The following is a 57011-nucleotide window of genomic DNA, read 5'->3' on the forward strand; positions in this document are numbered from 1 at the left end:
ACGTAAGGCGATGCGACGCAGAGCTTAATGCCTGGGCGCCTAAGATCCTTGGAGCGCCCGTGGCCGGCGGGGCCCGGGAGCATCCAGCCTGCGGCGATGTCGGCGGGTGAAGCGCCGTGTAGATCGAGTCTACGAGCAGCGGCTTGATCCCGACGTTCCTCGGACAGTTTGGCGTTCTCGACCAACTGCGCCACGCGGGCTGCCACGTCCAGCAATTCACCGCCGTTGCCCCTCGGCTCACCTGCAGACGGGAAACGCAGCGGGCACACTGCCCCCGTTCTCGCGACAAGCGCCAAGACGCCGTTCGGCCGGGCGGGCTGTACGTAGGCCTGTGCAGGGGCAATACTCGGCTCGTGACAGAAGCGGCCGGCCGCGCGTTCCGTGAAGCGGCAGTGTCCTGGCGGACTGTGTGGAACGAGCTGTATCCGGAGGACAACAACGACCCGCACGACGATGACTATGTTACGGAGATGCACCGGCTTCGAGGGTTGATCATGGCGCAGGCGGCGGAGACGGAGACCGTTCTCGGGATGATTCTCGTTCGCCTTGATCCTGGGCAGAACGTCGCCCGCCCCGCCGGGCAACTCCTCCGCTCCATTCGGCAGAGGCTCGACGAGCAGAGGCGCTTGCACTGGTCCACCAGCCTGGACTTGATCTACGACGCGATCAAGTGCCGCAACAAGGCCGTACATCGCCCCGTTGAAGTCGGCTCCTCGTGGTTGCCCTACAGCACTGGGGATGGTGGCGAGTGGGTACCGGTCATCACCCTAATGTGTGGCCAGGAGTACGACGTGCAGGACCTACGCAGAGATCTTGCGTTGCAGCATCGCGCGACAGCCGAGGCGGTGCGACTGCTCCGATCCCTCGACGGATGAGTGCTGGGATCAAGATGGAAATGCGGACCTCGGTGAGGTCCGCATTTTTTAATCTAGCGCCGCATCTGGCGGACTTCCTCGTCAGGCAGCCGTAGACCGTTCAGCGTCCTGTGGTGCTCGGCGAACTGATCCGCCCCGACTAATCACTGAGGAGGGCCGGGCCTCGGGGCGAAGCCCGAGGTCTTCGACTTACTCCTCCTCGCCAAGTCCTCCTCGTCGACGTCGTCGATGACCCCCTTAGCCGGCTTTGAGCGCATCCCGCCCAAGGCCGCCGCCGCTTCCTCGTTAGACTCCGGCATCAGGTGCCCGTAGATCTCACTCGTCACAGCCAGGGTGGCGTGGCCGAGCCGGCGCGATACCACCAACTGTGGAACGCCCCGGGCAAACATCCACGCCGCGCACGAGTGCCGCAGCCGGTGGGGCCACCGTCCGGCACATCCAGGCTCAGTACCCCTGAACAGTCGCAATCGGACACAGCGTCCGGGCCGGGCCCGATGTGGTTGACGCACCGGTTCCACCCCGGCGACAGACATGCCCCGCAAGGCTTCCCGTGGTCGTTGGTCCCGCCGTGGTCTCGGCACCGTCCCTTCAGGCCTTGCACCCGCTCACCGCGAACGCCGGTCGGCGTTCTGCTTTTCGCCTCGGCTTTCGGCGGGACCTCGGAGGGTCTACGGTGTGGCGGTGTCCGAGCAGTGGTCGTTGACCGTCGACTGCGCGAGTCCGCGCGAGTTGGCGGCGTTCTGGTGCCTCGCGCTGGGATACGTCCCGGCCGCCCCGCCGGCCGGGTTCGCCTCCTGGGAGGCGTGGCAGGCCCACTTCGAGATCCCCGAGGACGAGTGGGACGACGGCGCCTTCATCGAGGACCCGGACGGCGTCCGGCCCGGGGTGTCGTTCCTGCGCGTGCCGGAGCCGAAGGTGGTCAAGAACCGCATGCACTTCGACGTCCACGTCGGCGGCGGCCGGCAGGAGCCGTTCGAGGTCCGCTGGCCGCGGGTCCGGGCGGCGGTCGACAAGCTGGTGACGGCGGGCGGGACCGTGCTCCGGGTCGACGAACCGGACGGGACGCCTGACCACGTGACGATGGCCGACCCCGAGGGCAACGAGTTCGACGTTCTCTAGACCGCCTGCATCCAGGGTGGATCTTGGAAGCTCCGGGCCCCTCCAGGGGCCGTTTCTCTCCAAGATCTGGCGCTCTGCGGCGTTCACCGGCCCGGGCGCTGCTGACGGTGCTGAGCCATGCCGCTCTGGATCGCCTCCCAGACGCTCCGGCCGGCCTGCCGCAGTGTCTGCCCGGCCTGCCCGGCCAACTGCGCCGCCCCGGCTCCGGGAGGCTGTGCTGTCCCACCCGATGCGGCGCCAGCACCCGGCCCGCCACCCTCCGCTGACCTGGCACTGTCACCCGACCCGCTGTCGCCACCCGGTTCGGCGTCGCCACCTGCCTCGGCCGACTGCTTCCGCCCTCCTTCGGAAGGTTCGCCCCGGGCGGTCCGGAACGGTGGGCGGGGCTCGGTGTCGCCGGCCGCCGCCGCGAGGGGCCGGTCCACCAGCTCACCGGCCCCGACCACCCGCCGTCCGGTCCGGTCCACGACCGGCGCCGCGACCTGGCCGGCCGTCCGGTGCACGTCGTCGACGACGGCCCCGGCGGACCGGGCCAGCGCGTCGATCAGCTCGGGATTGCGGTCGATCGTCGCCAGGGCCCGGTCCAGGATCTGCACCAGCTTCTCCAGCCGTACCTTCAGCAGGGCCTCGGCCCGGACGCCGGCGATGTCCAGCTCGACGCCCTCCAGGTGCACCCGGACGCCGGCGTCGATCTGGAGCAGGTTGGCCAGCCGGGCGCGCAACGAGAGGTCCGCGTCGAGCCCGTCCACCGCCAGCCGGATCTCGTCAACCGACAGTTCCGGCACGTCGAGCAGGACGTCCGGCTCCGCTTCGGCCGTACCCCGGGAGGTCGGTTGTTCGGGCTTCCGCTCGGCGGCGCCGCTGTCGCTCATGCTCCCGCTCCCCCATCGGCCGGTTCGGGTCAGCGGCGGTTACCCGATTTCCGGTACGGCATCCATGAGTCACGTGTCCCCTGGTGACCGCCGGTGCGACCGCTTCCGTTGTCGGGACGGCGGGTCCCCGTTGTCCGAAAGCGGGCGAAACCGAAGCTGCACAGCGAGACATCAGCCGGTATGGTCCGGGCTTATGGGACAGGAGATGGCCGATCCGGATGAGGTCCGGCAGGAATCCGACCGCTTCTCCCTCCGCAGCAGCCTCCTCGTCCCGGCGCCCGCCGAGCAGGCGTACGCCGTCTTCACCGGCGCGCTTGCCGACTGGTGGGTACGCGAATACACCTGGTCCGGGCCGGAGGCACTGGCCGCGCTCGGCATGGAGCCACGGGCCGGCGGGATGCTCTACGAGATCGGCCCGTACGGCTTCCGCAACGACTGGGGTCGCGTGCTGACCTGGGATCCGCCCCGGCGACTGGTGTTCACCTGGCAGATCGGGCCGGACCGGGTGCCGCTGCCGGATCCGGCCCGGGCCAGTGAGGTGGAGGTGCTCTTCCACCCCGAAGGCCCCGAGTCGACCCGGGTGGACGTCGAGCACCGCTACTTCGACCGGCACGGCACGGCCGCCGAGGACTACCGGGAGGTGCTCACCGCCGGCTGGCACGAACTGCTCTGCCGCTATCTGGCGACGGTCGCCCGTACCACCGTCTGAGCGCCGGGCGGGACGCCGCCGGACCGGTCAGCCGCCGGCTATCCCGGGGCTCGCGCCGGCGCCGGTCAGCCCGCTGCCGCCCAGGTCGGCGCGACGACCGGCGGCGGCGCCGGGAGCGAAGCCGCCCCCGGCGAGCCGGCGGCGCGGGGCGGTACGCAGTCGCGGGTACACCTCGGCGAGGCGGCGTTGGACACGGTCGGAGCGGTCGGCCAGCACCAGCGCCACCGAGGGCGCCCCGGCCTCGGCGACCGCCCCGGCCTCGGCCGCCCGCAGCCGCTCGGCGACGACCTGGGCGAAGCCGGCGAGCCAACTGCGCCGGAACGCGGCCGGATGCTCCCCGACCGGCACCACCGTCCCGGCCAATCCGTGTGCCGCCTGCACCAGCAGCGAGGTGAAGAGCAACTCGACCCGTTCCAGGTCGCTGGCGAAGCCGAACAGGTGCATCACGTAGGTGTCGCCCTGCCGTCGGCGTACGCAGCGGCACCGCAGCGGGTCCGCGACGGCAGCGAGCAGACCGGCCTTGTCCCGCGCGTACGGCGCGACCACCTCGACCGTGCGGTCCCCGATCGGATCGACGGCCGGCTCGCGGGCGGCGAGCAGCGCGCGGTCGACGCCGTACCGGGCGATCAGCTCGGTGGCCTTGGCCATGAAGGTGGCCGACTCGGCGGGCGTGCAGGCCGGGTCCTCGGCCTGGGCGAGCAGCTTGCGCACCTTGCCGAGCATCGCCTGGGACATCAGTCAGAGGTATCACAACGCGGGGGCGCGGTGTCAGCCCTCCCGGCTGCGCAGCGTGGCGATGGTCGAGCCGGCGAGCGTGAGCAGGCAGGCGGGCAGCAGCCCGTCGGCCGCCGCCGCGCCGAACAGCGCCTCACCGGTGTCGGCGTCGTCGTTGGCATACGCGCTGACGAAGCGGGCCACCCAGCGGGTGTCGTAGTCGGCCTGGTCGATGCCGGGGAAGTCGAGGGCGGCGGCGCCACCGGGAGCGTCGTCGCCGAGCATGGTGGCGGCCAGGCACCAGGCCACCCCGTACGCACCGGCCAGCCCGCGGCGGTCCACCACCGCGTCGAAGGCGCCGACCACGCCGTCGCCGTCGCCGGCCAACGCCGAACGGAGCACGGCGGTCGCGTCGTCGAGCGTCTGCTGTGCGTCGTCGGTCACCTGCGGAACAGTAACGCCGGAGGGCAAACCGGTGACCCGGAAACGGGTCGACGATCACGCAGAGTCATTCCCGCAGTCGAGGTGCCGACGGAGCCAGGTCCACGGTCCCGCGTGCTGCGCGGGCACGCTAATGTGCGCAGCGGACCTTCGCCGGAGGAAGGACGACCATGCTTGGAAATCGCACGTCGCGCGCGGCCCTGTCCATGGCCTGCGCGGCGCTCCTGCTCGCTACCAGCGCCTGCGGGAGTGACGAGCCGAAGGACGCGGCCACCACCCAGGTCCGCCTCTACGGCACCGACGGCAATATGCAGAACTCCTTCGCCGCGGAACTCAAGGACCGGGCAAATCTTCTCAACGGGATGAAGGGCACCACCCCCCTGACACCGTTGCCGGAGAGCTTCAAGGAACGGCTACGCAACGTCGATCCGAAGTTGACCGACTACCTCTACTCCGCCGAGTCCTACGACGCCGTGGTGATCAGCGCCCTGGCCGCCCAGGTGGCCGGCACCACCGCGCCGGCCGAGATCGCCAAGCAGATCGTCGGGGTGACCACCGGCGGCCAGATCTGCGACACCGTGAAGTCCTGCCTCCAGCTGGCCCGCGCCGGCCAGGACCTGGAATACCGGGGTGTGTCGCTGAACCGGGCCGGATTCACCGACACCGGCGAGCCGGCCACCGCGAGCTACGGCACGCTGCACTTCGACAACCAGAAACTCGACGACGCGAAGACCGAGTTCGTCGGCGCCGGCGAGGAGTCCGGGGTGAGCACCAAGACCCCACCGCGCGGTCGCAAGCCCCGCGGCGGGAAGGCGAAGGACGCGCCGCTGCTCATCGGCGGCCTGCTGCCGAAGACCGGTGACCTGGCACTGGCGTACCCGCCGATGGCCGCCGGGGTCACGCTCGCGATCAACGAGGTCAACGCCGGCGGCGGGGTGCTCGGCGAGCCGGTCAGGTTCATCGCGGGCGACGACGGCACCAACCCGGCGGTGGCGAAGGCGACGGTGGCCTCGCACGTCAGCGAGGGCGTCTCGGTGATCATCGGCGCCGGCGCGTCCGGCATCTCCCGCGAGGTGCTGCCGGACGTGGTGGCGGCCGGACGGATCCTCTTCTCCCCGTCGAACACCGACGCCGGGTTGAGCACCATCGACGACAAGGGCCTCTACTTCCGCACCGCGCCGCCGGACAGCCTCCAGGGCCGGGCGCTCGCCGACGTGATGCTGCGGGACGGGCCCCGCAAGATCGTGCTCCTGGCCCGGAAGGACTCCTACGGCGAGGGCCTCCAGGAAAACGTCCGGTCCGAGCTGGAGAAGGCCGGGGTGGGCGCGGACCGGGTCAAGCTGCTCACCTACATGCCGCCGGCCGACCCGAACACGCCCGTCGACTTCACCGGCATCGCCCAGGACATCAAGAGCTTCGGGCCGGAGGCGGTGCTGGTGATCGGGTTCGGCGAGTCGGCGGGGGCGATCACCGCACTGGCCGACGCCGGGGTCCAGATCCGGAACTGAGCCGCCAGGCATCGCGGGCCGCACCGGTGGATCCGGTGCGGCCCTCGCCGTGGCGCCTCAGCGTGCCCGGCGCCGCTCCAGGAAGTCGGTCATCCGCCGATGCTTCTCCTCGTCCTCGAAGAGCACCGCCTGGCTCAGCAGGTCGAGCTGCGGGTGCGCGGCCGGTGGCGCGTCCACCGCCAGCTTGGTCAGCCGCAGGGCCAGCGCGGAGCCCTTGCCGATCTCGTCGAGCAGGTTGTGGGCGGCGGGCAGCAGCTCCGCCGGCGCCGGCACCACCCGGTTCACCAGGCCGATCCGCAGCGCCTCGTCCGCCCCCACCCGCCGGCCGGTGAAGAGCATTTCCTTGGCCCGAGCCTCGCCGATCAGCGCCGGCAACCGGTAGGTCGCGCCGGCGCCGGCCAGGATGCCCAACCGCACCTCGGGCTGGCCGAAGACCGCACGCTCCGTGCACACCCGAAGATCGCAGGCGTACGCCAGCTCGGCGCCGCCGCCGAGCGCCGGGCCGTCGACCGCCGCCACGGTGGGCAGCGGCAGCGCCCGGATCCGGGCGAAGACGCCCTGGTTGATGGCGGCCAGCGCGTCCAGCCGACCGCGTTCGCGGAGCTGCGCGATGTCGGCGCCACCGGCGAAGATGCCGTCCGTCCCGCCGGTGAGCAGCATCAGCCGGGGGCGGGCCTCCAGTTCGGCGCAGACGTCGTGCAGTTCACCGACCAGGTCGGCGTCGATCGCGTTGCGCTTCTCCGGCCGGTCGAGCGTGACCACGAGCCGGTCCGCCAGTTCCTCGATCCGCAGCCCACTCATTGCTGTGCCAGCCTTTCGTTCGCGACTGCGGGGCTCGCAAGCTCACTCCTCGCGCTCACCGTGCTTGCCTTTCGTTCGCGACTGCGGGGCTCGCAAGCTCACTCCTCGCGCTCACGTCGAACGCCGCCTTCCCAGGTGTAGAAGCCCTGCCCGGACTTCTTGCCCAGCTTGCCGGCGGCGACCATCTCGGCAAGCAGCGGCGGCGGCGCGAACCGGTCACCGTACGCGGCCTGGAGGGTGCGGGCGATGTCGAGCCGGACGTCCAGCCCGACCAGGTCGGTCAGCTCCAGCGGGCCGACCGGGTGCCGGTAGCCGAGCACCATCGCCTTGTCGATGTCGGCCGGGTCGGCCACCCCGTCGGCCACCATCCGGATCGCCTCCAGGCCGAGCGTGACACCGAGCCGGGAGGTGGCGAAGCCGGGCATGTCGCGTACCACGACGGGGTCCTTGCCCAGGCGCGCCGCGAGCGTGACGGCCGCCGCGGTGGTCTCCGGCGCGGTGGCCGGGCCGACCACGACCTCGAGCAGCGCCATCGCCCAGACCGGGTTGAAGAAGTGCAGCCCGAGGAAGTCCCCCGGACGGTCCAGCCCGGCGGCCAGCTCGGCGATCGGGATGCTCGACGTGTTGCTGCCCAGCAGCGCCGGTCGGCGACCCTCGGCCTCCCGGAGCACCGTCCGCTTGAGGTCGAGCCGCTCGGGCACCGCCTCGACGATCACGTCCGGTCCGTCGGCAACCTCGGCCAGGCCGGTACGCGGCGTCACCCGCACCCGGTTGGCGGTGGCCGCCTCGGCGGTCAGCTTCCCGCGCGCGACGGCGCGGTCCCACAGCTCGCCGAGCCGCCGGACGGCGTCCGCCCCCCGCTGCGGGTCGACCTCGACCAGCTCGACCGCGTATCCGGCGCCGGCCGCCACGTAGGCGATGCCGAGGCCCATGGTGCCGGCTCCGACGACCACAAATCGACCACTCATCGTGTCCCCTCGTCGCGGCGGTGGCGCACGGGGTCTCCGCCGCCCGGCCGGCCGCTCGCTCGATCCTGGATGCGACCCTATGCGTCGGCGGGGCCGCCGGGCATGCGTGGGGGGCGGGCGGACGGGGTAAAGACCGCCGTCAACGCCGAAGGAAGGATCGAGATGAGCCAGGCACCGGAGAGCGCGGAGAGCACCGAGACGGTCGAGACGCGCGGTGACGAGCGGGTGGACCTGCTTCGCGCGGACACCAACAACGACGGCAAGACCGACGTGTGGGTGGTGGACACCGACGGCGACGGCAAGGCCGACCTGTTCCAGTTCGACACCGACGGCGACGGCAAGGTGGACATCACCATGGTCGACATCGACGAGGACGGCACCCCGGACGAGGTGGTCGACGGCGACGGCGGCCTGCCGCCCGAGCAGACCACGCCCACCGTCCAGGTCTGAGAGGTAAGGCGGGGGCCCTTCTTATCGCCTACGCGATAGGAGGGGCCCCTTCTTAACCTCTCAGCGTGAGCGTGGCGAGATAGTAGGGGTGATCGGTGTCGTCCACGTCGGTCAGTCGCCACGGGCTGTCCTGGACCAGCTCGGCGAACTCCGTGGGCGAGCAGACCAGGTAGTCGAACCAGTCGGTGCCGAGCAGCCGGTAGCGCAACCGCAGCCGTAGCTGCCCGCCCAGCCGGCCCCGCCGCCGGTTCGCCTCGTGGTAGCCGGTGTGCACCGGATCGGTGGTGCCGTACGGGTCGGTGCCGTGGGCGATCACCCGTGCCCCGGGTCGGGCCAGCGCGGCGAGCGCGGCCAGCAGCACCGGGGCCCGCTCGCGGCCCTCGAACAGGCCGAGGTTGTTGCCGAGCAGCAGGAACGTGTCGTAGCGCCGGCCGCTGGCGGCGTGCTCGTCGACGGTGGCGTGCACCAGCTCGCGTACGCCCCGGTGACGGCTGACCCGCAGCGCGCCGAGCGAGGTGTCCAGCCCGGTGACCGGCACCCCGCGCTCCTGGAGGTGCAGCGCGATCCGACCGCCGCCCACGCCGATGTCGAGCACGTGCCCGTGGACCCGGTCCACCGCCCGGTGGTCGTGCGGCTGCCACTGCGGCGGCGGGTCCAGGTAGTGCCCGGCGGGCGCGCCGTTGACCAGCCCGTCGTCCCGCTCGATGATCTCGATGACCGGGCGCGGCAGGCGTCCGCCGGCCATCGGCCGGGGGCCGACCCCGGTGGCCACGGCGTACGCGTCGCGGATCATCTCGCCGAACACGTCGCCGATCGTTGGTTCGGGGGTCATGCGAGCACGCTATCCGGGCTCGGCAGCGCTGTCGCGGCCGTATCCTGGGCGTCGTGACCGACCTGGACCGCCTGGCTGCGGAGAAGTACGTGCTGCTCACCACGTTCCGCAAGGACGGGCGGGCGGTGGCGACGCCGGTGTGGGCGGTGCGCGACGGCGACGCGCTCGCGGTGTGGACGGTGTCCGACTCCGGCAAGGTGAAGCGGATCCGGCGCGACGGCCGGGTCACGGTGGCACCGTGCGACGTACGCGGCAATCCGCGCGGTGAGGCGGTGGCGGGGCACGCGACGATCGACGACCCGGAGCACACCCGCCGGGTGCGGGGGCTGCTCAAGCAGAAATACCGGGTGATCGGGCGGATGACGTTGCTCGGTAGCCGGCTGCGCCGGGGCGAGGGCGGCACGGTGGGGTTGCGGATCGTGCTCGACGGTGTGACCTCCGGACACGATCAGGGGCGGTGATCGTCGCTGCTGCGACGGTCGACCGCCCCTGATCGGAACGCCTGAGAGAATGTCCGGGTCGTCAGTCCCCCTGCCGCTGCTGGGGGATCTGCCCCTGAAGTAGGGCTCGAACCTCCGACTCGCGGTATCTGCGGTGGCCGCCCAGGGTCCGGATGGCGCTGAGCTTGCCAGCCTTTGCCCACCGGGTCACCGTCTTAGGGTCGACACGGAACATCGACGCCACCTCGGCCGGTGTCAGTAGCGGCTCTGGTTCGTGCGTTCGCGATGCCATCGGGGTCACTCCTCCACATGTATAGACATCGGCCGGGGTCCCGCCGGCCGACGCGTCTCCCATGGTCCGGCTAGTCCCCGATGTCCGACATGGGCCGAACGGCTGAAGGTCCCTAGACGGACGGATGAAGCATGCCCGATTTTTACTACTTTTATGTCGCAGAACCTACCTTATTCGGACTCATGATCACGGTTCGTGATGCGTCAACTACGAGACAGTTTCGGATCCGCCATCGCAAAAATGGACGAACCGGGCGTCAATTGCAGCGCTCCAGAAGTTGCACCGCGCGCCAGCGGGCCACCAGCTTGTCGTACGCCGCCGAAGCTTCCTCGGCCTCGCCCCGGGACAGCCCGGCCAGGCCCGCCGCGACCAGCTCGGTCGAGTCGTCGGCCGCAAGCGTCTCGTCCGGCAGCAGCTGCACCAGACCGCCGTAGTCCAGCTCCACCACCGACCTCGGGTGGAACTCCTCCAGCCAGCGGGCGGCCTCCTCGACCGCCTCGGTGATCGGCGCCTCCCCGACCGACTTGCGCAGCACGGACAGCGCCCGGGAGGAACGGCGACGGGCCTTGGAGATCTCCGTGCGGTAGCGCAGCGCCCGCCGCCCCGCATCGGTGACCAGGTGCCGTTCCCCGGCCTCGAAGAGCACGAACCACCGCAGCGGCACCCCCCAGGTGGCGACCTGTTCGTGCACGCGCGGCACGCCGTGCTCCAGCACCCGCGCCCCGCTGCGCCAGTCTTCCACCACGGCCTTGGCCTGCCCGGCGAGCACCGGCGGCACGAACGCGTCGGCGAGCACCGAGGGCACGCCGTCGCGGGCGCTCAGCGCCGCCTCGGCGACCCGGATCCGCAGGTTCCACGGGCAGACCAGCAGCGTGTCGTCGGCTTCCAGGACGTACGCCTCCTCCGGCAGCTCGGGCAGCCGGGTCCAGCCCGCGCCGAGCGCCTCGATCACCGAGGTCCGCTGCCGGCCCGGCCCCTCCAGCGGCGCGATCGCCCGACCTTCGGTGACGTACCGGCGCCAGTATGACTGCCGATCCCGGTCGAAGGCGGTCAGCGGCTCGTACACGCGCAGGTATGAAGCGAAGAGCGACGGCACGGCGCGATCCTCCCACGAGACGGGACCGCCCGTCGCCACCGTCACACCGGCACCGTGACGTGGGCGACAGTACGGTTCCGGCCGATATTAGGCTCAACGACACCGGCGTCATCCCGCCGGCCGCGCCACCCAGGTCCGCGGCCCACAAGGTCGCACACCGACACAGGAGTCAGCCATGGGCGTATTTGCCAGCACCGACGACCCCGCATCCACAGGTCACGAACAGGTCGTGTTCTGCCAGGACAAGCAGTCCGGCCTGAAGGCGATCATCGGGATCTACTCCACCGCGCTGGGCCCCGCGCTCGGTGGCACCCGGTTCTACCCGTACGCCAGCGAGGCCGACGCCCTCGCCGACGTGCTGGACCTCTCGCGGGGCATGGCGTACAAGAACGCCCTGGCCGGCCTCGACCTCGGCGGCGGCAAGGCGGTCATCTGGGGTGACCCGGAGCAGCTCAAGAGCGAGGCCCTGCTGCGCGCGTACGGCCGCTTCGTGGAGTCGCTCAACGGCCGCTACTACACCGCCTGCGACGTCGGCACCTACGTCCCGGACATGGACGTGATCGCCCGCGAGACCCGCTTCGTGACCGGCCGCAGCGTGGAGCACGGCGGCGCCGGCGACTCCTCGATCCTCACCGCCTGGGGCGTCTACCAGGGCATGCGGGCCGCCGCCGAGCACGTCTGGGGCAGCTCGACGCTCGCCGGCCGGCGGGTCGGTGTGGCGGGCCTGGGCAAGGTCGGCAAATATCTGACCGGGCACCTGCTGGACGACGGCGCCGAGGTGGTCGCGACCGACGTCAGCAGCCGCGCCCGGGAGTGGGCCCGCACCACCCACCCGCAGGTCGCCCTGGTCGACGACACCGCGGCGCTCGTCGCGTCCGACATCGACGTGTACGCCCCGTGCGCGCTCGGCGGCGCGCTCGACGACGAGACCGTGCCGGTGCTGCGGGCCAGGGTGGTCGCCGGCGCGGCGAACAACCAGCTCGCCCACGCGGGCATCGAGAAGGTGCTCGCCGACCGGGGCATCCTCTACACCCCGGACTACGTGGTGAACGCCGGCGGCGTGATCCAGGTCGCCGACGAAATCGAGGGCTTCAACTTCGAGCGGGCCAAGCTGCGCGCCACCCGGATCTTCGACACCACCCGCGAGATCCTGCGACTCGCCGACGACGAGGGTGTCCCACCGGCGGTCGCCGCGGACCGGCTCGCCGAGCGGCGGATGGCCGAGGTCGGCCGGCTGCGCAGCATTCACCTGCGGTGAACGGCTCCCGGGGGCGGACCCACCGGCTCCGCCCCGGGGCCGCCTGCGGCCGACCAGGGCGTTAGGCTGGACGTAGGTAACTTCGTGCCGATTTGCCCGCTGTCACGGCCGACCCCGGCAAGCACTCCTTACCGGGTACACTTTGTGACGGTCGGAACACTGCGACGCGCAGGGCCGGTCGACGGTGACCCGAGGTGCCGAACGGTGGCATCCCCATGTACCGTAAGAGCCACGAGAGATGCCTGACGTCATCGGGGCCCGCCTTCGGGCTGCCCCGCATTCTGTGCGAGGGGGTCGAGCCATGGGGCGCGGCCGTGCTAAGGCCAAGCAGACAAAGGTGGCCCGGGAGTTGAAGTACCACTCCCCGAACACCGACCTAACCGCCTTGCAGCGCGAACTGGCGGGTAGTGGTAAGTCTGAGCACAACTTCGACGACGACTACAAAGAGTATGTCGACGACGATGACGAGGACCACGCGGACGACGACCCGGACCCCTGGGCCCGTCCGACCCGCTGACCTCCGGTCACACTGAGCACGCGGCAGCCCCCGCGTGCTCACGCATGTGCTCAGCCGGCGCCGACGTACGACCGACGATCAGGGACCTGCCGCACCGGGATGCCTCCCCGCGCCGACAGGTCCCTGATCGCGGAACCGGCACCTCAGCGCGGGCGATTGTTCCAGTTGTAGAACGTCGGGATGTTCTCGAAGTGGTTCCACGCGCACACCGCGTTGGCGCCGTCCCCGCCCGACACCTCCGCCCGCAGCAGGCGTGCCGCCTCGGCCTCGTGGAGCAGCGCGGTCAACCCCGCGGCGGCATCCCGCACCCGGTCGGCGACCGCGTCCCGGTCGGTGTCACTGGTGATCTCGGGCATGCTCCAACACTCCCTCCAATAGGCGGATCTTGCTGTTCCGGCAGTGCTCGGTCTCCGTACCGTCGAACCGCCCCTGCTCGAAGTAGCGGTTGGCGGCGTGGCCGCCCCCGCAGAAACCGAAATACGCGCAGGTCGACCGGCACGCCTCCACCCCGGTGAGGAACTCGTCCACCCACGGCGTCCGGCCGGCGTCGGCGAGGATCTCGCCCAGCGGCGTGGCAAGCACGTTCCCGCTGCCGAAGTCGCCGTAGCGGGCGTCGGTGAAGCCGGCCAGCTCGGGCGAGAGCACCACCACCGAACCGTCGTACGCGACCGTCGGGATCGGGTCGAGGCGGCGGGGCAGCAGGTCGTCGGCGGCGCCGGTCAGCACCGCGCCGGCGTACCGCAGCGACCACTCCACCTCCCGCAGGTGGATCCGGGGATCCCGACGCCAGGCGGTCACCAGCTCGGCCCAGAACCCGGTCACCGCGCCCGCGTCCCGCGCGTTCGAGCGGGTGTTCACCCCCTCGGTCTCCTCGATGTTGACGCCGAGCACCTCGCAGCCCAGGTCGAGGAAGTAGTCGTACAGCTCCGTCGCCAGCCCCGGCTCCGGCCGGGAGACCACCGCCAGCGCCGAAAACGGCAGCCCGTGCCGGCGCAGCGCCGCCACCCCGGCCACGATCCGGTCGTACGCCGGCCGGCCGCCCCGGGTGACCCGCTCGGCGTTGCGCGCCCGCGGGCCGTCCACGCTCACGCTGACCCGCACCCGGTGCTCGACGAAGAACGCGCACCAGGCGTCGTCGATCAGCGTGGCGTTCGTCTGCACGTGGTGCTCCACCTCCGGCCCGAACGGGGCCAGCAGGGCGGCCAGATGCTCCCGGCCCGCCGCGAGCGGCTCACCGCCGTGCCAGACCACCGAGCATCGACCCTCGGCCGCCCAGGGGTTCACCGACGCCGCCACCGCCTCGGCGACCGCCACCGGCATCCGCCGGTCCGCCGCGCGCAACGGCAGGTAGCAGTAGGCGCAGTCGAGGTTGCACAGCGTGGTCGGCTGCATCACCACGTACGAGGGGACGGCGGCGATGCCCCGCATCCCCTCCGAGGTGCGCGCAGCCATCGACCCCTCCCCCGCGTACCTGTGAAAAACCGAACCTTCAGGCTAGGCCGCGGCGGCCATCCGGGTGAACCCCCGATCAGGTGCGCGGATGATCAACAGAAGGTGATCACCCGCGGGTGTGCTGGCCGACCATCTGGACATTGCCGGAGCCCTCGATGATCTCCCCCGCCTGCCAGGCGTCGACGCCGCGGCCGGTCAGGGTGGCAAGCGCGCGGTCGGCGTCCTCGGCCGAGACGATGGCGAACATGCCGACGCCCATGTTGAAGGTCGCCTCCATCTCCGGGTCCTCGATCCGGCCCTTCGTCTGGATCAGGTCGAAGATCGGCTGGGGCTTCCAGGTGGAACGGTTGACCACCGCGTCGACGTGCTCGGGCAGGATCCGGACCAGGTTGCCCGGGATGCCACCGCCGGTCACGTGGGCCAGCGCCCGCACCTCGGCCTCGGCGATCAGCTTGAGGCAGTCCTTTGCGTAGATCTTGGTCGGGGTGAGCAGCTCCTCGCCCAGCGTGCGCTGGCGGCCGAAGTCCTCGATCACCACGTCCAGCCGCATCCGGCCGGCGCCCAGCAGCACGTGCCGCACCAGGGAGTAGCCGTTGGAGTGCAGGCCGGAGGAGCGCATGGCGATCACCACGTCGCCCACCTCGACCCGCTCCGGGCGGAGGATCTCGCTCTCCTCCACCACGCCGACGCCGGTGGCGGAGATGTCGTACTCGTCCGGGCGCAGCACGCCGGGGTGCTCGGCGGTCTCGCCGCCGAGCAGCGCGCAACCGGCGTACCGGCAGCCGTCGGCGATGCCGGCGCCGATCTCGGCGACCTTGTCCGGCACGACCTCGCCGGTGGCGATGTAGTCGAGCAGGAACAGCGGCTCGGCCCCGCAGGCGACCAGGTCGTCGACCACCATGGCGACCAGGTCGATGCCGACCGTGTCGTGGATGTCGAGCTGCTGGGCGATCACCAGCTTGGTGCCCACACCGTCGGTGGAGGACGCCAGGATCGGATTCTTGTATTTCTTGGTGTCCAGCCGGAACAGGCCGGCGAAGCCACCCAGGTCACCCAGGACCTCCGGGCGGCGGGTCTCCTTGACCTTGGTCTTGAGCAGCTCGACCGCGCGGTCGCCCGCCTCGATCGACACCCCGGCATCGGCGTACGAGACCGAGCGTTTGCGCTGCGTGCGGCTGGAGCCCGCCGACCAGGGCTGGCGGTCGCCGCCGGCACCCGACGGGCTGGATCCTGCGCCGCTGCGCTCGGACACGTGCGTCACGGTTCTCCCCTTTGTGGTCCCGCGGGGCCGAGGCGCCGGACCCGCGTCGGTGGTGCTACGGGTGGTGGGTCGGTGTGGCGACGAGAGGGTTCGTGGACTCGGCCGCCTCGGCGACGATCCGGCGGCTGACGCCCTCGAGCACGTGCTTGCCGATCAGGTTCCCGGCCGGCAGTTCGATCGGGTACTCCCCATCGAAGCACGCCCGGCAGAGTCGGGTCTTCGGCTGCTCGGTCGCCGCGATGAGACCGGGCAGCGATACGTAACCAAGCGTGTCGGCGCCGATCGACCGCCGGATGCCCTCGTTGTCCAGCCCGTTGGCCAGCAGTTCCGCCCGGGTGGCGAAGTCGATGCCGTAGAAACAGGGCCAGCTCACCGGCGGCGACGAGATCCGGACGTGGACCTCCAGCGCGCCCGCCTCGCGCAGCAGCCGGACGATGGCCCGCTGGGTGGTGCCCCGGACGATCGAGTCGTCCACCACCACCAGCCGCTTGCCGCGGACGTTCTGCCGCAGCGGGTTCAGCTTGAGCCGGACGCCGAGCGCGCGCAGCGTCTGCGAGGGCTGGATGAAGGTGCGCCCGACGTACGGGTTCTTCATCAGGCCCTGGCCGTAGGTGATGCCGGACTCCTCGGCGTAGCCGATCGCCGCCGGCGTGCCGGACTCCGGCACCGGGATCACCAGGTCCGCCTCGACCGGGTGCTCCTTGGCGAGCTGGCGGCCGATCTGCACCCGGGCGGCATGCACGTTACGGCCGGCGATGGTGGCGTCCGGCCGGGCGATGTAGACGTATTCGAAGAGGCAGCCCTTGGGCTCCGGGGCGGCGAACCGGCTGGAGCGCAGGCCGTCCTCGTCGACGGCGATCAGCTCACCCGGCTCGACCTCGCGGACCACGCTCGCGCCGACGATGTCGAGCGCCGCGGTCTCGCTCGCCACCACCCAGCCACGCTCCAGCCGGCCGAGCACGAGCGGGCGTACGCCGTGCGGGTCACGCGCCGCGTAGAGCGTCGACTCGTCCATGAAGACGAAGCTGAACGCGCCACGCAGCTGCGGCAGCACCTCGAGCGCCGCCGCCTCGACCGACAGGTCGGGCCGGCTGGCCAACAGCATGGTGACGAGCGACGTGTCGTTGCTCGACCCGTCGGAGTCCAGCCCGCGGGCGGACACCTCGCGTTGCAGGTCGGCGGTGTTGACCAGGTTGCCGTTGTGGGCCAGCGCGATCGTGGTGCCGGCACTCGTGGCGCGGATCGTCGGCTGGGCGTTCTCCCAGGTCGAACCGCCAGTGGTCGAGTAGCGCGCGTGCCCGATCGCGACGTGCCCGCGCAGGCTGGCCAGGGTCGGCTCGTCGAACACCTGGGCGACCAGGCCGAGATCCTTGTAGACCACGACGCCGGAGCCGTCGCTGACCGCGATGCCGGCGGCCTCCTGGCCGCGGTGCTGGAGGGCGTAGAGCCCGAAGTAGGTCAGATTGGCGACTTCCTCCCCCGGGGCCCAGACGCCGAAGACGCCACACGCGTCCTGGGGGCCGGGTCGTTGGGGGTCAAGGTCGTGGCTCAGCCGGCCATCGCCTCGGGGCACCTGCCGCTCCCTCATGGTGGGGGTCTGGACTGGCCTGGCGGAGTCGGGGGGCAGCTCCGCACCGTGGGCCGGGACCGTCATCGGGCACCAGTGTACGCGAACAGATGTCGACACCGACAGTCACGAAACATCCGCCGAACGTCACCAGGTCCGACCGGGTCGGCCCGGCTAAATCGGGAGGTACGCGGAAAGGTCGGCCCGGATCCCGGAGACCCGTACGCGACCCTCGGTGACCGCATCCGCCCAGCCGAGACGTCCGGTGGCGAGCGCCAGCCAGGTCGCCGGATCCATCTCCACCACGTTCGGTGGGGTGCCACGGGTGTGTCGCGGCCCGGGCACGCACTGCACCGCGCCGTAAGGTGGAACGCGCACCTCCACCGATCGGCCGGGAGCGCGCTCCGTGAGGGCGGCCAAGAGCGTCCGGACCGCCGCCCGGAACACCGGCCGTTCGGGCGTACGCCCCTCATCAAGCGCCGTCACTGCGGCGAGCACCGACTCGGAATAAGCGTGCGGAGAGGACACGACGGGACGATACGACCCGGCAGAAGGCCGCCTGACGCCGGCCCTGGGTAGAGATGATCCGGTCAGACAAGGCATAGTTGCCGACGGCGTAATTCGTACCGTGAGTGATCAACCCGGCCGGACCGGCCAGCGGGGAGATCAGACCCGGAAGGCGGTGGACGTGTCCACACACCGACGTGCCTGGCAGCATCGGGCCGGTGTGGTCGTAGCGTTGGTCTTCGGCGCCCTGCTCACCGTCCCCGCCACACCCGCCCTCGCGGCAGATCCAGGCGTGCAGATCACCGGCTTGTCGACGGACTCGTTGACGAGTGGCCAGTCCACGAAGATGGCCTTCTCGGTCACGAACAACAACGACGCTCCGGGGGTCTTCAGCATCACCGTCGACACCTTCGACGGGCTGAAGTGTCAAGGCCAGTGCCGCGTGCCGGCACAGACCATCCCGGGGAAGGAAAGCGCCACATTCGAGGTCACCCTCGTCGCCGACAACCTCGCGGAAGGCGCCAAGAAGTCCGGACAGGTCCGGGTGTCCGCCCGTGTCGGCGGCGAGCAGGGTGGGGACTCACGCGGCATCACCGTGAACGGTCCGGCTGCCCCGCAGCAGCCGGAGACCGTCAAGACGATCTCCGGCAAGGTGGTCACCTCCGAGGGCGAGCCGATCTCCGGCGCGCTCGTCATGCTGCGTGACAGCGCCAACAAGCAGCGCTCGACGGAGACGAACGGCAGCGGCAACTTCAGCTTCAGCGGCTCCGCGTCCCAACCGATCGCGCCGGGGCGGATCGACCTCGGCGCCTCCAAGGGGCAGGCCGAGCCCGGCACCAAGTCGATCAACGCCGCTGCCGGCCAGTCCGTCACCGGCCTGCGCATCAGCGTGGCGGTCAAGGCGTCGGCGAGCCCGAGCGCGACCCCGTCGGAGAGCGAGTCGGCCCAGCCGTCCGAGGAGGTCACCGAGGAGGACGCGGCGACCGACGCCCCCGCCTCCGACACGGCCGCCGCCCAGGAGCCGACCTCGAACGAGGACTCCGGCGGTTTCGGCTCCTGGCTGCTGATCCTGCTCGGCGGCCTCTTCGTCGCCGTCGGCGTGGGCACCATCGTGCTGCTCTACATGCGCCGCAAGAACGAGGACGGCGACGGCGACGGGCCGGGCGGGCCGATCGGTCCGGATGGCCCGGGCGGGGCCGCCGCGGCCGGCGCGATCCCCGCGGCCCGTGGCGCCTACCGGGGTGCGGACGACCAGACCCGGGTGGTCAACGGAATGGGCGCCGGTCCGACCCCGACCATGGTCGGCGGCGCCGCGATGAGCGAGGCGCCGACCATGCTCCAGCGGCCGGTCGTGGACGACGTCCCGCCGGACCCGTACGGCGCGCCGCCCGGCCCCACCTACGGCGTCGGCGCTGGGCAGGCCGGCTACGGCTACGGCGACGAGCCTTCCTCGGGCAGCGGCTACGGCACCGCCCCGGCCTCCGGCGCCGGCTACGGCAACGCTCCGTCCTCCGGCAGCGGCTACGGCACCGGCCCGTCCTCCGGCGCCGGCTACGGCAGCCCGGAGTACGCGGCCGGGGCGGGCGGCTACGCACCGGCGCAGGGCGGCGGATACGGCAACGAGCGCTTCGACGAGCCGACCGGCCGCTACGCCGGTGACAGCACCCGGTACGCGCCGGCCGCCGATCCCTACCCGACCAGCACGTACCAGCCGGAGCAGGACCGGGGTTACGGCCAGCCCACCCCTGGCCAGTACGGTCGGGGCCCGGAGCAGGGCGACGGCTACGGCGCGGCCGGTGGCTACGGCGCCGCGTCGGGCGGTTACGACGACAATCCCGGCGGCGGCTACGACGGCGGCCGGCAGCAGGCGGGCTACGGCGACGCGCCGACGGGCGGTTACGACGCCAACCCGAGCGGTGGCTACGGCACTCCTCCGGCCGGCGGCTACGACCCCAACCCGACCGGCGGCTACGGCACCCCTCCGGGCGGCGGCTACGACCCCAACCCGACCGGCGGCTACGGCACCCCTCCGGCCGGCGGCTACGACCCCAAGCCAGGCGGCGGCTACGACCCCAACCCGACCGGCGGCTACGGCGCCGCCCCGGCGGCGGGCGGCTACGGCGACGGCCCGCGCTACGGCGACAGCCGAGCGGATGGCGGCTACGACAACGCGCCGGCGGGTGGCTACGACAACGCCGGTGGCGGTTACGCCGGCGGCCGGCAGCAAGGTGGCTACGGTGACGCGCCGGCCGGCGGTTACGACGCCAACCCGGCGGGCGGCTACGACGGTCGCCAGCAGGGCGGTTACGACAGCGGTCAGGCCGGCGGCTACGGCGGTTACGACGGCGGTCAGCAGTCCGGCGGTTACGACCAGCGTGGCGGTTACGGCGACGGCTACGGCCAGTCGCCGCAGGGCGGATACGGCCAGGAGCCGCCGCAGCAGCGCGGTGGTGGCTACGACAACCAGGCCGGCTATTCCAACGACCCGGCCCAGGCCGGTCGTGCCCGCCCGGACGGCCAGTCCGACCGGGGCGGACGGCGTCTCGACTGGCTGGACGACTGACCCTCACCTGCACGACGATGGCCGCCCCGCAATCACGGGGCGGCCATCGTCGTCAGGCACCCGGTTCGGCGTAAGCGGGCTGCCTGATCAGGACCATGAATCTTGGCGCGTCATCCCAGGCCGGAGTCAGATGAGTGACGTGCCGCCACCCCCAGGAGTCGTAGACGCGTCGAGCGACGCTGTTCTCCGGATCCACCAGAAGGGTGGCGCGGTCCTCCGCGCGGCGGCTTAGAAGTTGGTCGTGCAGCGCTCGCGCCACGCCTTGCCGCCGCCACTGCGGTTGCACGAGCAGTTCGCTGATGGCGAAGGTACGTCGTCCCGTCTCCGTGACGAACCCGGACGGAATGGGTTGTTCGATTCCCGCCCACCACCCGGTCTCGGCGGGCAGGGGAAAGCCGTAGATGTACCCGGCCAGTCTCCCGCCGGCCATGGCGGTGACCAGGCTCCATCCGTCGCGTGACATGTGGGCGGCGAGCTGGCGTCGGTAACGGTCCTCGCTGTGGAACTCGCCGCCGCCCACGTACACCTGAAGGTATAGGGCGACGAGGTCGTCGACGAGCGGGGCCGCCTCGACCGCGGTGTGGTGACGCAGGTCCAGTCCCCCCACTACCGGCTCACCACCTGGTCGTAGGCGTCGATGAACCCGCGGCTCGTGGCGGTCGGTCGCTGGGCCTGCCCCAGGCTCGACCTGACCTGGGCGAGGTGGCGCCAAACCCGCCCGGAACCCACCTGGTCCAGCTCGGGCAGGACGTCCATTGCCGTACGCGCGGCCTCGTTGACGTCGCCGAGCCGGCACTGCGCGTCGGCGAGCTGAACCGTGTAGTAGATCCGGTTCCGGCGCAACGCCGGTGGGATGTTCTCAGTGATCGCGCGGAACGCGTCCGCGGCACGATCAGCCCGGCCCATCGCGAGGTACGACAGCCCTTCGATGCCCTGGACCTCCTGTGCGGTGACGAAGTGGAGAAATGGCATGTCGTCCTCGCTGGCGCCGCGCTCGAACTCGCGGCGAGCCTTGGTCATCGCCCGGCTGAAGCCGCCCGCATCCCCCAGTGCCGCGTACGTGCTCGCGGTGCGCAGGTGGAGCAAGGTCGCCAACCTCGGCGTGCCCCACCCGGCCGAGGCACGCACCGCCGCTTCCGCGCTGTGCAACGACTCGCCGGGGTGGTCGTCCCGAACGAGCAACGCGAGCTGAGCGAAGGCGCGGACCTCCATGCGCGGATCGTCAGCGATGCGGGCCCGGGTGATCGCCTCGTTGAGGTACGGCCGCGCCAGCGGCCGACGATCGGAGTCGATGGCCAGCCAGGCGGTCTCTATCGCCAGGTCGGCCAGCGCGGTCTGCAGGGCGTCGCCGACCTCCCGGCTGTAGGTGGCCGTTGTCGCCCACGAAGACAGGCGTGAATGGATCCGGACGGCGATGTCGTAGAGCTGATCGGCGCCCGCGACCGCGTCGGCCTGGCGGAGTTGCTCCACCAACGAGCCGGCGTAGCGTACCTGTTCCATGCCGACGCTCCGAGGTGCGTCGACCGGGCCGGAAAGCAGGTCGTGGAAGCCCGTCGCGGCGATGCCGGCAAGTGCGGCCAGGGCGTGAAACTGTCGGCGGTCCGTGGTGCCACCTCCTCGCTCCGATGCCGGTGTCGCGGCATCCGCCGGGATCGGCGGGTTCGCCGTCCCGGCTGTCTCCAGGGTTGCGACCGGCTCGTGGTCCGGTCGCTCGGCATCCGTGCTCTGCATGGCGGATGGCTGGTCGGGCAGGCTGAACCACAGGTACGGCGACGGAATCCGGAGCAGCCGCGCCCAGTGGATGAGGCGATCCAGGTGAACGATCGGCGGCCCGTTCTCCACCCGGCTCAACTGCGCCTGCGTGATCCCCAGCCACCCCGCCACCGCGCTCTGCGGCAGTGGGCTCCTCCCCTGGTAGGGGTGATTCCGATACGCGCGAATCGCCCGACCGAGATGCCGTCCGGCCAGCGCCGCCCGTACCGGCTCGTGCTCCCAGAAGGACGCCGGCACCACCGGCGGGGCGCTCAACCGGTCCCGTTCGGCGGCCTGGCAGGGCGCGCAGCGTCCACTGTCGTTGTCGCGAGCCAGGCGTCCGCCGCAGCGGGGGCAGTTGGCGTGTGTCACCGGCGACCTCGCTCCGGGCGAGTGGCTAAGTCAGAAATCGAGCCTAACCATTCAAGCCGCTCAACGGCGTCACGGTATGCGTTCCGCGCATACCCGCATTTTCGTTGTCGCCCGTCCACGCCGATCTTGGGGTTGTGGCACCTCCGATACCGGCCCGAGCCCGACATTTTCTGGCACCACAAGTCCAAGATCGACGATGCTGCCCGCAGAACGGACGGACCTGGGGTGCGGGCGGCGCTCAGGCGGCGGTGAAGTAGCCCTGACGGAGCACCGGCACCACGGCGGAGACACCGACCTCGACGGCGACCTCGACGTCGGAGGCGAAACCACCCTCGGCCAGTTCCCGGCCGGAGACGCAACCCCGGACCGCCGCCGGGACGTCGGGTGTGCTGGCCAACGCGGCAAGCGCCACGGCCGCCTCCACCGAGAGCCCACCGGGCACCCCGGCCAGCGCGTCCAGCACGAGGGCCGCCCCGAGTTGATCCTCCACACAGGGACGCAGCGACCCGTCGGGCCAGCGCTCCCCGGCGGCCACCACGCCCACCGGGGCGTCGCTCGCGCCGTACCCCTGATGGCGCAGCCATCGCCCGACGGCGCGTGCGTTGCGCAGGCACGCCGCGACCACGGGCGTGCCGGTGGCGCTCGCCGCGGCGCTGATCGCCGAGCCGTTCGGCGACGGCAGCACCAGATCGGCGGCGACCGGCGCGGCTCGCAGCGCCGCCGGGGAGAGCGACCACGGATGCTCCGGCGTCGTCTTCCGACGCCCCACCGCGGCGACGGCCCCGACCCGGCGGGCGTATTCCGCGGCCTGATCGCCCCAGGGGAACGGATGCACCCGGGAGCCACGGCTCACCGCCACCTCCACGGCGGTGGTGAACGAGAGCACGTCCACCACCACCAGGGCGGCGCAGACCCGGCCGAGTTCCGCCGCCCCGGTCAACCCCCAGTCGAACCGGGCGCCGGCCCCGGGTTGGGCGAAGACGGCCAAGGCCAGGGCCTCAGCGCTGGTCCGGCTCACCGGAAGCGGGGCGGTCGGCGTCCGGGGCGGACTCCGCCTCGGGCGTACCCGCGTCCCCGGCCGGAGCGTCGCCGGCCGACGCCGCTCCGGTCGCCGCCGGAACGGATCCATCGGTCGCCGCCTCGGCCCCGGCCTGAGCCGGCCCGTCCGTGGCCTCAGCCGGGGTCGGTTCACCAGGCGCTTCGGCCTCCGGACCGGTCTTGGCGATCGGCTCCGCGTCGACCTGGGCCGGGTCCACCCCGACCGGCTGCTCGGCGTTCGCCGGCAGCACGGTGGTGGTGCCGGTACGGGTCGCCGCCACCTCCACCCGCGCCGCCTCGGCGTCGCCGAAGAGACGCGGCAGCGTCGCGCCGTGCACCTCGCGCAGCTCGTTCAGGTCGATCCGGAACTGGCCGCGCACCTCAAGTGCCCCGCCGGTCGGGTCGGTGACGCCGATGACCTCCCACGGCACTCCCCGCTCGGCGCAGAGGGCGGTGAACGCCTTCTCGTGCCCGCGCGGCACCGACACCAGCACCCGGCCGGCCGACTCACTGAACAGGAAGACGAACGGCATCGAGCCCTCGGCGAAGTGCTCCGGCAGCGCGATCTGCGCGCCGACGCCACGGCGCAGGGTGGACTCGACCAGGCTCTGCGCCAGCCCACCGTCGGAGAGGTCGTGCGCCGAGCTGAGGTGCCCGACCCGGGCCGCCTCGGCCAGCAGCTCGGCGAGCTGCCGCTCCCGGGCCAGGTCCACCTGCGGCGGGATGCCGCCCAGGTGCTCGTGGGTCACCCAGGCCCACTCGGAGCCGGAAAGCTCGACGTGCGTCTCCCCCAGCAGGAAGAGCTGGTCGTGGTCGCCGGCCGGGCGGGGCACGAAGCCCATCGGCACCCGCTCGGCGACGTCGTCGAGCACGCCCAGCACGCCGACCACCGGGGTCGGGTGGATGGCCGCCGCGCCAGTCTGGTTGTAGAAGCTGACGTTGCCGCCGGTGACCGGGATGCCCAGCTCCAGGCAGCCGTCCGCCAGGCCGCGCACGGCCTCGGCGAACTGCCACATCACGCCCGGGTCCTCCGGCGAGCCGAAGTTGAGGCAGTTGGTCACCGCGATCGGCTTCGCGCCGGTCACCGCCACGTTCCGGTACGCCTCGGCCAGCGCCAGCTTCGTCCCCTGGTAGGGGTCGAGGCGGGCGTACCGCCCGTTGCCGTCGACGGAGAGGGCCACACCCAGTCCGGTCCGCTCGTCGATCCGGATCACGCCCGAATCCTCCGGCTGGGCGAGCACGGTGTTGCCGAGCACGTAGCGGTCGTACTGCTCGGTGACCCAGGTCTTGTCGGCCAGGTTCGGCGAGGCGATCATGCGCAGCAGGGTCTCCCGGAGCGCGTCCGGGGTGCCCGGCCGGGGCAGCGTTTCGGCCCGGTCGGCCTGGAGCAGGATCAGGTCGGCCGGCTCACGCATCGGGCGGGCGTAGACCGGGCCGTCGTCGACGAGCGAACCCGGCGGTACGTCGACCACGAGCTGGTCGCGCCAGGTGATGACCAGCCGACCCGGCCGGCCGTCCGGCGACGGCGCGGTGACCTCGCCGATGGCGGTGGCCCAGACGCCCCACTTCTCGGCGGTCTTGAGCACCGCCTCCAGCTTCTCCGGCGTGACCACCAGCAGCATCCGCTCCTGGGACTCGCTCGCCAGGATCTCGTGCGGCTCCATCGACGGCTCGCGCAGCGGCACCCGCTCCAACCAGACCCGCATGCCGGTGCCGGCGGAGGCGGCGGTCTCGGTGAGGGCGCAGGTCAGGCCGGCGCCGCCGAGGTCCTGGATGCCGACCACCAGCTCGGCGTCGTACAGCTCCAGGCACGCCTCGATGAGCAGCTTCTCCATGAACGGGTCGCCCACCTGCACGGACGGGCGGCGCTGCTCGCTGCCCTCGTCGAAGGTGGCGCTGGCCAGCACGGACACGCCGCCGATGCCGTCCCGGCCGGTCTTGGCGCCGAGCAGCACCACGACGTTGCCGGGGCCGGTGGCGTCCTTCTTCTGGAGCCGGTCGACCGGCAGTACGCCCAGGCAGAGCGCGTTGAGCAGCGGGTTGCCCTGGTAGCAGGGGTCGAAGACCAGCTCGCCGCCGATGTTGGGCAGGCCGAGGCAGTTGCCGTAGCCGCCGACGCCGGCCACCACGCCGGGCAGCACGCGCGCGGTGTCCGGGTGGTCGGCCGCGCCGAAGCGCAGCGGGTCCATCACGGCCACCGGGCGAGCGCCCATGGCGAGGATGTCGCGGACGATGCCGCCGACGCCGGTCGCCGCGCCCTGGTACGGCTCGACGAAGCTCGGGTGGTTGTGCGACTCGACCTTGAAGGTGACCGCCAGCTCGTCGGAGACCCGGACCACGCCGGCGTTCTCCCCGATGCCGGCGAGCAGCCGATCGCTCGGCGGCGCCTTCTCGCCGAACTGGCGCAGGTGCACCTTGCTCGACTTGTAGGAGCAGTGCTCGCTCCACATGATCGAATACATGGCCAGCTCGGCCTGGGTGGGCCGGCGGCCGAGGATGTGCCGGATCCGGTCGTACTCGTCGTCGCGGAGGCCAAGCTCGGCGTACGGCTGAAGCTCTTCCGGCGTGCCGCCGGCCCGCTGCACGGTGTCCACGCCCGGCGCCCAGTCGTCGGTCGGGCCGGCCTGCGGCACCACGCCCTGCGCCTGGGGCAGGGTCGGATCCGGATGGGTGGTCATGACGTCTCCTTGCTGCGCTCGCCGCCGCGACGGCGGGTGAGCCGACCGATGGTGCCGGCCATCATCACGCGGGGGCTCCCACCAGGTGCTTGAGCACCGAGGTGAAGAAGCCGAGGCCGTCCAGGGAGGGGCCGGTGAGCGCCTCCACCGCGTGCTCGGGGTGCGGCATGATGCCGACGACGTTGCCGGCCTCATTGGTGATCGCGGCGATGTCGCGCTGCGATCCGTTCGGGTTGCCGCCGAGGTATCGGGCGACGACGCGGCCCTCGGCCTCCAGCCGGTCCAGCGTCGCGGCGTCGGCGACGTAGCAGCCCTCACCGTTCTTGACCGGGACGAGCACCTCCTGGCCCGGCTGGAACGCGTTGGTCCACGCGGTGCCGGTGGCCTCGATCCGGAGGACCTGGTCCCGGTTGCGGAAGTGCAGGTGCTGGTTGCGGGTGAGCGCCCCGGGCAACAGGTGTGCCTCGCAGAGGATCTGGAAGCCGTTGCAGATGCCGAGCACGGGCAGACCACCGCGGGCGGCGTCGACGACCGTCTCCATCACCGGCGCGAACCGGGCGATGGCTCCGCAGCGCAGGTAGTCGCCGTAGGAGAAGCCGCCGGGCAGGACGACGGCGTCCACTCCGTGCAGGTCCGGGTCGCCGTGCCACAGCCGGACCGGCTCGGCGCCGGCGAGCCGGGCGGCCCGGGCCGCGTCCCCGTCGTCGAGCGAGCCGGGAAAGGTCACCACACCGACCCGGGCGGTCACGAGTGCGCGCCCGCGGTCTCGTCGGAGGCGACCACGTGGACGGTGAAGTCCTCGATGACCGGGTTGGCGAGCAGCTTGTCGGCGATCTCGCGGGCCCGGTCCAGGTCCGGTTCGCCGGTGAACTCGATCTCGATCCGCCTGCCGATCCGAACCGAGGCGACGTCGTTGACGCCGAGCCGGGGCAGCGCGTTCGCGACGGCCTGGCCCTGCGGATCGAGGATCTCGGGCTTGAGCATGACGTCGACTACGACGCGAGGCACGGGGCACTCCTGACTGTGTACGCAGTTGGGTGCCGGCCCACAAACGGCCGAGCCCAGCCAGCCTACCTGGCAGATACCGCCCGGCCCGCACCGGCCGTCGCCAGTACGGGCGGTGGCGGGTGGGACTCTCGGTGCGGACCGGAGACCGTTGCGCGTTCGTTGCGGCGTCGATACGTATTCGTTGCGCGGGAGGCCGCGCCTCGGCCGCACACAGCGCCTCCCACCAGGCATTCTGCCCTGCTTCGGCGCGCGACGGGACCGGTTTCCGACAGACCTCCGTCTCGCTCCGCGGCGCACCTCACACCATCGATATCTACCAATTGGTATGTGGCGAGACGGACCGGCACGCCCATAGCATGCATCGCCAGATGTCGATGTCATCGATCGACGCCCCGCCGGTCCACCCCGCCCGGCGGGCCCCGATCGCGCCCGGCGACCCCGGGCGTCCATGCAGAAGGAGCCACCACATGCGCCTCCGTTCCCTGCTCGCCGTGTTGACCACCGCCCTTGCCGGCGTACTGGCCACGGCGTCCGGCGCCGGCGCCGCCCCGGCCGGACCGCAGCCGATCATCGGCGGCGGCACCGTCTCGTCCGCGCCATGGGCCGCGGCCGTCTTCAGCAACGGCTCGTTCACCTGCTCCGGCAGCGTGATCGCGTCCCAGTGGGTGCTCACCGCCCGGCACTGCGTCAGCGGCAGCATGTCGGTCCGGGTCGGCAGCGTCTACTACGCCTCGGGCGGCGTCACCCGCACCGTGAGCGCCTCCTACACCCGCAACGACCTGGCCCTGCTCCGCCTCTCCAGCACGGTCAGCACCTCCACCGTCTCGCTCGCCAGCAGCAACCCGCCGGTCGGCTCCACCAACTCGATCTACGGCTGGGGCATGACCTGCTACAGCGGGTGCGGCGCGTCGCCCCAGCTCAAGACCGCCAACGTCCGGGTGACGAGCACGAGCGTCACCGACGCGTACGGCGGCCAGGCGATCCGGAGCACCCGGGTCAACGGCAACGCGTGGCGCGGTGACTCGGGCGGCCCCGAGTTCTACAACGGCCAGCAGGTCGGGGTGGCGTCCACCGCCGACGGCTCCAGCATCCAGAACTACGGCAGTGTCGCGTACAACAGGTCCTGGATCACCTCGGTGGCCGGTGTCTGACGGTTTCCACCGTCGCGGCGCGGATGGCCGGGAGGCACCCGACCGTCCGCGCCGCCCCGTTTCGCAGCATCCGATCAGGTGCACACGGCACGCGAACCACCCCCGCCGACGACTGACAGCATCGGTACCGTGCTGGTCGTGACGACGGATCAACTGCCCGGCTACGAGATCCGCCAGATCCTCGGCGAGGTGGTCTCCTCGATGGCGCGGACCCGCAACCCGTACCGCGAGGGGGTCAAGAATCTGCGTGGTGGCGCCTACGACCCGATGGCCCCGGACAACCTCACCCGCTGGCGCACCGACTCGGTGGCCCGGCTCGGCGAGGAGGCGCAGCGCCTCGGCGCGAACGCGGTGATCGGCATGCGCTTCGACAGCCGCGACTGCGGCGAGATGTGGATGGAGATCTGCGCGTACGGCACAGCGGTGATCGTGGTGCCGAGGACGCCCGACATCATGCCGCCGGACCAGCCGATGATCGCCGCCGAGACCGCCCACGAGCCGGAGATCGCCACCGCCCCCGGCGGCATCGCCGAACCGGCGAGCGCCCCCAACCTGAGTTCGGCGGCCGAAACCCCCACCGGCCCCTGGCCCCCGCCCCTTTCTCACCGTTGATCATGAAGTTAGCGGCAGCGACGGAGATCCACATCGCCGCCAACTTCATGATCAACGGGGAAGGCCGTGCGGTCAGAGGATGGGGGATGGGGAGTAGGTGGCGGCCTCGGGGTGGGAACGGACGATCTCGGTGATCCGTGCGGTCACCCGGGTCACCTGATCGTCGGCGGCGCCGGTGAAGGTGCTGCGATCGGCGACCAGGGCGTCGATCTCGGAGCGGGTCAGGTTCAGGCGGCCGTCGGCGGCCAGGCGGTCGAACAGGTCGTTCTCGGGCGCACCCTGCTCCCGCATGGCCAACGCCACGGCCACCGCGTGCTCCTTGATCACCTCGTGTGCGACCTCGCGGCCGACGCCCCGGCGGACGGCGGCGACCAGGATCTTCGTGGTGGCCAGGAACGGCAGGAAGCGCTCCAGCTCCCGGTTGATCACCGCTGGGTACGGGCCGAACTCGTCGAGCACGGTGAGGAACGTCTGGAACAGGCCGTCGGCGGCGAAGAACGCGTCCGGCAGCGCCACCCGACGCACCACCGAGCAGGACACGTCGCCCTCGTTCCACTGGTCCCCAGCCAGCTCGCCGACCATCGACAGGTAACCCCGGATGATCACCGCGAAGCCGTTCACCCGCTCCGAGGAACGGGTGTTCATCTTGTGCGGCATCGCGCTGGACCCGACCTGCCCCGGCTTGAAGCCCTCGGTGACCAGCTCCTGGCCCACCATCAGCCGGATCGTGGTGGCAAGCGACGACGGCGCGGCGGCCACCTGCGCCAGCGCGGCCAGCACGTCGAAGTCGAGCGAGCGCGGATAGACCTGGCCGACGCTGTCCAGCACCCGGCCGAACCCGAGGTGCCCGGCCACCCGGCGCTCCAGCTCGGCCACCTTGCCGGCGTCGCCGTCGAAGAGGTCGAGCTGGTCGGCGGCGGTGCCCACCGGCCCCTTGATCCCGCGCAGCGGGTAGCGGCCGATCAGGTCCGCCAACCGCTCGTACGCGATAAGCAGTTCCTCGGCGGCGGACGCGAAGCGCTTGCCCAGCGTGGTGGCCTGCGCCGCGACGTTGTGCGACCGGCCGGTCAGCACCAGCGGGGAGTATTCGCCCGCGTGCCAGGCGAGCCGGGCCAGGGTGGCGACCACCCGGTCCCGGATCAGCTCCAGCGACGCCCGGATCTGGAGCTGCTCGACGTTCTCGGTGAGGTCGCGGGAGGTCATCCCCTTGTGCACGTGCTCGTGCCCGGCGAGCGCGCTGAACTCCTCGATCCGGGCCTTCACGTCGTGCCGGGTGACCCGCTCGCGCGCCGCGATCGAGGCCAGGTCGACGTCGTCGACCACCCGCTCGTACGCCTCGACCACCCCGTCCGGCACCGGCACGCCGAGGTCCCGCTGGGCCCGGAGCACCGCCAGCCAGAGCCGGCGCTCCATCCGGACCTTTTCCTCCGGCGACCAGAGGGCCACCAGCTCCGGTGAGGCGTAGCGGTTGGCGAGCACGTTCGGGATCGTCGTCACGGCCCACATTCTTTCGTACGCGGCGACGGGCTCACGGCAAGGGGCGGCCGGTGAGCGCCCGCCACAGCCCCGCGCCCGCCTCCTCCTCGCTGTCGAAGCGCTGCCGGACGTCGTACGTCCCGCGCTCGTAGAGGCCGATCTCCCAGCCGCCGGCATCGGAGCGGCGGAGGAACCAGAAGTCGGGCGGGACCGGCACGTGCTCGTGCACGCCCTCCAACTCGAAGGCGTCCGGGGACAACCCGGCGGCCAGCAGCGCGGCGCGTACCCGGTGCCGGTCCACGCCCGACCTCCCATCTGCGTTGGCGGCCCGCGCTCACCGCCCGGCGGTCAGATCCTCTTCGACCAGGAATCCGTTGTCGAGCAGCCACTGCACGGTCAGCACGGCTCCGGCCTGCGGCAGGTACGCCGGGTTGAGCTGGAACTGGGTGCCCATGCCGGGCTGGGCGAACCAGGACGCGATCGGGCCGGAGTCGACGGTGAACGGCTTGACCACGCAGTAGACGTGGTAGTTGGCGAGCGGCGCGTTCGCCGGTGTGTTCAGGCTCTGCGGGGTGAGCGCGCGCGAGCTGAACGGTGTGCCCAGCGGGGCGAGGAACGCGCCGCCGGAGAAGCCGAAACGGTCGAGCCGGTAGCCGGCCAGCAGCGTCTGCGCCTGCTTGAGTGGGCGGCCGTCGGGGGCGATGACGAACCCGTAGGCCGGCGGGTAGACGTAGACCGCGGGGTTCCCGGTGGTGTACTGCGCCAGGAACTCGCTCTCGGTCAGCGCGCCGAACCGCTGGTAGCCGGCGAGCAACGGCCCGACCGGCGAGGCGGTGGGCAGCTCGGCCGGGCCGAGCATCGGGTTGCCGTCGTAGAACTCTGTGGTCGGCGGCGCGGTGGGCGGGGTGCCCGGCCGGCAGAGGCTCTGCGTGGGCACGGGCGGTTGCGGCCGACCGGACGCGTCGCCGCCCTGGTCGGCGGGGAGGGCGACCGCCCGGGCGGCCAGGGCCGTGGCGGCGGCGGCCCCGACCGGCTGCGCCGCACCGGGTACGAGGACGAAGGCCGCCCCGGAGACGAGGGCGAGCAACCAGCGGCGTGTTTTCACCGGAACCTCCTGTTATGGGGATGAAGCAACAGCGTCATCCTGAGAGGTTTTCGGCGTTAACATGAGGTTTTGTCCGGTTGGCTACCTGAACGGGCTAATGCCCGCCCGGGACCGCACGGGCGGGGTAGGCCAGGAATGATCTCCACCAGCCCGATCCGGGCGTCCCACTCCTCCATCGAGGATCCCGATGCGAAGAACCTTCCTGGCCGGGCTCACCGCGACCGCGTTGACCGGCGTCTCCCTCGTTCCCACCGGCACCGCACAGGCCGCCGACGACAACCCGCTCTACGTCCGGCGCACGGTGCCGACCTGCTCGGACACCGGCCCTGGCAGCTTCGACCAGCCGTTCTGCTCGATCAACGCCGCGGCGTCGGCGGTCTCGCCGGGCCAGACCGTAGAGATAAGTGGAGGCGTCTACCCGGAGCACGTCACCATCACCCGATCCGGCACGCCCGACGCGCCCATCGTCTTCCGCACCTCCACGAGCGCCCAGCTCACCGGTCCGACCGCCGGGATCACCATCGACGGCCGGCACGACATCAGGATCCAGCGGATCGACGTCCCCGGCGCGGTCGAGAACCCGGCGCTCGACGTCCGCGACTCCAGCCGCATCGTGGTCGAGGACGCCGGTTTCACCGTGACCGGTAGCTCGACCGGGCCGGCGGTGCGCTTCTCCGGCGTCACCGACTCGATCATCAGCCGCTCCTTCGTCTCCGGCGGCCTACCGTCCATGAGCGTGCTGCTGGACGGTGCCACATCCGGCGTACGCCTGTCGTCGGTCGGCGTCATCGGGACCCCGAACGACCCCCTCGCCCAGAGCGTGGGAATCCGGGTCGAGGGCTCCGACAACACGATCGTCAACGGTTCCATCGACCGCTTCACCGGCGCTGCGGTCAGCATCGGCCCCGGGGCGCGCGGGACGACCGTGGCGAACAACCAGATCGGCGTGGGAACCGGTTACGGCGTCCACAACGCCGGCGCCACTGGCACCGCGATCACGAACAACACGATCACGGACCGCTGCCTCGGCGGCGTCCGCGTCGACGGCGACTCGAGCGGTGTCTCGGTGCAGAACAACTACCTCGTCCAGAGCCGCGACTTCAGCTGTGCCGGCGGCCCGAACGCACGAATCGCCGTCGCGGACGGCGCCACCGCCGACACGGTGGTCGACTACAACCTCGCGGACCTCTACCGCTCCGGATCCGCGTCAATCTACGAGTGGAACGGCACCCTGATGAGTCTGTCCACGTTCCGGGGCGCGACCGGGCAGGGCGCACACGACCTGGACACCCCCGGCCCGACGGGTGGCCACGACTCGGCCAACTCGGCCGCACCGGGCTACCCGGCGACCGACCGGAACGGCACCGCGCGGGTGGACGACCCGGCGGTGCCGAACACCGGCGCCGGCCCGGTGCCCTGGGCCGACCGGGGCGCGATCGAGACGGTCCGCGGCCCGGACGCCCGGTTCACCCTCGCGCCGGATCTCGACACCGGCTCGGTCACCGTCGACGCCTCGACAAGCGTGCCGGGCGTCGTGCCGATCGCGAGCTACCGGTTCGACTTCGGCGACGGCACGTCCGTCACCCAGGACACACCGGTGGCCACGCACCGGTACGCCGCCCGGAACACGTACTCCGTCTCGGTGCGGGCGACCGGCACGGACGGCCGGAAGGACGACGCCACCGAGCAGGTGAGCGTGCTGGCCCGCAGCGGCACCGTCGGCCTGCTCGCGTTCTCCTCGCTGAGCTACGTCTCCCCGGGCAACAGCCCGCCGTCGTGGCCGACACTCGCCGCGAACCGGCCCGACCTCGGCGCGACCGCGCAGTTCGACCTGGCCGACGCCGGCAACGGCACGGTCGCCCTGTTCGTCCGCGCGGCTGGCCGTTACCTGACCGCCGACACGGCGGGCGTGGCCGCGCTCACCTACCAGACGGTGCTGGTCGGCGACACCGAGAGGTTCACGCTGATCCGCAACGCGGACGGCAGCGTCAGCCTGCGGTCGGTGTCCAGCGGCCGGTACGTGACGGCGACCGCCAACCCGACCGTCGCGCTCATCGCCGACGGCAGGGCCATCGGCACGGACCAGAAGTTCTACCGGGTGGACGTCGCCAACGCGGGCCGGACCCTCAAGGCGGGTGCCAACGGCCGCTTCGTCACCGCCGACAGCGCCGGCGTCAAGCCGCTGATCGCCAGCGCCACCAGCGCGGGCACCGCGCAGCGGTTCGACGTGCTCGACCTCGGCAGCGGCAAGGTGGCGCTGCTGGCGTGGGCCAACCGGCTGGTCGTCAGCGCGGACAGCGCGGGCAACAAGCCGCTGATCGCCAATCGCACCAGCGCCGGCGCCTGGGAGGGCTTCACCCTCACCCGCAACGCCGACGGCACCACAAGCCTCAAGGCGACTGTCAACAGCCGCTACGTCACCGCCGACAGCGGCGGCAACAAGCCACTGATCGCCGACCGCACCACGATCGGCGCGTGGGAGAAGTTCACCCTCGGCGGCTAGAGCGGGACGCCCGCCCGGCACCACGCCGGGCGGGCGTCGCCCGTCTCAGCGTTCCAGGATCGCGGTCACGCCCTGCCCGCCGGCTGCGCAGATGGAGATCAGCCCGCGCCCGCTCCCCTTGCGGTCGAGCAGCTTGGCGAGCGTGGCGACGATCCGCCCGCCGGTGGCGGCGAACGGGTGCCCGGCGGCGAGCGACGAGCCGTTGACGTTGAGCTTGTCCCGGTCGATGGACCCGAGCGGCGCGTCCAGGCCCAGCCGCTCCGCGCAGAACTCCGGCGACTCCCAGGCGGCGAGGGTGGCCAGCACCTGCGAGGCGAACGCCTCGTGGATCTCGTAGTAGTCGAAGTCCGGGAGCTTGAGCCCGGCCCGGGCCAGCATCCGGGGCACCGCGTACGCGGGGGCCATCAGCAGCCCCTCGTCGCCGTGCACGAAGTCGACGGCGGCCGTCTCGGACCAGGAGAACCAGGCGAGCACCGGCAGGTTGTGCGCCCGCGCCCACTCCTCCGAGGCGAGCAGCACGGTGGACGCGCCGTCGGTGAGCGGTGAGGAGTTGCCCGCGGTCATGGTGGCCCGCTCGGCGTCCGGGCCCGTGGTGCCGAAGACCGGCTTGAGCGAGCCGAGCTTCTCCAGCGTGGTGTCCGGCCGGAGGTTCTGGTCGCGGGTCAGCCCCAGGTAGGGGGTCATCAGGTCGTCGAAGAACCCCTGCTCGTACGCGGCGGCGAGCCGCTGGTGCGAGCGGAGCGCCAGCTCGTCCTGGGCGGCCCGGTCGACGTTCCAGCGCAGCGCGGTGACCGCGGCGTGGTCACCCATCGACAGCCCGGTACGCGGCTCGGCGTTGCGCGGGATCTCCGGCTTGAACGGCTGGTGCGGGCGCAGTTTCGCGGCCAGCCGGAGCCGCTCGCCGAGCGTGCGGGCGGAGTTGAGCTGGATCAACGTGCGGCGCATGTCCTCGTTGACGGCGAGCGGCGCGTCGGAGGTGGTGTCGACGCCACCGGCGACGCCGGCGTCGATCTGCCCGAGGGCGATCTTGTTGGCGACCAGGATGGCGGCTTCCAGGCCGGTGCCGCACGCCTGCTGGACGTCGTACGCCGGGGTGTGCGGGTCGAGCCGGGAGCCGAGCACCACCTCGCGGGTGAGGTTGAAGTCCCGGGAGTGCTTGAGCACCGCGCCGGCCACCACCTCGCCGAGCCGCTCGCCGGCGAGCCCGAACCGGGCGACCAGCCCGTCGAGCGCCGCGCCGAGCATGTCGGCGTTCGACGCGTGCGCGTAACGCGAGTTGGACCGGGCAAAGGGGATGCGGTTGCCGCCGATCACCGCGACCCGCCGGACACTCTGCACGATCGGCCTCCTCGAAGCTGTTGCCCCAACCCTACTCGCCAGTAGGCTACGCCTATGACCGACAGGTACGCGAGCTTCGTCCAGACGGGGGCCGGTCGTGCGCTGGTCAAGCGCCTCGGCCTGCCCGACCCGCCCCGACTGCGCCGGCACACGCCTGGCGACCCGCTCGTCCCCGGGCCGGTCCTGCTCGGCGCCGCCACCGGCGGCCGGCTCGCCGGGCCGGCCGGCAAGATCCTGACCGCCGCCGGGGTCGAGCTGGCCGACCCGGCCGCCACCACCGCCGACAGCCGGTTCGCCGCCCTGGTGTACGACGCCAGCGGCGTCACCGACTCCACCGGGCTGCGCCAGCTGTACGACTTCTTCCACCCGCACGCCCGGTCGTTGCTGCCCAGCGGGCGGGTGATCGTGCTCGGTACGCCGCCGGCCGAGTGCGGCTCGCCCCGGGAGGCCACCGCCCAGCGCGCGTGCGAGGGGTTGACCCGCAGCATCGGCAAGGAGTTCGGTCGCGGCGTCACCGCCCAGCTGGTGTACGTCACCCGCGACGGGGACGCCGGCACGCCGGTGAGCCTGGAGTCCACCCTGCGGTTCCTGCTCTCCGGCCGCTCCGCGTACGTCTCGGGCCAGGTCGTCCGGGTCGGCGCCGGCACCGCCGTCGCGCCGGCCGACTGGGACCGGCCGCTCGACGGTCAGGTCGTGCTCGTCACCGGCGCGGCCCGGGGGATCGGCGCGGCGCTGGCCACGGTGCTCGCCCGCGACGGCGCGCAGGTGGTGGCGCTCGACGTCCCGGCGGCCGGGGACGAGCTGGCCACGGTCGTCAACGACATCGGCGGCAGCGCAGTGCAGCTCGACCTGACCGCGCCGGACGCGCCGACCCGGCTGGCCGAGCACCTGGCGTCCCGGCACGGCCGGGTCGACGTGGTGGTGCACAACGCCGGCATCACCCGGGACAGGACGCTGGGCCGGATGGACGCCGACCGGTGGGACTCGGTGATCGACGTGAACCTGTCCAGCCAGGAGCGGATCAACGACGTGCTGCTGGAGCGCGACCTGATCCCGGCCGGTGGCCGGATCGTCTCGGTCTCCTCGATCGCCGGGATCGCCGGCAACCGGGGGCAGACCAACTACGCGACGAGCAAGGCCGGCGTGATCGGCCTGGTCGACTCGCTCAGCCCGGTGCTGCGCGAGCGCGGGATCAGCCTGAACGCGGTCGCGCCCGGGTTCATCGAGACCCGGCTGACCGCGCGCATCCCGTTGACCATCCGGGAGGCGGGCCGGCGGATGAACAGCATGGCCCAGGGCGGCCTGCCGGTGGACGTGGCCGAGACGATCGGCTGGCTCTCCTGGCCGGCGACCGGCGCGGTCAGCGGCAACGTGGTCCGCGTCTGCGGCCAGAGCCTGCTGGGGGCGTAATGGCCACCCGCGACCACGATCCCGACGATCTCACCCTGCACGACCTGATCGAGGGCCCCACCCAGGACCTCACCTCGGCCCGGGCGGCCCTGGCCGCGCGCGGCACCCCGCCACCCCCGGTCGAGGAGACCCAGGACCTGTCGACTGCCCAAACCGCCGCACTGACCCCACCCCGCTCCGACGATCATGAAGTTGACGGCACTTCCGGAGATCCACAGGACCGCCAACTTCATGATCAACCGAGTGGGGAGCCGGGTGGGCGGAAGCGGGTGGAGCTGGAGCGGTTGCCTGCGGCGGGGGCGCTCTACCGGCGGGCCATGCTGGGGGTGCTGCCCGGGACGGGGCGGCGGCGGGGGCGGGAGCTGCCGGCCGTCGAGCTGGGCGTCGCGGGGGTGACGGTGGACCCGGGGCATCTGGCCGACTACGACCGGGTGTGCGGGTTCCGGCTGGCCGACCGGCTGCCGGCGACCTACCTGCACGTGCTCGGGTTTCCGCTGTCGCTGCGGCTGATGACCGCCGCCGACTTCCCGATCCCGCTCACCGGCGTGGTGCACGTGGCCAACCGGATCACCGTGCGCCGGCCGGTGCGGGCCGACGAGGTCGTCGACTTCCGGACGTACGCGGAGAACCTGCGCCCGCACGAACGGGGCCGGCAGCTCGACGTGGTGCTCGTCGGCTCGGTCGGCGGCGAGGAGGTGTGGCGGGGCGTGTCGACGTACCTCGGGAAGGAGCGCGCGGCCGGCGGCGGTCCGCGGCGCGACCGGGGTGACCGCCCCGCGCCGCCGGCCCCCTCGGCGCAATGGCGGGTGACGCCCCGGGTGGGTTCGGACTACGCCCGGGTCTCCGGCGACCACAACCCGATCCACACCTCGAAGCTCGGCGCGCGGCTGTTCGGCTTCCCGCGCCCGATCGCGCACGGCATGTGGAGCAAGGCCCGCTGCCTGGCCGCGCTCGATGCCCGGCTGCCCGACGTCTACACCGTGGACGTGGCGTTCAAGCTGCCGGTGCCGCTGCCGTCCACGGTGGCCTTCAGCGCGTCACGCTCCGGCGAGGGCTGGGACTTCGGGCTGCACGGCGCCCGGGACGGACGACCCCACCTGGTCGGCACCGTCCGCTGAGGAGAGAGGGGACCTTGCGGTCCCCTCTCTCGTGCGTTAAGTTGTTCTCAGATTGAGTTGTTCTCAAGATGAGAAGGTAATCGTCGTGAACGAGCAGGACTTCCTCGCCGGATACGACCCCCGGGACTACCCGGCGGTCGCGGTCACCGTCGACGTGGTCGCCCTGACCATCCGCGAGGGCGCGCTGCACCTGCTGCTGATCCGCCGGGGCGCACCTCCCTACGCGGGGCACTGGGCCCTGCCCGGCGGCTTCGTCCGACCGGACGAGGACCTGTCCGACGGCGCCCGGCGCGAGCTGGCCGAGGAGACCGGGCTCGGCGGCGAGCGGCTGCGCCGGGTGCACCTGGAACAGCTCGGCAGCTACGGCACGCCGGACCGCGACCCGCGCATGCGGGTGGTCTCGATCGCCCACCTGGCGTTCGCCCCCGACCTGCCCGACCCGGTCGCCGACACCGACGCCGCCGACGCGGCCTGGCTACCGGTCACCGCGCTGGGCAGCCGGCAGCTCGCCTTCGACCACGGATGGATCATCGACGACGGGCTGGAACGGGCCCGGTCCAAACTGGAATACACCCCGCTCGCCACCCGCTTCCTCGCGCCCGAGTTCACCATCACCGAGCTGCGGGCGGTCTACGAGACGGTCTGGGGTCAGCCGCTGCACGCCGGCAACTTCCACCGCAAGGTGCTCTCCGTGCCCGGCTTCGTGGAGGCCACCGGCGCCAGCACCGAACGCGGCGGCGCCCGGGGCGGCCCCCGCGCCAAGCTCTACCGCGCTGCCGCCGCCCACCTCCTCCACCCCGCCCTCCTCCGATGAGGTGCAAGGCGGGGGCCCCGCTTAACGCCTCCGGTATAGGCGGGGGCCCCGCTTATCACCGGCAGCTCAAGGCACCACGGCACCCGAGCGACAACGATCTGATGCGCCGGGAGGCGCGTGCCCTGCGACGGATCGCCGAGCGCGGGGACCCGCGGCACCTCGCGTACGTGCCCCGACTGGTCGACTCCTATCCGGTGCGCGACCCGGCGACCGGTGCGGAACTGATCGTCAACGTGCTGGAGACGGTGCCGGGGCTGCACAGCCTGGAGGACGTGCGCCGGGCGTACCCCGATGGGGTGGACCCGCGCGACGCGGCCTGGATGTGGCGGCGGCTGCTCGTCGCGCTCGGCCTCGCCCACCGGGCCGGGGTGGTGCACGGCGCGGTGCTACCCCGGAACGTGCTGATCGAGCCGGACGCGCACGGCCTGGTGCTCGTCGACTGGTGCTTCGCCACCGAGCCGGGCGGGCTGGTGCCGGCGCTCGTGACCGACATGGCCGACTGGTATCCGCCGGAGGTCACCGGAAAGCGGCCCTGCGGCCCGGGCACCGACATCGCGCTTGCCGCCCGCTGCCTGACCTGGCTGATGGCCGACCGCGCGCCGCGTGAGCTGCGCGCCTTCGCCGCCGGCTGCCGGCAACCCGCGCTGTCCGCCCGGCCGGACGACGCCTGGCGGCTGCTCCGCGAACTCGACGAGGTGCTGGACCGGCTCTACGGGCCACGCACCTTCCGACCCTTCACCCTCAACCCCTAGGGAGGCTGCCATGGGCAGCGGAATCTGGTCCACCGACGTGTACGACGCGGCCGACAGCTACCGGCGCAAGACCGGCCGGAGCGCCTTCTCCTACAGTGACAGCGGGGCGCGGACCGTGCACCCCGCGCTCGACCCGCGCGGCGCGACGCGGGAGAGCCGCGACTCCGCCGAACACCCGCAGTCGACGCCGATCGCGGTGCTCTTCGACGTCACCGGCTCGATGGGCCACGTGCCCCGGGTGCTCCAGGGCAAGCTGCCGCAACTGCTCGGCCTGCTGCTCCGCCAGGGGTACGCCCGCGACCCGCAGGTCATGTTCGGCGCGATCGGCGACGCCACCTGCGACCGGGTGCCGTTGCAGATCGGGCAGTTCGAGTCCGACAACCGGATGGACGACGACCTCGGCCGGATCGTGCTGGAAGGCGGCGGGGGCGGCCAGATGATGGAGTCGTACGAGCTGGCGCTGTACTTCATAGCCCGGCACACGGTCACCGACAGCTGGGCGAAGCGGGGCCGGCGCGGCTACCTGTTCGTCATCGGCGACGAGCTGGCCTACCCCCGGGTGAAGGGGCGGGAGGTGGCCAAGCTGATCGGCGACCGCCGGGTCGAGGACCTGCCGATCCGGCAGGTCGTCGACGAGGTGACCGCCCGCTGGGACACCTACCACCTGCTCCCCGCCGGCGCCGCCCACGCCGGCAACCGTAAGGTGCTCGACTTCTGGCGCGGGCTGCTCGGGCAGAACGCGGTCGAGTTGGACGACCTGGACGCGGTCTGCGAGACCATCGCGCTCATCGTCGGCCTCGGCGAACAGGCCATCGACCTGGACACCGGCCTGGACGACCTGAACCGGACCGGCTCGACCGCCACCCGTACCGTCTCCCAGGCGCTCGCCCGGCTCGGCGGCGACCGGCGCGCGGTGGCGGCGCTGCCGTTCACCCCGACCGACGGCGAGGGCGGGGTCACCCGGCTGTGAACCACGTGATGGTGGTCGACCTCGGCTACGGCGACGCCGGCAAGGGCACGGTCGTCGACCTGCTCTGCGCCACCCGGCCGGTGCACACGGTGGTGCGCTTCAACGGGGGCGCGCAGGCGGCGCACAACGTCGTGCTGCGCGACGGGCGGGCGCACACGTTCGCGCAGTTCGGGGCCGGGACGTTCCGCCCCGGCGTACGGACGCACCTGGCCCGGCACGTGGTGGTGGACCCGCTGGCGCTGGCCGCCGAGGCCGACCACCTCGCGGCGGTCGGGGTGCCCGACGCGCTCGACCGGTTGACCGTGGACGGGGAGGCGCTGCTGGCCACCCCGTACCACCGGGCGGCCAACCGGGCCCGGGAGATCGCCCGGGGAGCCGACCGGCACGGCTCCTGCGGGCTGGGGGTGGGCGAGGCCGTCGCGTACGGCCTCGCCCACCCCGACGAGGCGCCCCGGGTGGCCGACTGCCGCGAGCCGGCGGTGCTGCGCCGCCGGCTCGCCGCGCTGCGCGACCGGCTCACCGCCGAACTCGGGCCGCTCGACGCGCCGCCGGTCGCCGACTGCCTGCCCGCGTACGCCGCCTTCGCCGACCGGGTGGCGATCGTCGACCGGACCTGGCTGGCCGGGGCGCTGCGTGCCGGCACCTGTGTCTTCGAGGGGGCGCAGGGGGTGCTGCTCGACGAGTGGCACGGCTTCCACCCGTACACGACGTGGAGCACCACGACGTTCGCCAACGCCGAGGCGCTGCTCGCCGAGGCCGGGATGGCCGGGGCCGCCCAGCGGCTCGGGGTGCTGCGGGTGACCACCACCCGGCACGGCCCCGGGCCGCTCGTCACCGAGGACCCGGCGCTGCCGTTCACCGACCCGCGCAACCCGACGAACGCCTGGCAGGGCCGGTTCCGGTTCGGGCACTTCGACGCCGTCGCCCACAGGTACGCGCTTGCGGTGGCCGACGGCGTGGACGGGCTGGCCCTGACCCACCTCGACCTGGCCGGCCCGGCCCTGCGGATCTGCCGCCGCTACGCCGACGGCCCCGACCGGCTCGTCCCCGGCCGCCCCGGTGACCTGGACCGGCAGGCGGCGCTCACCGCGCGGCTGATGCGGGCGCGCCCGGTGCTCGACGAGGCGCCGGCCGACTGGCCGGCGGTAGTCGAGGAGGCGCTCGGCGCCCCCGTGCTGCTGACGTCGCACGGCCCCACCGCTGAAGCGAAGGCGGGGGCCCTTGTTAACGCTTTTTGTATAGGAAGGGCCCCCGCCTAACACCCCACCGTCGAGCATGGGAGGCATGGGGGACGTGCTCGACCTGCTGCACCACACGGTGACCTCACCGTGGGTGTACCTGGTGATCGTCGCGGCCACGGCGGTCGACGCGTTCTTCCCGGCGGTGCCGGGTGAGACCGTGGTGATCACCGCGGGCGTCTTCGCGGCCGGCGGCGAGCCGAACCTGGTGGCGGTGATCGTGACCGCCGCGCTCGGCGCGCTGATCGGCGACCACGTCTCGTACGCCATCGGTCGCGGCGGCGGTGCGCACCGGCTGGCCCGCCTACCGGCGGACAGCCGGCGGCGGGCGAGTTCCGACTGGGCCCGCCGGGCGGTCGACCGGCGCGGCGGGATGATCCTGACCACCGCCCGGTACGTCCCCGGCGGCCGGACCGCGGTCACGCTCACCATGGGCGCGGTGCGCTACCCGCCGCGCTCGTTCCTGGCCTACGACGCGCTGGCCTGCGGCACCTGGGGAACCTACTGCGGTCTGCTCGGCTACTTCGGCGGCTTGGCCTTCGAGCACAACCCGCTCACCGGGCTGCTCGCCGGCGTCGGCATCTCGCTGGCGCTCACCGGGCTGTTCGAGGCCGCCCGCTGGGCCCGCCGCCGGGTCCGCCGCCGGGCCGCGACCCGTCGCTGACCTGCCCGCCGGGCCCGCCGCCGGGCCGCCACCCGTCGCTGACCGGATCCTCCAGCAGGTCGGCGTCGTGGACCAGGATGGCGAGCTGCACCCGGTTGGCCACGCCGAGCTTGGCCAACGCGCGGCTCACATGCGTCTTCACGGTCGCCTCGCTGGCACCGACCCGGCGGGCCACCTCGGCGTTCCCGTCCCCCCGGGCCACCTCCCGGACGATCACCGCCTCCCGTTCGGTGAGCTGGGCCAGCCGCTGCCGGGCGGCCTCCCGCCGCGCCGGACCCCGCTCGGCGAAGGAGCTGATCAACCGCCTGGTGACCGTCGGCGCGAGCATGGCGTTGCCGGCGGCGACCGTCCGGACGGCGTCCGCGAGTTCCCGGGGCGGGGTGTCCTTGAGCAGGAAGCCGACCGCCCCGGCGCGGAGTGCCTCGTGCACGTACTCGTCCAGGTCGAAGGTGGTCAACATGACCACCTTCGGCCCGACGGCCACGATCGCCGGGGCCGCGGCCAGCCCACCGACGCCGGGCATGCGGACGTCCAGCAGCACCACGTTGGGCCGCAGCCGCTCGGCGACCGTCACCCCCTCGGCCCCGTCGGCGGCCTCGCCGACCACGGCGATGTCCGGCGCGGCCTCCAGGATCAGTCGCAGCCCGGCCCGGATGAGCTGCTCGTCGTCCACGATCACCACCCGGATCACGTCGGCTCCCCGACCGGCACCAGCGCGCACAGCAGGAACCCCCCGGCCGGGGTCGGCCCGGCCGTCAGCCGCCCACCGGTCAACTCGACCCGTTCCCGCAGGCCGACCAGGCCCAGCCCGGCACCGGGCAGGACCGGGCCGGGACGGTCGGACGGATCGTTGCGGACGGCGACCTCGATCCGGTCGGCCAGGTGCCGCAGGCGCACGTCGACCGCCGCGTCCGGGGCATGTTTCCGCACGTTGGTCAGCCCTTCCTGGACCACCCGGTGCACGGTCCGGGCCACCGCGCCCGGCACCGGCCCGGGCGTACCCTCGTCCGCCCGGCTCACCCGCAGTCCGGTGGCGCGCGACTCGCGGACCAGGTCGTCGACCGCGTCCCAGCCGGGAGACGGCAGCGGGGGCCCCTGGCGCAGCACGCTGAGCACCTCGCGCAGGTCGGTCAGGGCGGCCCGGCCGGTGGACCGGATCAACGCCGCCGCCTCGACGGTCGCCGGATCGGCGGTGGTCACCTCCAGCGCGCCCGCGTGCACCACCATGAGCGAGACCCGGTGCGCCACGACGTCGTGCATCTCCCGCGCGATCCGCGCCCGTTCCTCGACGCGTACCCGCTCGGCCTGCGCCTCCTGCTCGCGCTCCAGCCGGTCGGCCCGGTCCCGCAGGGCGGCCAGGGCGTCCCGGCGGGCCCCGATCCAGAGCCCGGCCACCGCCGGGGCGATCACCAACCAGGCGTAGAACAGCACCGCGTTGCCCGGGGTGGCGACGACCAGGCGGCGTTCGCCGCCCATCGCGCCGCCGACCGCCACGGACGCGAGCATGACGGGAACCGTCCCGAGCAGGTACGCGGCGAGCGGCCGACCCCGCAGGCCGACGCCGGCACGCCAGGAGGCGACCACGACGGGCGCCCAGGCGGCCAGGAGCAGCCAGCTCGCGGCGGCCACGGCGGGTAGCACCCAGGGACGTGACGCGAGCACCGCGGCGCCCGTGGCCAGCGCGACCAGGAGGACCACCACCCCCGGCAGCGGCGCGCGGACGCCGAGCCCGCCGGTCGCCGAGGCCCAGGTCACGGCGGCCACCGTCAGGGCCAGCAGCACCGGAAGGTGCGGCTCGACGCGCCGTACGGCACCCCTCCAGGTGGTCACCCCGCGAGCCTAGGCCGGACCGGTCCGCGACGGGACCGGGCTCGGGGAGGGTTGGGTGCCGACCCCGAGACCACTTCGGGGTACGGCGCGACGAAAGTGGACCCTCGCGGCCGACCGACGACAGATTCCGCCGAGCGCCGGCGGCACCAGCATCGACGTCATGGATGCCGTCCTCGACCTGTTCCACGACACGATCTCCTCGCCCTGGGTCTATCTGGCGCTGTTCACCATCGCCGTGGTGGACGGGTTCTTCCCCGTCGTACCGAGCGAGACCGCCGTCATCACCGCCGGCGTGTTCGCCGCCACCGGCCAGCCCGACCTGCCGCTGGTGATCGGCGTGGCCGCGCTCGGCGCGCTTGTCGGCGACCACGTCTCGTACGCGATCGGCCGGCACGGCGGCGCGCGGCTGCTGGATCGCCTGCCCCGGGACAGCCGGCGGTGGATCGCGGTGGACCGGGCCCGGCGGGGCATCGCGGTACGCGGTGGCCTCATCCTCACCGTGGCCCGGTACGTGCCGGGCGGCCGGACCGCCGTGACCCTCACCATGGGCGCGACCCGGTTCCCCCGCCGGCGGTTCCTCGCCTTCGACGCGCTGGCCGCCGCCACCTGGGGCACCTACTCGGCGTCGGTCGGCTATCTCGGCGGGCTCGCCTTCGAGCAGGATCCGATCCGCGGCCTGCTGTTCGGGCTGGGGCTGGCCCTCACCGTGACCCTGGTGGTGGAGGTGGTGCGCTGGTCACGGAGCCGCCGCCGGTCGGCGCGGTTGTTAAAAGGGGCCCCCGCCTCTACCGAAAGCGTTAAGAAGGGGCCCCTCCTTACCCCCCAGCGGGGTGATAGGTGACGCCGCGCAGGAGCTGGTCGGCGCCGAGCCAGGCGACGTTCATCATCCGGGTGGCGGTCTTCTCCGCGTCGGCTTCCGGGTGGTCGGCCAGCCAGTCGGCGAGCGACTCGCTGGCGCCGACGAGCGCGTACGCGACCACTTCCAGGTCGGTCGCGCCGACCTCGCGGCCGGAGGTGCGCAGCGCGTGGTCGAGCATCCCGGCGACCACCTCGACCAGCCGGCCGCGCATGGTGGCGAGTTCGCCGGCGAACGGCTGGGAGCCGCGGGCCTGCCGGTAGAGCACCGCCCAGCCGTCCCGGTGCTCGCCGACGAAACCGAAGAACGCGCGCAGCCCGCGCCAGAGCCGCTCGTCGGCGGGCAGGTCGGGGGCGGCGGCCCCGGCGATGGCCTCCATCATCCGGGTGCCCTCGCGGTGCAGGCAGGCGATGAAGAGCTCTTCCTTGGTGCCGAGGTAGGCGTAGACCATCGGCTTGGAGATGCCGGCGTCGTCGGCGATCTCGTCCATGCTGGCGGCGTGGAAGCCCCGACGGGAGAAGACCTTGACCGCCGCGTCGAGCATCTGCTGCTCGCGTACGGCGCGGGGCAGGCGCTTGAACGCCGGTGTGCTGGACACCCTTGCAAGCATACCTACTCGTGCGTAGGGTTACGCCAGAGTAACCAAGTCGAGAGGTGCCTTCCCCATGACTGACTTCGACCCGGCCACCTTCGCGAACGTCGGCCCGAAGGAGTTCGCGCAGCTGGTCAAGTCCACCCCGGACGACAAGATCGCCGAGATCATGTCCGGTGAGATGCGCGGCAAGATCCTCAGCGAGGTCTTCAGCCGGATGCCCACGCTGTTCCGCGCCGACCGCGCCGGCGCCACGAACGCGGTCATCCACTGGAACATCACCGGCCGGCCGGACGGCGGCACCGACACCTACGAGATCATCATCGAGAACGGCACCTGCACCGTTCTGGAGACCCCGACCCGCGACCCGAAGCTCAGCCTCACCATGGGTCCGGTCGAATTCCTGAAGATCGTCACCGGCGGCGCCAACCCGGTGATGATGTTCATGACCGGCAAGCTGAAGGCCAAGGGCGACCTGGGCCTGGCCGCCAACATCGCCAACCTGTTCGACATGCCCAAGGCCTGACCGTGGCCGAGTTCTCGCTTGACCTGAACGAGGAACAGCGGGACCTTCGCGACTGGGTGCACGGCTTCGCCGCCGAGGTCGTGCGCCCGGCCGCCGCCGAGTGGGACGCCCGGGAGGAGACTCCCTGGCCGGTCATCCAGGAGGCGGCGAAGGTCGGCCTGTACGGGTTCGAGTTCCTCGCCACCTGCTGGGCCGACCCCACCGGCCTCTCCCTGCCGATCGCCAGCGAGGAACTCTTCTGGGGCGACGCCGGCATCGGCCTGAGCATCTTCGGCACCGCCCTCGCGGTGGCCGGGATCTACGGCGCCGGCACCCCGGACCAACTCGTCGAGTGGGTGCCGCAGTGCTTCGGCGACGCCGACTCCCCGGCCGTCGCCGCGTTCTGCACCACCGAGCCGGAGGCCGGCTCCGACGTCGGGTCGATGCGGACCCGCGCCGTCTACGACCAGGCCGCCGACGAGTGGGTGCTCAACGGGCAGAAGGCGTACGCCACCAACGGCGGCATCGCCGGGGTGCACGTGGTCACCGCCTCGGTCGAACCCGAGCTGGGTTCGCGCGGGCAGGCCGCGTTCGTCGTACCGCCGGGCACCCCCGGCCTCGCCGCCACCCGCAAGCTGCGCAAGCTGGGGCTGCGCGCCTCGCACACCGCCGACGTCTTCCTCGACGACGTCCGGGTGCCGGGCCGCTGCCTGCTCGGGGGCAAGGACGCCCTCGACGAGCGGCTGGCCCGGGCCCGCACCGGTCAACGCGCCTCCGGCCAGGCGGCGATGCGCACGTTCGAGCTGTCCCGCCCGACGGTCGGCGCGCAGGCGCTCGGGGTGGCCCGCGCCGCCTACGAGTACGCGCTCGACTACGCCAAGGAGCGGGTGCAGTTCGGGCGGCCGATCATCGAGAACCAGGCGGTCGCGTTCGCGCTCGCCGACATGAAGATGGAGATCGACGCCGCCCGGCTGCTGGTGTGGCGGGCCTCCTGGATGGGCCGCAACAACCGGCCGTTCACCGCCGGCGAGGGTTCGATGTCCAAGCTGAAGGCCGGCGAGGTGGCGGTCTCGGTGACCGACCGGGCGGTCCAGCTCCTCGGCGGGGCGGGCTTCCTGCGCGACCACCCGGTCGAGCGGTGGTACCGGGACGCCAAGATCTACACCATCTTCGAGGGCACCTCCGAGATCCAGCGGCTGGTCATCTCCCGGGCGATCTCCGGGATGCAGATCCGCTGATCACCGCCGGAGACCGGCCCGCGACGGCACGCCGTGCCGGGCACCGTCGCGGGCCGGGCCGGCCGCTTCACCACCGGGAGCCACGTACGCGAAGGAGGCTGCGCCGTGGACCTGCCGTTCATCGTCACCACGCTGACCCGACGCGGTCTGCTCACCCCGGGCCACCCGATCCGGGTGGCCTCGCAACTGAACGCGCTGCGCCGTTGGGGCTGGAGCCTCGCCGGGGAGCTGCGCCAGGCCGCCGCCCGTGACCCCGGCCGGGTCGCCGTGGTGGACGAGCACGGCGCCGCGCTGACGTACCAGGAACTCCTCGACCGGTCGGAGCGGCTGGCCCGTTCCCTGCGGGCCGCCCTCGGCGTACGGGCCGGGGACCGGGTGGGTCTGCTCTGCCGCAACCACCACGGGCTGGTCGAGGCGATCGTCGCGACGATGCTGCTCGGCGCGGACGCCGTCCTGGTCAACACCGGCCTCTCCGCGGCGCAGTTGGTCACCGTCGCCCAGGAGCAGGACCTGCGGGCGCTGGTGCACGACACCGAGTTCGCCGACCGTGTCCTCGGTCTCCCGGCCGGGCTGGCCCGGGTCGACGAACGGCGGCACGAGGAGCTGATCGCCGGCGCGGCGCCCGGCGATCAGCTCCAGCCGCCGGAGCGGGACGGCCGGACCATCGTGCTGACCTCCGGCACCACCGGCACGCCCAAGGGCGCCCGCCGCCCGACCCCGCACGGCTTCGGCCCGCTGGTGTCCATCATCGACCGGATCCCGCTCCACGCGCGCGACGTCGTGATGATCGCCGCGCCCATCTTCCACACCTGGGGGTACGCCGCCCTCCAGGTCTCGTTCGCGTTGCGCGCCACGGTTGTCCTGCACCGCCGCTTCGACCCGGCCACCACGCTCGCCGCGCTGGCCGGGCAGCCGTGCGACGCGCTCTTCGCCGTACCGGTGATGCTGCAACGGCTGATGGAGGTCGCGCCGCCGCAGTCCCGGCCACCGCTCAAGGTGGTCGCGGTCAGCGGCTCGGCCCTACCGGGCAACCTGGCGACGGCGTTCATGGACCGCTACGGCGACGTGCTCTACAACCTGTACGGCTCGACCGAGGTCTCCTGGGCGTCCATCGCCGGGCCGGTCGAGCTGCGCGCCGCGCCCACCACGGCCGGCCGGCCACCGCACGGCACCCGACTGGCGATCGTGGACGAGATGGGTCAGCCGGTCCGGGACGGCCGGGTGGGGCGGATCTTCGTGGGCAACGAGATGCTCTTCGAGGGCTACACGTCAGGCGCCGGCCGGGAGAGCCGGGACGGCCTGCTGGACACCGGTGACCTCGGCCGGCTGAACCCCGACGGCCTGCTCTTCGTGGACGGGCGGGCGGACGACATGATCGTCTCCGGCGGGGAGAACGTCTTCCCGTCCGAGGTGGAGGATCTGATCGCCCGGCTGCCGCAGGTCCGCGAGGTGGCCGTGATCGGCGTGCCCGACCCGGACTACGGGCAGCGGCTGGCCGCGTTCCTGGCGCTGCGCCCGGACGAGACGCTCGACCCGGAGGCGGTCCGCGAGTACGTCCGGCGCTACCTGGCCCGGTTCTCGGTGCCGCGCGATGTGATCTTCGTCAAGTACCTGCCGCGCAACGCCACCGGCAAGGTGCTGAGTCGTGAATTGCGCCGATACTTCGGCTGATCGGCGGACCACAGAGGACGGACGTCGCTGTTACTTTCCCCCTGGTTTTTCGGGAAACGGGGGAACTACACGGTGATCCGACTCCGCCGACGCACCGCGCTCGGCCTCCTCCTCGGCGGCGCGTCCGTCGCCGCGGTCAGCCCGATCGACCCGGTGCTCGGCGAGCACCGGGAGATCCGGCCGACCCGGCGGCACGTCCCGCCCGTCGAGGTGGAGAACCGCGCGGCCGGCCAGCCCTGGTGGCCCTCGCAGGGCGGCCGGGCCGCCGACGACCGGCGGCGGCAGATCCAGGGGTACGCCTCGACGACGAGCGTCGCCCCCGGCGAGTCGATCGACTTCCACGTCGCGGTCAACCCGGCCGGACGGTTCCACGTCAGCGTGCACCGCATCGGCTGGTACGCCGGCGCGGGCGCCCGCACGCTGCTCTCCAGTCCCGAACTGGACGGCGTGCCGCAGCCGGTGCCGCCGGCCGACCCGGCGAACGGCGCGCTCGACTGCCGGTGGCCGGTGTCCTGGCGCCTGCGCGTGCCCGAGAGCTGGGTCTCCGGCCTTTACGTGGCGGTCTTCACCTCGGCCGCCGGCTGGCGGGCGTGCACCCCCTTCGTGGTGCGGGACGACCTGCGGGCCGCCGCGCTCTGCGTGGTGCTGCCGGTGACCACCTGGCAGGCGTACAACCAGTGGCCCCGCGACCGGCGCTCGGGTACGAGCCTCTACAACGGCTACACCCCCGACGGGCGGCGCGACCCGGCGCTGCGGGCACGCACGGTCTCCTTCGACCGTCCGTACGCCGACGCCGGCCTGCCCATCCACTTCGACCGCGACCAGGACGCGATCCAGTGGCTGGAGCGCAACCACTACGACGTCAGCTACGCCACCAGCTTCGACCTGCACTCCGGCCGGCTCGACCCGGCCCGGCACCGTGGCCTGGTCTTCTGCGGGCACGACGAATACTGGTCGGCGGAGATGCGCCGGGCGACGGAGACCGCCCGGGCCGACGGCACCAGCCTCGCGTACCTCGGCGCCAACAGCGTCTACTGGCACGCCCGCATGCCGCACACCCCGGACGGCCGACCCGAACGCCTCGTCGCCTGCGCCAAGGACTGGTCCGATCCGGCCGAGGTCACCACCGGCCCGACGGTGCGGTGGCGTGATCTCGACCGGCCCGAACAGGCGCTGATCGGCGTGCAGTTCAACGGCATCGTGCTGACCCCGCAGCCGCTCGTGGTGCGCTCGGCCAACCACTGGGTGTGGGCCGGCACCGGTGTGGCCGACGGAGACCGGATCCCCCGGGTGGTGGCCGGCGAGGCGGACGGCCTCAACCGGCGGCTCGAACCCCCGGCCCACGTGGAGGACGTCCTGCTCAGCGCCTCGCCGTATCCGATACGGCAGAGCGGCCGGCGGGTCCAGGGCACCCACCTGTACGAGACGCCCGGCGGCGCGGTCGTCTTCGCGACCGGCACGCTCGGCTGGACCATGGCGCTGAACCGGCGCGGGCACCGCGACCCGCGGATCGAGCGGGCCACCGCGAACGTGCTCGACCGGATGATCGGCCGGGACCGGGCCGCCCCGGCGTAACCCCGCGCCCCTCCCGACCGCCGGCCGTCCGGTCCGCTCAGGCCACCCCGAGCCGCCCAGCCCCAGCCGCCCAGCTCGGGCCGCCGCCGGCCACGGACCGTCCGGTCCGCCCGTGCCGCCGCCGGCCGTCCAGCTCGGGCCGCCGCCAGCCACCGGCCGTCCGGTCCGCCGCCGGCCGTCCGGTCCGCCACCGGCAGTCCGGTCCGCCGCCGGCCGTCCAGCCCGGGCCACCGCCGGCCGCCCGCCGTTCGGGTCAGCCGGGGATCGTGATCCGGCCGTCCACCGCCGCCGCCGCGATGTCGGTGCGGTGGTGGGCGCCGTCCAGCTCGACGCCGCGTACCAACTCGTAGGCGGCGTCGCGCGCGGCGGCCAGGTCCGGGCCGGTCGCCGTACCGCAGAGGACCCGGCCGCCCGCGGACCGCAACGTGCCGTCGGCGTCCCGGCGGGTGCCGGCGTGGATGATCCCGGCGCGGTCCGCGCCGGTGATCACATCACCGGTACGCGGGCGCTCCGGATAGCCCTCGGCCGCGACCACGACGGTGACCGCCGCGCCGTCGCGCCAGCGCAGCGGCGGGTGCGCGCCGAGCGTGCCCGTGGCGGCGGCGTGCAGCAGCCCGGCCAGCGGCGTCTCCAGCAGGGCCAGCACGACCTGGGTCTCCGGGTCGCCGAAGCGGGCGTTGAACTCGATCACACGCGGGCCGGACGGGGTGATCGCCAGGCCCACGTAGAGCAGGCCGACGAACGGCGTGCCCCGACGGCGCAGCTCGGCAAGCGTCGGGTGCACCACGTCCCGCATCACGTCGTCGACCAGGCCCGGCGGGGCCCAGGGCAGCGGCGCGTACGCGCCCATGCCACCGGTGTTGGGCCCGGCGTCGCCGTCACCGACCCGCTTGAAGTCCTGCGCCGGCAGCAGCGGCAGCGCCGCCTCGCCGTCGGTCACCACGAAGAGCGACACCTCGGGGCCGGACAGGTACTCCTCGATCACCACCCGGCCGCACTCGGCCGCGTGCCGCTCGGCGGTCGCCCGGTCGTCGGTGACGACCACGCCCTTGCCGGCGGCGAGCCCGTCGTCCTTGACCACGTACGGCACGCCGAACTCGTCGAGCGCCCGCGCCACGGCCGCCGCGTCGGTGCAGGTGTACGCGCGGGCGGTCGGCACACCGGCCGCCGTCATCACGTCCTTGGCGAACGTCTTCGAGCCCTCCAGCCGGGCCGCTTCCGCGCCGGGGCCGAACACGGCGATGCCCTTGGCGCGTACGGCGTCGGCGACGCCGGCCACCAGTGGCGCCTCGGGACCGATGATCACCAGATCCGCCGCCGTCTCCACCGCGAGCGCCGCGACTGCCGCCGGATCGGTCGGGTTGACCTCCCGTAGCGAGGCAACCGCCGCGATCCCCGGATTCCCCGGAGCCGCGACCACCCCCGACACGGCCGGATCGGCAACCACCCCGAGCGCGAGCGCATGCTCCCGCCCTCCACCACCCACAAGAAGAACCCGCACGCCCGCATCCTACTGACCCCCACCCCCCACCCCGTCGATCATGAAGTTGACGGCAACATGTGAGATCGACTTCGCCGCCAACCTCATGATCGAAGCCGGGTGCGGGTGCGAAGTGCTTCGCGGACGACCTGGGGGATGTAGTCGGGGCGGAGGGTGTCGGGCCATGTGAACCGAAGCACGGTCCACCCGGCGTTGGCGAGGCGATTCTGCCGCTGCCGATCCTCGAAGAGTGCCGCCGGAGCGGTGTGCGGATCCCGGCCGTCCGCCTCGGCGATCACCCGGGCACTTCGCCAGCCCATGTCGCCCACACCGAGGAGGTGCCCGTCGGCGTCACGTACCTCCACCTGGAGGATGTCCGGCGGCACTCCACCATCGACACAACGGAGCCGGGTCCGGGTCTCGAGCGGCGACTGCGCCGCGCCATTCGCCTCCACCAGGTGACTGCGAGCCGCCACCGCGCCCCGCCGGCGCGCGAACAGTGCAGGCATGGCCCGCAGGTCGTCCTCGCTGACCTTCCCACGGTTCAGCGCCGAGTCGAGCAGCGCGACGGCCGGATATCGGCGCTCCCGGAGAACAAGATCCGCGAGGGTACGCACCGGAGCCGTCACCGGAATGCCGTCGACCGTCGTCAGCTCGCCGTCAAGGTGGTCGAACTGATGCGGGACCACGGCGGGATCCCCGACCCGGGCCGGTCGGGCCGAGCGGCCCGGCAACGCGACATGGATCGCCGCCATCCTCGGAAGGCCGGCGATTCCGTGCAGCTCGGCGGCGGTCCCCAGAACGGCGTGCGCCTCCGGCCCGAGCGAAAGCAGCGCAGCTCGAATCCGGCGACGTCGTTCGGCCAGGTCGGACCCGGACGACGGCTCGACGACGTACGTCGCCCGAGCCAGCCGCCGCCATCGACCGGTCCTGAGCAGGTTGTCGATCTCAAACCGACTGAAGCCGGCCCGCAGCGCCTGGTCACGGGTGACAACCCCACCCTGTTCCCTGGCGATCTGCTTGACCACCCAAACGCGCTCCACCCACCGAGCCTCCCGGCAGGCCCAGCCCGAACCAACCCCCTGTGGATAACCGGCCCCACCCTGTGGACAACCCACCCCACCCACCCACCCCACCCAGCCCGGCTGATCATGAAGTTAGCGGCGATGTCGATCTACGCAACTGCCGCTAACTTCATGATCAACGAGGTGAGGCGGGGTGTGGCCGGGTGAGGCGGCGGGTGTCAGGGGAGGAGGGGGTGGCGTTGGACGTTTTCTTCTCGGCCTGGGCCTACGCCGACCACGCTTACGCGCGTTCTGGTCAGCTCCTCGATTCTTGCGATGTAGCGCCTCGCGTTCTCCGGGAGCTCATCGTCGGTTCTGGCCTTGGTGATGTCCTCCCACCAGCCGTCCAGCTCTTCGTAGATCGGCGTGGCGTGGTGGAAGTCGGTCTGCGTCATCGGCATGTCGTCGAAACGCTCGCCGTTGATCTCGTAACCGACGCAGATCGGCACCTTGGGCAGGCCGGTGAGCACGTCCAGCTTCGTGACGACCAGGTCGGTCACGCCGTTCAGGCGGCACGCGTACCGGGCCACCACGGCGTCGAACCAGCCGGCCCGGCGTTCCCGGCCGGTGGTGGTGCCGTACTCGTGGCCGATCTTGACCAGGTGGCGGCCGTTGTCGTCGAACAACTCGGTGGGGAACGGGCCCGCGCCCACCCGGGTGGTGTACGCCTTGCTCACCGCGATCACCTTGGTGATGGCGGTCGGCGGGATGCCCGCGCCCACGCACGCCCCACCGGCGGTGGGGTTCGACGAGGTGACGAACGGATACGTGCCGTGGTCCATGTCCAGCATGGTGGCCTGGGCACCCTCCAGCAGCACGGTCTCGCCGCGGTCCAGGGCGTCCCAGAGCATCACCCGGGTCTCGGCGATGTACGGCCGCAGCCGCTCGGCGTACTGGAGGTATTCCTCGACGGTCTCGTCGACGTCGATCGCCTTGCGGTTGTAGATCTTGAACAGGAGCTGGTTCTTCTCCCGGAGCGCCAGTTCCAGCTTCTTCCGCAGGATGCCCGGGTCGAGCAGGTCCTGAAGCCGGATGCCCATCCGGGCGACCTTGTCGCCGTACGCCGGGCCGATGCCCCGGCCGGTGGTGCCGATGCGGGAGCTGCCCAGGTAGCGCTCGACCACCCGGTCGATCCCCCGGTGGTGCGGCATGATCAGGTGCGCGTCGCCGGAGATGCGCAGCCGGGAGACGTCCACGCCCCGCTCGGCGAGCCCGTCGATCTCCTGCAACAGCACCTTCGGGTCGACCACCACGCCGTTGCCGATGACGATCATCGCGTTCGGGGAGAGCGCGCCGGACGGCATCAGGTGCAGCGCGTACTTCTGCCCGTCCGGGGTGATCACCGTGTGGCCGGCGTTGTTGCCGCCGGAGTAGCGCACGACGTAGTCGACCCGCTCACCCAGCAGGTCGGTAACCTTGCCCTTGCCCTCGTCGCCCCACTGGGCGCCGAGGAGCACGATCGCTGGCATCTTTTCCGCCTCCAGAAGGCTCGGGTGCCAGGTGGCGACCGGTCGGCGAGCCCGGGGTGTCAGGCTAACAAGTAGTGACGACCGGACCGGCAGGGGTTCGTCGAGAAGCAGGAGGCTCCTTCGTGTACGACGTGGTGCTGCTCACGCTCGGCTCGGAGCGGGACGCTCCCGGTGGGGGCTGCGGCAGCGGCGGAGCCTGCTGCGGCGGCGCGGACGACACCGCCGCCACGCCCGACGCCGAACGCTGCGAGACACCGCGCGTACCGGTGCTGGCCTGCGCGGACGCGCTGACCACGCGCGGTGCCCGGGTGACCACGGTGACCGCCCGGTCGGACGCGGAGATCGACGAGGTGCTGGCCCGCCTCGACGGTCCGCCCCGCGAAGACGGCCTCGCCGGGCCGGACTCCGACGGCAAGACCCGACTGATCGTCGCCACGGCCAGTGACGGTCAGTTGCGCGCCGTGCTGCGCCGGCTGGTGCGCCGGTACGCTCCGCCGCCCAGCCGCCGACCGCCCGACCTGCCGGAGAACCGGACACTGCCCGATCTGCCGCCGGTCGGCGTACTCCCGTTGGATCCGGCCCGGACCGGGTCGGCGCGGGACCTGGCCGCGCAGCTCGGGCTGCCGCGCGAGCCGGCGGCGGTGGCCGCGGCGGTGCTCGACGGTACGCCGCGCCGGCTGGACCTGCTGCGCAACGACGGCGGCTCGGTGACGCTCGACGGCGCGCTGCTCGGCGCGGCCGACGACGCCGGCCGCCCGCTGCACTGGCGGGCCCGCGTCGAGGTGGACGGCGCGGTGCTCAGCGACGGCACCGAGCCGATCTCGGCCTGCGCGATCGGCAACGCCGGTGGGTACGCGCGCCTCGGTGAGGTGGCCCTGCTCGCCGACCCGGACCCGGCCGACGGCCGGTTGGCGGTGGGCGTGGCCGTGCCCGTGGTGACCCGATCCGCGTTGGGCCGGAAGAAGGTCCGGCTTGAGGTACGCCGGGCCCGGGGCCGGGCGGTGGCGGTGGTGCCCCGCGACGGGAAGGTGCCCTTCCTCGACGACGGCGTCGAGGGCGAGTTGAGCCGGAAGCGGTCCTGGTGGACCGAGCCGGGGGCCTGGGCGGTCTGGACGGGCTGACCGCTATCGATCCGCACCCGGATCGCCCGGCTGGCCGGACCGCCTATTCTCGGCGGGAGGGATGGGGAGGAATCGTGGCGCACGAGAACGACGACCGGGCCCACGTGCCGGGCGGGCCGCAGGTGCCGGAGCGGGACGTCGAGCCGCTCTGGCCGCCCGAGGAGATCGACGGGGTGGTCACCGCCCCGCCGTGGGCGGCACCGGCCCAACCGGCTGTGCCACCGTGGCCCCTTCCACCGGCCGACGCCCCCGCACCGTCGCCGCAGGTCACCCCCGTGCCGCCGTCGCAGGTCGCTTCCGCGCCCGAGGGGGGCCGCACGAGCAACGGTGGGTCACCGCAGCAGGCGGTCGAGGTCAACCTGCCGTTCATGCTCGACCAGCCGACTCCCGCCCCGCCGGCGGCGGCCGATCGCCTTCCGGCCGCCACGGCACCCGGCCACCCGACCGACGCGCCCCCGCCACGCGCGACCGATCAGCTTCCGGCCGCCACGGCACCCGGCCCGGTCCCGGGGGCCACGCCGGCCGCGGGTCGTTCGGGCGGCCCGACGGCCGACCCCGACGGGACCGCGGCCCGGGCGGTTGGCGTCGGTGGCGAGGTTCCGGCGAACGGGCGGGCCGCGTCGCCGTGGGCACAGCCGCCGCAGCGCCCCACAGCCGAGGCCACGGGTGCGGCAGAGCCGACCGACGGGGTCGGGGCACCGGCCCGTCCCGGCGTCCCGAGCCAGCCGACCGGCGGCGCCGTCCCGGCCGCATACCCGCCGCTCCACGACGCCACATGGGCCGGGCCGACCGCGCCGGCCCCGGCCACCGGCGGCTCCACCGGGCACGGATCGGCCGCGCTCGGAATGACGGAAACCGGCTCCCCCGCCGGCAGCCAGACCGCGAACGGCCCATCCACCACCCGCCCGGTGAGCGTGGGACCGGTCAGCGCGGGACCGATCAGCGCGGGACCGGTCGTCGGCTCCGCGTCGGTCACGGCCGTGCCGTTGGACGGGCCACATTCGGCGGGGCCGGGCGCGCCGTCCACGGAGAACCCGCACCGACTCGGCCCGTTCCCGCCGTCACCCGGCGTGCCGATGCAACAGCCGGCGTACAGCGGTGACGCGGCCTACCCCCCGCCCGCCTACCCGCCGCAGCCCGGGGTGCCACAGGCCGGCATGCCCCCACAGCCCGGGGTGCCCCCACAGCCCGGAACGCCACCACAGCCCGGCGTGCCCCCACAAGCCGGGATGCCCCCACAGCCCGGCGTGCCCCCGCATGCCGGGATGCCGCCACAAGCCGGACCGGCGCCACAAGCCGGGATGCCGCAGCAGGCCGGGATCGCGCCGCAAGCCGGACCGGCCCCGCAGGCCGGACCGCCGCAACAGCC

General features: G+C 72.7%; 57 protein-coding genes (2 of these 57 only partly in view). 27 read left to right on the plus strand and 30 right to left on the minus strand.

Features of this window, described 5'->3' with window-relative positions; translation table 11 throughout:
- Positions 1 to 28, plus strand: the final stretch of a protein-coding gene (locus O7602_RS28125; protein WP_281585612.1) for an XRE family transcriptional regulator. Its footprint begins 1142 nt before the window's first position; only the last 28 of its 1170 coding nucleotides appear in the window; the start codon falls outside the window, past its left edge; its stop codon occupies positions 26 to 28.
- Positions 29 to 353: 325 nt separating this feature from the next.
- Positions 354 to 875, plus strand: a complete 522-nt coding sequence (locus O7602_RS28130; protein ID WP_281585613.1) for a hypothetical protein — start codon at positions 354 to 356, stop codon at positions 873 to 875.
- 143 nt (positions 876 to 1018) lie between these two features.
- Here the strand turns inward: O7602_RS28130 and O7602_RS28135 are convergent, their stop codons facing one another.
- A complete protein-coding gene (locus tag O7602_RS28135) occupies positions 1019 to 1201 on the minus strand; it encodes a hypothetical protein (protein ID WP_281585614.1) in 183 nt (60 codons plus the stop codon).
- A 355-nt stretch (positions 1202 to 1556) separates the two neighbouring features.
- Between O7602_RS28135 and O7602_RS28140 the strand changes: the two genes are divergently transcribed.
- Positions 1557 to 1994, plus strand: coding sequence for a VOC family protein (locus O7602_RS28140; protein WP_281585615.1), 438 nt, complete (start codon positions 1557 to 1559; stop codon positions 1992 to 1994).
- 83 nt (positions 1995 to 2077) lie between these two features.
- On the opposite strand, the gene O7602_RS28145 is transcribed toward O7602_RS28140, so the two are convergent.
- The gene (locus tag O7602_RS28145; RefSeq protein WP_281585616.1) at positions 2078 to 2866 is read right to left on the minus strand and encodes a hypothetical protein; all 789 of its coding nucleotides are present in this window, start codon (positions 2864 to 2866) and stop codon (positions 2078 to 2080) included.
- 193 nt (positions 2867 to 3059) lie between these two features.
- Between O7602_RS28145 and O7602_RS28150 the strand changes: the two genes are divergently transcribed.
- On the plus strand, positions 3060 to 3575 hold the full coding sequence (locus O7602_RS28150) for an SRPBCC family protein (RefSeq protein ID WP_281585617.1): 516 nt from the start codon (positions 3060 to 3062) through the stop codon (positions 3573 to 3575).
- Between the two features lie 27 nt (positions 3576 to 3602).
- On the opposite strand, the gene O7602_RS28155 is transcribed toward O7602_RS28150, so the two are convergent.
- Entirely contained in the window at positions 3603 to 4310 is a 708-nt protein-coding gene (locus tag O7602_RS28155) for a DUF2786 domain-containing protein (protein WP_281585618.1), read from the minus strand.
- 33 nt (positions 4311 to 4343) lie between these two features.
- Complete coding sequence (locus O7602_RS28160) at positions 4344 to 4733, minus strand: hypothetical protein (RefSeq protein ID WP_281585619.1); 390 nt, start codon at positions 4731 to 4733, stop codon at positions 4344 to 4346.
- Between the two features lie 167 nt (positions 4734 to 4900).
- On the opposite strand from O7602_RS28160, the gene O7602_RS28165 reads away from it, so the two are divergent.
- Complete coding sequence (locus tag O7602_RS28165) at positions 4901 to 6238, plus strand: ABC transporter substrate-binding protein (RefSeq protein WP_281585620.1); 1338 nt, start codon at positions 4901 to 4903, stop codon at positions 6236 to 6238.
- 57 nt (positions 6239 to 6295) lie between these two features.
- Here the strand turns inward: O7602_RS28165 and O7602_RS28170 are convergent, their stop codons facing one another.
- Positions 6296 to 7039 (minus strand): enoyl-CoA hydratase/isomerase family protein, encoded by a 744-nt coding sequence (locus tag O7602_RS28170; protein WP_281585621.1) that lies wholly within the window; start codon positions 7037 to 7039, stop codon positions 6296 to 6298.
- A gap of 98 nt (positions 7040 to 7137) precedes the next feature.
- Positions 7138 to 8007, minus strand: a complete 870-nt coding sequence (locus O7602_RS28175) for a 3-hydroxyacyl-CoA dehydrogenase family protein (protein ID WP_281585622.1) — start codon at positions 8005 to 8007, stop codon at positions 7138 to 7140.
- Between the two features lie 162 nt (positions 8008 to 8169).
- Between O7602_RS28175 and O7602_RS28180 the strand changes: the two genes are divergently transcribed.
- Positions 8170 to 8457, plus strand: coding sequence for a hypothetical protein (locus tag O7602_RS28180; RefSeq protein ID WP_013283434.1), 288 nt, complete (start codon positions 8170 to 8172; stop codon positions 8455 to 8457).
- 52 nt (positions 8458 to 8509) lie between these two features.
- Here the strand turns inward: O7602_RS28180 and O7602_RS28185 are convergent, their stop codons facing one another.
- Entirely contained in the window at positions 8510 to 9289 is a 780-nt protein-coding gene (locus O7602_RS28185) for a class I SAM-dependent methyltransferase (RefSeq protein ID WP_281585623.1), read from the minus strand.
- 53 nt (positions 9290 to 9342) lie between these two features.
- On the opposite strand from O7602_RS28185, the gene O7602_RS28190 reads away from it, so the two are divergent.
- Positions 9343 to 9750 carry a PPOX class F420-dependent oxidoreductase gene (locus O7602_RS28190; protein ID WP_281585624.1) on the plus strand — a complete coding sequence of 136 codons (408 nt, stop codon included), beginning with the start codon at positions 9343 to 9345 and terminating at the stop codon, positions 9748 to 9750.
- 61 nt (positions 9751 to 9811) lie between these two features.
- Here the strand turns inward: O7602_RS28190 and O7602_RS28195 are convergent, their stop codons facing one another.
- Complete coding sequence (locus O7602_RS28195) at positions 9812 to 10021, minus strand: BldC family transcriptional regulator (protein ID WP_007073996.1); 210 nt, start codon at positions 10019 to 10021, stop codon at positions 9812 to 9814.
- A gap of 256 nt (positions 10022 to 10277) precedes the next feature.
- Positions 10278 to 11117, minus strand: coding sequence for a hypothetical protein (locus O7602_RS28200; protein ID WP_281585625.1), 840 nt, complete (start codon positions 11115 to 11117; stop codon positions 10278 to 10280).
- 175 nt (positions 11118 to 11292) lie between these two features.
- On the opposite strand from O7602_RS28200, the gene O7602_RS28205 reads away from it, so the two are divergent.
- Together O7602_RS28205 and O7602_RS28210 are read left to right on the plus strand one after the other, a co-directional pair.
- On the plus strand, positions 11293 to 12375 hold the full coding sequence (locus O7602_RS28205; protein ID WP_281585626.1) for a Glu/Leu/Phe/Val dehydrogenase dimerization domain-containing protein: 1083 nt from the start codon (positions 11293 to 11295) through the stop codon (positions 12373 to 12375).
- Between the two features lie 301 nt (positions 12376 to 12676).
- The gene (locus O7602_RS28210; protein WP_107157984.1) at positions 12677 to 12892 is read left to right on the plus strand and encodes a DUF3073 domain-containing protein; all 216 of its coding nucleotides are present in this window, start codon (positions 12677 to 12679) and stop codon (positions 12890 to 12892) included.
- A 143-nt stretch (positions 12893 to 13035) separates the two neighbouring features.
- On the opposite strand, the gene amcA is transcribed toward O7602_RS28210, so the two are convergent.
- The 5 genes from amcA to O7602_RS28235 form a co-directional block, all read right to left on the minus strand.
- Positions 13036 to 13248: a multiple cyclophane-containing RiPP AmcA gene (gene amcA / locus O7602_RS28215; protein ID WP_281585627.1), complete on the minus strand. Its 213-nt coding sequence runs from the start codon at positions 13246 to 13248 to the stop codon at positions 13036 to 13038.
- Positions 13229 to 14320: a cyclophane-forming radical SAM peptide maturase AmcB gene (gene amcB / locus O7602_RS28220; protein WP_281590584.1), complete on the minus strand. Its 1092-nt coding sequence runs from the start codon at positions 14318 to 14320 to the stop codon at positions 13229 to 13231. The genes amcA and amcB overlap by 20 nt, the downstream gene beginning before the upstream one ends.
- Before the next feature lie 130 nt (positions 14321 to 14450).
- On the minus strand, positions 14451 to 15605 hold the full coding sequence (gene purM / locus O7602_RS28225) for a phosphoribosylformylglycinamidine cyclo-ligase (RefSeq protein ID WP_281585628.1): 1155 nt from the start codon (positions 15603 to 15605) through the stop codon (positions 14451 to 14453).
- Positions 15606 to 15660: 55 nt separating this feature from the next.
- Positions 15661 to 17178 (minus strand): amidophosphoribosyltransferase, encoded by a 1518-nt coding sequence (gene purF / locus O7602_RS28230; RefSeq protein ID WP_281585629.1) that lies wholly within the window; start codon positions 17176 to 17178, stop codon positions 15661 to 15663.
- A 168-nt stretch (positions 17179 to 17346) separates the two neighbouring features.
- Positions 17347 to 17670, minus strand: coding sequence for a sterol carrier family protein (locus O7602_RS28235; protein ID WP_281590586.1), 324 nt, complete (start codon positions 17668 to 17670; stop codon positions 17347 to 17349).
- A 229-nt stretch (positions 17671 to 17899) separates the two neighbouring features.
- Between O7602_RS28235 and O7602_RS28240 the strand changes: the two genes are divergently transcribed.
- On the plus strand, positions 17900 to 20242 hold the full coding sequence (locus O7602_RS28240; protein ID WP_281585630.1) for a carboxypeptidase regulatory-like domain-containing protein: 2343 nt from the start codon (positions 17900 to 17902) through the stop codon (positions 20240 to 20242).
- Between the two features lie 52 nt (positions 20243 to 20294).
- Here the strand turns inward: O7602_RS28240 and O7602_RS28245 are convergent, their stop codons facing one another.
- The 6 genes from O7602_RS28245 to purS all read right to left on the minus strand — a co-directional run bounded on the left by O7602_RS28245 (position 20295) and on the right by purS (position 27090).
- The gene (locus tag O7602_RS28245) at positions 20295 to 20849 is read right to left on the minus strand and encodes a GNAT family N-acetyltransferase (RefSeq protein WP_281585631.1); all 555 of its coding nucleotides are present in this window, start codon (positions 20847 to 20849) and stop codon (positions 20295 to 20297) included.
- Positions 20849 to 22270: a helix-turn-helix transcriptional regulator gene (locus O7602_RS28250; protein ID WP_281585632.1), complete on the minus strand. Its 1422-nt coding sequence runs from the start codon at positions 22268 to 22270 to the stop codon at positions 20849 to 20851. The genes O7602_RS28245 and O7602_RS28250 overlap by 1 nt, the downstream gene beginning before the upstream one ends.
- Positions 22271 to 22604: 334 nt before the next feature.
- Positions 22605 to 23354 carry a 2-phosphosulfolactate phosphatase gene (locus O7602_RS28255; RefSeq protein WP_281585633.1) on the minus strand — a complete coding sequence of 250 codons (750 nt, stop codon included), beginning with the start codon at positions 23352 to 23354 and terminating at the stop codon, positions 22605 to 22607.
- 10 nt (positions 23355 to 23364) lie between these two features.
- Entirely contained in the window at positions 23365 to 26082 is a 2718-nt protein-coding gene (gene purL, locus O7602_RS28260; protein WP_281585634.1) for a phosphoribosylformylglycinamidine synthase subunit PurL, read from the minus strand.
- 64 nt (positions 26083 to 26146) lie between these two features.
- Complete coding sequence (gene purQ, locus O7602_RS28265; protein WP_281585635.1) at positions 26147 to 26830, minus strand: phosphoribosylformylglycinamidine synthase subunit PurQ; 684 nt, start codon at positions 26828 to 26830, stop codon at positions 26147 to 26149.
- On the minus strand, positions 26827 to 27090 hold the full coding sequence (gene purS, locus O7602_RS28270) for a phosphoribosylformylglycinamidine synthase subunit PurS (RefSeq protein ID WP_281585636.1): 264 nt from the start codon (positions 27088 to 27090) through the stop codon (positions 26827 to 26829). The genes purQ and purS overlap by 4 nt, the downstream gene beginning before the upstream one ends.
- Positions 27091 to 27557: 467 nt before the next feature.
- Here purS and O7602_RS28275 point away from each other — a divergent pair, with 467 nt between their 5' ends.
- Both O7602_RS28275 and O7602_RS28280 read left to right on the plus strand, forming a co-directional pair.
- Positions 27558 to 28241, plus strand: coding sequence for a DUF1986 domain-containing protein (locus O7602_RS28275; RefSeq protein WP_281585637.1), 684 nt, complete (start codon positions 27558 to 27560; stop codon positions 28239 to 28241).
- Positions 28242 to 28370: 129 nt separating this feature from the next.
- Positions 28371 to 28853, plus strand: coding sequence for a YbjQ family protein (locus O7602_RS28280; RefSeq protein WP_348651303.1), 483 nt, complete (start codon positions 28371 to 28373; stop codon positions 28851 to 28853).
- 72 nt (positions 28854 to 28925) lie between these two features.
- Here O7602_RS28280 and purB read toward each other — a convergent pair whose 3' ends face one another.
- The 3 genes from purB to O7602_RS28295 are packed head-to-tail and all read right to left on the minus strand — an operon-like array spanning position 28926 to position 31434.
- Complete coding sequence (purB, locus tag O7602_RS28285) at positions 28926 to 30350, minus strand: adenylosuccinate lyase (protein WP_281585639.1); 1425 nt, start codon at positions 30348 to 30350, stop codon at positions 28926 to 28928.
- 31 nt (positions 30351 to 30381) lie between these two features.
- Complete coding sequence (locus O7602_RS28290) at positions 30382 to 30630, minus strand: hypothetical protein (protein ID WP_281585640.1); 249 nt, start codon at positions 30628 to 30630, stop codon at positions 30382 to 30384.
- 33 nt (positions 30631 to 30663) lie between these two features.
- Positions 30664 to 31434, minus strand: a complete 771-nt coding sequence (locus O7602_RS28295) for a TNT domain-containing protein (RefSeq protein ID WP_281585641.1) — start codon at positions 31432 to 31434, stop codon at positions 30664 to 30666.
- 187 nt (positions 31435 to 31621) lie between these two features.
- On the opposite strand from O7602_RS28295, the gene O7602_RS28300 reads away from it, so the two are divergent.
- Positions 31622 to 33937 (plus strand): PKD domain-containing protein, encoded by a 2316-nt coding sequence (locus O7602_RS28300; RefSeq protein ID WP_281585642.1) that lies wholly within the window; start codon positions 31622 to 31624, stop codon positions 33935 to 33937.
- Between the two features lie 45 nt (positions 33938 to 33982).
- Here the strand turns inward: O7602_RS28300 and O7602_RS28305 are convergent, their stop codons facing one another.
- The gene (locus O7602_RS28305) at positions 33983 to 35275 is read right to left on the minus strand and encodes an acetyl-CoA C-acetyltransferase (RefSeq protein ID WP_281585643.1); all 1293 of its coding nucleotides are present in this window, start codon (positions 35273 to 35275) and stop codon (positions 33983 to 33985) included.
- A gap of 54 nt (positions 35276 to 35329) precedes the next feature.
- On the opposite strand from O7602_RS28305, the gene O7602_RS28310 reads away from it, so the two are divergent.
- The 7 genes from O7602_RS28310 (at position 35330) to O7602_RS28340 (ending at position 42241) form a co-directional block, all read left to right on the plus strand.
- Positions 35330 to 36685 (plus strand): 3-oxoacyl-ACP reductase, encoded by a 1356-nt coding sequence (locus O7602_RS28310; RefSeq protein ID WP_281585644.1) that lies wholly within the window; start codon positions 35330 to 35332, stop codon positions 36683 to 36685.
- Positions 36685 to 37803, plus strand: a complete 1119-nt coding sequence (locus tag O7602_RS28315) for a MaoC/PaaZ C-terminal domain-containing protein (protein ID WP_281585645.1) — start codon at positions 36685 to 36687, stop codon at positions 37801 to 37803. The genes O7602_RS28310 and O7602_RS28315 overlap by 1 nt, the downstream gene beginning before the upstream one ends.
- Positions 37804 to 37882: 79 nt before the next feature.
- Complete coding sequence (locus O7602_RS28320; RefSeq protein ID WP_281590588.1) at positions 37883 to 38617, plus strand: NUDIX domain-containing protein; 735 nt, start codon at positions 37883 to 37885, stop codon at positions 38615 to 38617.
- A gap of 101 nt (positions 38618 to 38718) precedes the next feature.
- A complete protein-coding gene (locus O7602_RS28325; RefSeq protein WP_281585646.1) occupies positions 38719 to 39369 on the plus strand; it encodes a serine/threonine protein kinase in 651 nt (216 codons plus the stop codon).
- Between the two features lie 10 nt (positions 39370 to 39379).
- Positions 39380 to 40339, plus strand: a complete 960-nt coding sequence (locus O7602_RS28330; RefSeq protein WP_281585647.1) for a hypothetical protein — start codon at positions 39380 to 39382, stop codon at positions 40337 to 40339.
- Positions 40336 to 41598 carry an adenylosuccinate synthetase gene (locus O7602_RS28335; protein WP_281585648.1) on the plus strand — a complete coding sequence of 421 codons (1263 nt, stop codon included), beginning with the start codon at positions 40336 to 40338 and terminating at the stop codon, positions 41596 to 41598. The genes O7602_RS28330 and O7602_RS28335 overlap by 4 nt, the downstream gene beginning before the upstream one ends.
- Before the next feature lie 25 nt (positions 41599 to 41623).
- Entirely contained in the window at positions 41624 to 42241 is a 618-nt protein-coding gene (locus tag O7602_RS28340) for a DedA family protein (RefSeq protein WP_281585649.1), read from the plus strand.
- Here O7602_RS28340 and O7602_RS28345 read toward each other — a convergent pair.
- Both O7602_RS28345 and O7602_RS28350 read right to left on the minus strand, forming a co-directional pair.
- Positions 42171 to 42932: a response regulator transcription factor gene (locus O7602_RS28345; protein WP_348651304.1), complete on the minus strand. Its 762-nt coding sequence runs from the start codon at positions 42930 to 42932 to the stop codon at positions 42171 to 42173. The genes O7602_RS28340 and O7602_RS28345 overlap by 71 nt on opposite strands.
- Positions 42929 to 44071 carry a histidine kinase gene (locus tag O7602_RS28350; protein WP_281585650.1) on the minus strand — a complete coding sequence of 381 codons (1143 nt, stop codon included), beginning with the start codon at positions 44069 to 44071 and terminating at the stop codon, positions 42929 to 42931. The genes O7602_RS28345 and O7602_RS28350 overlap by 4 nt, the downstream gene beginning before the upstream one ends.
- A 160-nt stretch (positions 44072 to 44231) precedes the next feature.
- Here O7602_RS28350 and O7602_RS28355 point away from each other — a divergent pair, with 160 nt between their 5' ends.
- The gene (locus O7602_RS28355; RefSeq protein ID WP_281585651.1) at positions 44232 to 44912 is read left to right on the plus strand and encodes a DedA family protein; all 681 of its coding nucleotides are present in this window, start codon (positions 44232 to 44234) and stop codon (positions 44910 to 44912) included.
- Here the strand turns inward: O7602_RS28355 and O7602_RS28360 are convergent.
- Positions 44887 to 45525 (minus strand): TetR/AcrR family transcriptional regulator, encoded by a 639-nt coding sequence (locus O7602_RS28360; protein ID WP_281585652.1) that lies wholly within the window; start codon positions 45523 to 45525, stop codon positions 44887 to 44889. The genes O7602_RS28355 and O7602_RS28360 overlap by 26 nt on opposite strands.
- Positions 45526 to 45592: 67 nt before the next feature.
- On the opposite strand from O7602_RS28360, the gene O7602_RS28365 reads away from it, so the two are divergent.
- The 4 genes from O7602_RS28365 to O7602_RS28380 all read left to right on the plus strand — a co-directional run bounded on the left by O7602_RS28365 (position 45593) and on the right by O7602_RS28380 (position 50508).
- On the plus strand, positions 45593 to 46045 hold the full coding sequence (locus O7602_RS28365) for an SCP2 sterol-binding domain-containing protein (RefSeq protein ID WP_281585653.1): 453 nt from the start codon (positions 45593 to 45595) through the stop codon (positions 46043 to 46045).
- 2 nt (positions 46046 to 46047) lie between these two features.
- A complete protein-coding gene (locus O7602_RS28370; RefSeq protein ID WP_281585654.1) occupies positions 46048 to 47262 on the plus strand; it encodes an acyl-CoA dehydrogenase family protein in 1215 nt (404 codons plus the stop codon).
- 105 nt (positions 47263 to 47367) lie between these two features.
- On the plus strand, positions 47368 to 48933 hold the full coding sequence (locus O7602_RS28375; RefSeq protein WP_281585655.1) for an AMP-binding protein: 1566 nt from the start codon (positions 47368 to 47370) through the stop codon (positions 48931 to 48933).
- Between the two features lie 72 nt (positions 48934 to 49005).
- Entirely contained in the window at positions 49006 to 50508 is a 1503-nt protein-coding gene (locus tag O7602_RS28380) for a N,N-dimethylformamidase beta subunit family domain-containing protein (RefSeq protein WP_281585656.1), read from the plus strand.
- A 253-nt stretch (positions 50509 to 50761) separates the two neighbouring features.
- Here the strand turns inward: O7602_RS28380 and purD are convergent, their stop codons facing one another.
- The 3 genes from purD to O7602_RS28395 form a co-directional block, all read right to left on the minus strand.
- Complete coding sequence (purD, locus tag O7602_RS28385) at positions 50762 to 52009, minus strand: phosphoribosylamine--glycine ligase (protein WP_281585657.1); 1248 nt, start codon at positions 52007 to 52009, stop codon at positions 50762 to 50764.
- An 83-nt stretch (positions 52010 to 52092) separates the two neighbouring features.
- The gene (locus tag O7602_RS28390; protein WP_281585658.1) at positions 52093 to 53031 is read right to left on the minus strand and encodes a type IV toxin-antitoxin system AbiEi family antitoxin domain-containing protein; all 939 of its coding nucleotides are present in this window, start codon (positions 53029 to 53031) and stop codon (positions 52093 to 52095) included.
- 200 nt (positions 53032 to 53231) lie between these two features.
- A complete protein-coding gene (locus O7602_RS28395; RefSeq protein WP_281585659.1) occupies positions 53232 to 54521 on the minus strand; it encodes an adenylosuccinate synthase in 1290 nt (429 codons plus the stop codon).
- Positions 54522 to 54643: 122 nt separating this feature from the next.
- Here O7602_RS28395 and O7602_RS28400 point away from each other — a divergent pair, with 122 nt between their 5' ends.
- Positions 54644 to 55642 (plus strand): diacylglycerol kinase family protein, encoded by a 999-nt coding sequence (locus tag O7602_RS28400; protein WP_281585660.1) that lies wholly within the window; start codon positions 54644 to 54646, stop codon positions 55640 to 55642.
- A gap of 74 nt (positions 55643 to 55716) precedes the next feature.
- Positions 55717 to 57011, plus strand: partial view of a chromosome partitioning protein gene (locus O7602_RS28405; protein ID WP_281585661.1) — the 5' portion only. It continues 979 nt past the right edge of the window; 1295 of the gene's 2274 nt are visible here — the first part of the coding sequence; it begins with the start codon at positions 55717 to 55719; its stop codon lies beyond the right edge, outside the window.

Origin of the sequence: Micromonospora sp. WMMD1128, assembly GCF_027497235.1 — a bacterium.
Taxonomy (GTDB): Bacteria; Actinomycetota; Actinomycetes; order Mycobacteriales; family Micromonosporaceae; genus Micromonospora.

Coding starts and splice junctions, on each gene's coding strand:
- O7602_RS28145 (WP_281585616.1), bottom strand. CDS start 2,866: ATGAGCGACAGCGGCGCCGCCGAGCGGAAGCCCGAACAACCGACCTCC.
- O7602_RS28150 (WP_281585617.1), top strand. CDS start 3,060: ATGGGACAGGAGATGGCCGATCCGGATGAGGTCCGGCAGGAATCCGAC.
- O7602_RS28155 (WP_281585618.1), bottom strand. CDS start 4,310: ATGTCCCAGGCGATGCTCGGCAAGGTGCGCAAGCTGCTCGCCCAGGCC.
- O7602_RS28165 (WP_281585620.1), top strand. CDS start 4,901: ATGCTTGGAAATCGCACGTCGCGCGCGGCCCTGTCCATGGCCTGCGCG.
- O7602_RS28170 (WP_281585621.1), bottom strand. CDS start 7,039: ATGAGTGGGCTGCGGATCGAGGAACTGGCGGACCGGCTCGTGGTCACG.
- O7602_RS28175 (WP_281585622.1), bottom strand. CDS start 8,007: ATGAGTGGTCGATTTGTGGTCGTCGGAGCCGGCACCATGGGCCTCGGC.
- O7602_RS28180 (WP_013283434.1), top strand. CDS start 8,170: ATGAGCCAGGCACCGGAGAGCGCGGAGAGCACCGAGACGGTCGAGACG.
- O7602_RS28185 (WP_281585623.1), bottom strand. CDS start 9,289: ATGACCCCCGAACCAACGATCGGCGACGTGTTCGGCGAGATGATCCGC.
- O7602_RS28195 (WP_007073996.1), bottom strand. CDS start 10,021: ATGGCATCGCGAACGCACGAACCAGAGCCGCTACTGACACCGGCCGAG.
- O7602_RS28205 (WP_281585626.1), top strand. CDS start 11,293: ATGGGCGTATTTGCCAGCACCGACGACCCCGCATCCACAGGTCACGAA.
- O7602_RS28210 (WP_107157984.1), top strand. CDS start 12,677: ATGGGGCGCGGCCGTGCTAAGGCCAAGCAGACAAAGGTGGCCCGGGAG.
- amcA (WP_281585627.1), bottom strand. CDS start 13,248: ATGCCCGAGATCACCAGTGACACCGACCGGGACGCGGTCGCCGACCGG.
- amcB (WP_281590584.1), bottom strand. CDS start 14,320: ATGCGGGGCATCGCCGCCGTCCCCTCGTACGTGGTGATGCAGCCGACC.
- purL (WP_281585634.1), bottom strand. CDS start 26,082: ATGACCACCCATCCGGATCCGACCCTGCCCCAGGCGCAGGGCGTGGTG.
- O7602_RS28275 (WP_281585637.1), top strand. CDS start 27,558: ATGCGCCTCCGTTCCCTGCTCGCCGTGTTGACCACCGCCCTTGCCGGC.
- O7602_RS28300 (WP_281585642.1), top strand. CDS start 31,622: ATGCGAAGAACCTTCCTGGCCGGGCTCACCGCGACCGCGTTGACCGGC.
- O7602_RS28310 (WP_281585644.1), top strand. CDS start 35,330: ATGACCGACAGGTACGCGAGCTTCGTCCAGACGGGGGCCGGTCGTGCG.
- O7602_RS28315 (WP_281585645.1), top strand. CDS start 36,685: ATGGCCACCCGCGACCACGATCCCGACGATCTCACCCTGCACGACCTG.
- O7602_RS28325 (WP_281585646.1), top strand. CDS start 38,719: ATGCGCCGGGAGGCGCGTGCCCTGCGACGGATCGCCGAGCGCGGGGAC.
- O7602_RS28330 (WP_281585647.1), top strand. CDS start 39,380: ATGGGCAGCGGAATCTGGTCCACCGACGTGTACGACGCGGCCGACAGC.
- O7602_RS28340 (WP_281585649.1), top strand. CDS start 41,624: ATGGGGGACGTGCTCGACCTGCTGCACCACACGGTGACCTCACCGTGG.
- O7602_RS28355 (WP_281585651.1), top strand. CDS start 44,232: ATGGATGCCGTCCTCGACCTGTTCCACGACACGATCTCCTCGCCCTGG.
- O7602_RS28365 (WP_281585653.1), top strand. CDS start 45,593: ATGACTGACTTCGACCCGGCCACCTTCGCGAACGTCGGCCCGAAGGAG.
- O7602_RS28395 (WP_281585659.1), bottom strand. CDS start 54,521: ATGCCAGCGATCGTGCTCCTCGGCGCCCAGTGGGGCGACGAGGGCAAG.